This is a genomic window from Paracidovorax anthurii, from assembly GCF_003269065.1.
Lineage (GTDB): Bacteria > Pseudomonadota > Gammaproteobacteria > Burkholderiales > Burkholderiaceae_C > Paracidovorax > Paracidovorax anthurii.
In genome coordinates, this window is record NZ_QLTA01000018.1 from 19,690 (window position 1) to 77,360 (window position 57,671).

Genomic DNA, 57,671 nt, shown 5'->3' on the forward strand with positions numbered 1-57,671 from the left:
TCGCGCTGGTCGCGTCCCGTGCGGACGCGTGGATTGAAACGTGATGTCGATGAGGGTGAGCACGTCAGTCGGCAGCGTCACATCCCGTGCGAACTCGTGAACAGACCTCAGCCACCGCCCTCACCGCCCCTCGCGTCCCAGGCCCCGCTTCAACTCCTGCAACAGCATCACCACCTGCCGCGATGCATGGTGGCAGCGCTTGAAGGCCTGCTGCGCCTGCCGTTCGTCACCCGCTTCGGCGTGGATCACGAGGTCCGCGGCCTGCTGGTGGAAGTAACGGTGGCGGCGTTGCATCATGTCGAAGGCCGGGAGATGGCCCAGGGCGGCGCGGCCGGGGCCGTGCAGCCACTGGCCGAGTTCGGAGCAGGTGTCGTCGCGAATGGCCTCGGGGCGCAGGCGTTCGTCGCGCGCACCGTGCAGCAGGACCTGTTCCAGCCAGGACACCCACCGCGCATGGCTGGCGATGGCGGCGTCGATGTCGATCTCGGCCAGCAGCTTGGCGGCCTCGTCGCCCGCCACGACGAGCTCGCTGGCGTTGCTGTCGGGCAGCGAAGTCCAGTCGTCCAGCGCAGGCAGGCCGTCGGCCCGGGGCGGGAACAGTCGGCTGAAGAATCCCATGGTGTGCGTGAGGGTTGCAGAAAGCCGCCATCGGCCGGGCCGCCAAGGCCGCCGCAGCAGCAAGCGGAGGCGCCGGCATGCGGCCGGCACGCCGCACAGCGCCAGCGAAGAATTATCGGCGTGAACCACCGCCCAGAGCCGCCCCTTGCCCGCAGGCCTGCAGCGGATTTGACCCGCGCCGCACAATGGCCCGCATGACGACGCTTTCGCCCTCCACGCCCAATCCGTCCACCCCGCCCTCCCATGCGGAAGGCAGCACGCCCCGGCGTCCCGCGCTCTCGATGCTCGACCTGGTGGCCGTGCGCGAGGGCGGCAGCGTGGGCGATGCGCTGGCCATCGCGCTGCGCACCGCGCAGCATGCCGAATCGCTCGGTTTTCGCCGCTACTGGCTGGCGGAGCACCACAACATGCCCGGCATCGCCAGCTCGGCCACGGCCGTGCTGGTGGGCCACATCGCCGGAGGCACACGCACGATCCGCGTAGGCTCGGGCGGCATCATGCTGCCCAACCATGCGCCGCTGGTCGTGGCCGAGGCCTTCGGCACGCTCGCCGAGCTGTACCCCGGCCGCATCGACCTGGGTCTGGGCCGCGCACCGGGCACCGATGGCCCCACCATGCGCGCGCTGCGCCGCGACCGGGTGGAGACCGAGGAAGACTTCCCCCGCGACGTGGCCGAACTGCAGCGGCTGCTGGGGCCGGTGCAGCCGGGGCAGCGCCTCATCGCGGTGCCCGGTGCCGGCACCGGGGTGCCGATCTGGCTGCTGGGGTCGAGCCTGTTCTCGGCCCAGCTCGCGGCCGAGCGCGGCCTGCCCTACGCCTTCGCTTCGCACTTCGCGCCCCGGCTGCTGCACCAGGCGATCGACCTGTACCGGCGGCTGTTCCAGCCCTCGGCGGCGCTCGCGCGGCCCTACGTGGCGATCGGCGTGCCGGTGATCGCGGCGCCCACGGACGAGGAAGCCGAATACCTCGCCAGCAGCACCTACCAGCGCGTGCTGGGCATCCTGACGGGGCAGCGCGGGCTGCTCCAGCCGCCCGTGCGGGACTACGCCGCCACGCTGTCGCCGCAGGAGCGCGCGGCCATCGGCGACTTCCTCGCGGCTGGGGTGATCGGCGGGCCGGACACCGTGCATGCCGGGCTGAAGGCGCTGGCCGAGGCCACCCGGGCGGACGAATTCATCCTGGTGAGCGACGTGCACGACCCCGCGCTGCGCCTGCGGTCGCTGGAGATCGTGGCGCAGGCCAACGCCATGGCCTGACGCGGTCGGCGGCCTGACGGGGCCGCCCACCTCACCCGCTGCACCCGGAGGGCGGAGGGCGCCATCGGCAGCGGATACCATCTCATTTCCGTTGCCTTCGCGCCCACCCGATTGACCGCACCTCCGACCGATCCGCATGCCCGCCTTTTCCTTTGAAGCCCTCGATGCGCAGGGCCAGACCCGCAAAGGCACCCTCGAAGCCGACAATGCCAAGGCCGCGCGCAGCCTGCTGCGCGCCCAGGCGCTGGTGCCGCTGGCCGTGGAGGCCCTGGGCACGGGCCAGGGCGCGGGGGGCGATGGCAGTGTCTCCCTGGGGCAGAGGCTGTTCACGCGGCCGGTGTTCAGCGCCACCCGGCTGGCGATCTGGACGCGCCAGCTTGCGGGGCTGGTCTCCTCGGGCCTGCCGCTGGAGCGTGCGCTCACCGCACTGGCCGACGAGGCCGACGACGACCGCCAGCGGCACCTCGTGGCCACGCTGCGCGCCGAGGTGAACGCGGGCTCCACCTTCGCGCGGGCACTGGCGGCGCATCCGCGCGAGTTCTCGTCCATCTACTGCGCGGTGATCGGCGCGGGCGAATCGAGCGGCAACCTCGGCCTGGTACTGGAGCGGCTGGCCGATGACCTGGAGGAGCGCCAGGCACTCAAAGCCAAGCTCATCGGCGCATCGCTCTACCCCGCCATCGTGACCGGGGTTGCGATCGTGATCGTGCTTTTCCTCGTGGGCTACGTGGTGCCGCAGGTGGCCTCGGTGTTTGCGGGCACCAAGCGCGCGCTGCCGTTCCTCACCGTGGCCATGATGGCCATCTCGGATGCGGTGCGCCATTACGGCTGGGCGGCGCTCGGCGTGCTGGTGCTGGCGGCCGTCGCCGTCCGCTCGGCCCTGGCCCGGCCGCGGCTGCGCGAGAAATTCGATGCCGCCTGGCTCGGCCTGCCGTTGGTGGGGCGGCTCTCGCGCGGCTACAACGCAGCGCGTTTCACGGGCACGCTCTCCATGCTGGCCGGCGCCGGCGTGCCCATCCTGAAGGCCCTGCAGGCCGCCGCCGAAACCCTCGGCAACCGCGCCATGCGCGCCGATGCGCTGGACGCTCTGGTGCTGGTGCGCGAAGGCGCGCCGCTGGCCTCCGCGCTGGCGCAGAAGAAGCGCTTTCCCGGCCTCGTGTCGATGTTCGCGCGGCTGGGCGAGCAGACGGGCCAGTTGCCGCTGATGCTGCAGCGCGCAGCGGCGCAACTCTCCACCGAGGTGCAGCGCCGCGCGATGCAGCTCGCCACCGTGCTGGAGCCGCTGCTGATCGTGGCCATGGGCCTGATCGTGATGCTCATCGTGCTGGCGGTGCTGATGCCCATCATCCAGCTCAACCAGTTCGTGAAATAACCCCTCTGTCGGAACCCTTCGCATGCCGGTCACGCTGGAAGACAAGCTCGTCGTCGCGATCTCCTCGCGCGCGCTGTTCGACTTCGAGGAAGAGAACCGCCTGTTCGACCCCGAGCACCCGCAGGCCTACATGCAGCTGCAGCTCGACCGCCTGGGCGTGCCCGCGCGGCCGGGCGTGGCCTTCTCGCTGGTGAAGAAGCTGCTGGCCTTCAATGAACCCGGCCGCCAGCGCGTGGAGGTGGTGGTCCTCTCGCGCAACGACCCGGTGAGCGGCATGCGCATCTTCCGCTCGGCCGAGGCCGCGAGCGTGCCGCTGGAGCGCGGCGTGTTCACGCAGGGGCGCGACCCGTTCCGCTATCTGCGGCCGCTGGGTGCGCACCTGTTTCTCTCGGCCAACGAGAAGGACGTGAGCGAGGCACTGGCCCTGGGCTACCCGGCCGCGCGCGTGCTCACGGAATCGGTGCAGGCGAGCCACGCCAACCCGCACGAGGTGCGCATCGCCTTCGATGGCGATGCCGTGCTGTTCTCCGACGAGGCCGAGCGTATCTACCAGAGCGAGGGACTGGCCGCCTTCCAGCGGCACGAGACCGACAAGGTGGCCCAGCCCCTGCCCGATGGCCCTTTCAAGCCCCTGCTGGCGGCGCTGCACCGGCTCCAGCAGGCCGCCACGGGCAGCGGCACCGGCATGCGCATCCGCACCGCGCTGGTCACGGCGCGCAGCGCGCCGGCGCACGAGCGCGCCATCCAGACGCTGATGAGTTGGAACATCGCGGTGGACGAAGCCATGTTCCTGGGCGGGCTGGAAAAAGGCGGCTTCCTGCGCGAGTTCGAGCCCGATTTCTTCTTCGACGACCAGACCGGCCACGTCAACTCGGCCGCCCGCCATGTGCCCGCGGGGCATGTGGCCAGCGGGATCGCGAACGCGGCCCGCGCGGACGCGCCGGCCGCCGCCGTGCCCGCCCCTGGGATCACCGGGCCTGCATCCCAGGACCGTTGACACCGCCTTCGGCAAAGTTGTGCAAACCGCTGCAACCGCGCGTGAAACCCGGCATGGACCGATTGCAAAGGGCCGGCAGCAGGCCCATGTATGACACCATGCCGCGCATGCACCAGACCCTTTTCCACCGCGCCCCGCAGCCCAGCGCCTGCCGCGCCCCACTCCCCCAAGCCTTCAAGACCGCGCCACAGGCGCTTCCCGCGGGGCTCTGGCACCACCGGGCCCTGGCGGCGCTGCTCGCCGCAGGGGCCCTGGGATGGCTGCTGACGGCGCTCCCCGCCAACGCACAGCCAGCCGGTGCGGCCGCGCGGGCAGCGGCCTCCGCACCCGCGGAGGGCGCGAGCGCACCGCTCTCGAAAGGCGAGATCAAGGCGATGCGCGAATTCAAGATGCTGGATGCCAATGGCGACAACCGGCTCAGCCGCTCCGAGGTGGCGCTCTTCCCCCGGCTGGCCAACGCCTTCGACGACGCGGACACCAACCACGATGGCTATGTGTCGTACGAGGAGGTTCGCGCCTTTGCCGCCAAGTACCGCGCCGAGCGCGACAAAGCGAAGGCCGCTGCGGCATCGGCATCCAGCCCCGCCGGCAAGCCCCCGACGTCCGAGAAACCCTGAGACCCGCCCAAACTCCAGATGAATGTTGCCCGGGTTGCTATATTTTCAATAGCAACTCCCGGCATCTGCCTCACGTACCGCCCGTGCGCTTGACCTTGGGGTCGGAGTAGGTCACCGGATCGTTGCGGCCCTGCTGTGCCATGCGCTCCTGCAGGGTGGTCTTGTTCACCTCCTGGGCCATGTCGACCGCCATGCCGCTCGCCCGCCACATCGACTGGATGAACTCCAGCAACTGCTTGTAGATGGGCTCGGGCGGGGGTTCCTTGGCTTTCTCGGCCTCTTCCTTTTTCTTGGCCTCGGTCCAGTCGCGATTGGAGGGGTCCGCGTTGGAAGGTTTTTCGGGCTCCTTGATGGAAACCCCTTCGCCCAGCCGGTCCGTAGACTCGACGGGCGTGACGCCATTGACGGGCCGGACCGGCACGGCCCCCGAGGCACCAGTGGAATACAAATCGGCGCCCTGAGGACGCCAGTTCGGCGATCGATCGACAGGTGGCATTTGCATGGCAGATTCCATTCGTGTGCGTGGAGCGTCCGGGGGGATCCATCCCCGTCTCGTACATCCATAACGGCAAAAAGAAGGGTGAATTAAGCCCTTTTTTTGCTTTTGCACTGTTTTAAGGGTTTTCCCCTATCTATGCCATGCCATCAGGCGCCCAGCAGACGCCCCTGAAGTCGGTCTACAGGAACCTCTCCAGCAGCCGCCGGGAGGCCCGGTCGAGCGCCGCCGTGTCGGGCACGCGGAAGTGCACACCATCGGCCGAAGCGATGAGCAGGGCGCTGCGGCGGCCCAGGCGCCGGATGTCCTCCTCGGCCTTGAGCACCAGCCGCGCGGGCCCGCGATCGGTCTCCACCGTCCACGTACTGGGCGTGGTGAAACCCGATACAGCCTCGATTTTCGTGATAGTGGGCACAAACTCGCGCACGGCCAGTTCTTCCTCGATGAGCGCGCGTGCAGCCGGATCGATGCGCTCCAGATGATCGATCCACAGCAGCTCGTGGCCGTCCTGCCCCACCAGGGACAGGCCCTCGGAGGGCGCGGCGATAGGAAAGGCCCTCACCGGGGTGATGGCTTCGTGCACGGTGCCATCGGCCAGCGTGAGCACTAGCCGGCCATGGGCATTGCGCCGCAGGCCGAAGGAAATGGAAGGAACGGAGGGGTTCATCGGATTCGGGGACGGATCGGGCCGACCATGCAGGAAGTGCGAAAGCGGATCACGGCGTGCCCGCAGGATGCGAGGGATGCAGCAGCGCGCTGTCCATTACCACAAGGCCCGAGGCCTGGGCGTCCTCCTCGGCGCGGCGGGCCTGGGCTTCGTAGAGGCGCCAGTAGGCGCCCTGCTGCTCCATCAGTTCGTCGTGCGGGCCGACCTCGACGATCTCTCCCCGGTCCATCACCACGAGGCGATCGGCCTTGCGCAATGTGGAAAGCCGGTGGGCGATGGCGATGGTGGTGCGGCCCTGCACGAGGTTGTCCAGCGCCTTCTGGATCTCCTTTTCGGTTTCGGTATCGACGGCCGAGGTCGCCTCGTCGAGGATCAGGATGCGTGGGTCGATGAGCAGCGCCCGCGCGATGCTGATGCGTTGGCGCTCACCGCCCGAAAGCCCCTGGCCGCGCTCGCCCACCAGCGAGTCGTAGCCATGCGGCAAGCGCAGGATGAATTCGTGCGCGTGGGCCGCGCGGGCCGCCGCGACGATTTCCTCGCGCGTGGCGTCGGGCTTGCCGTAGGCGATGTTCTCGGCGATAGTGCCGAAAAAGAGAAACGGCTCCTGCAGCACGAGGCCGATGTGGCGGCGGTAGTCGGCCACGCGCAGGCGGCGCACGTCCACGCCATCGACCTGGATGGAGCCTTCCGTGGCATCGTAGAAGCGGCTGATGAGATTCACCAGCGTGCTCTTGCCCGAGCCGCTGTGGCCCACGAGGCCGATCATCTCGCCGGGGCGGATGTCGAGATTCAGTCCCTTGATGACGGCCCGGCTGCCATAGCGGAAGCCGAGGTTGCGCATCGCGATGGCGCCGCGCACGTGGCCCAGTTCCACGGGCTGCGCGGGGTCGGGCACGTTGCTTACGTGGTCCAGGATGTCGAAGATGCGCTTGGCGCCGGCCGCCGCCTTCTGCGTGACCGAGACGATGCGGCTCATCGAATCGAGCCGCGTGTAGAAGCGGCCGATGTAGGCGATGAACGCCGCCAGCACGCCCACCGTGATCTGGTTGCGCGCCACGAGCCAGATACCGAACGCCCAGACCACCAGCAGCCCGATCTCGGTCATCAGCGACACCGTGGGCGTGAACAGCGACCAGGTCTTGTTGAGCCGGTCGTTCACTTCCAGGTTGTGCTGGTTCGCCTCGCGGAAGCGCTGGGCCTCGCGCTTTTCCTGGGCGAAGGCCTTGACCACGCGGATGCCGGGGATGGTGTCGGCCAGCACGTTGGTCACCTCGGACCACACGCGGTCGATCTTCTCGAAGCCCGTGCGCAGGCGGTCGCGCACGTTGTGGATCAGCCACGCGATGAAGGGCAGCGGCACCAGCGTGACGAGCGCGAGCCAGGGGTTGATGGAGAACAGGATGCCCGCCGTCATCAGGATCATCAGCACGTCGTTGATGAAGTCGAGCGCATGCAAGGACAGGAAAACATTGATGCGATCCGTTTCCGAGCCGATGCGGGCCATCAGGTCACCCGTGCGCTTGCCCCCGAAATAGTCGAGCGAGAGCCGCAGCAGGTGCTCATAGGTGGTGGTGCGCAGATCGGCGCCGATGCGCTCGGAGACCAGCGCGAGGATGTAGGTGCGCGCCCAGCCCAGCCCCCAGGCCAGCAGCGCTGCCAGCAGCAGCCCGCCCAGGTAGAGCGCCACGAGGCGCACCGGGATCTGCTGGCCGTTCTGGAAGGGGATGAGGATGTCATCCATCAACGGGATGGTGAGATAGGGCGGCACCAGCGTCGCGGCGGTGGAGGCGAGCGTGAGCCCGAAGCCCGCCGCGAGCTGCTTGCGATAGGGCCGCGCGAAGCGCCACAGGCGCAGCAGCACCCAGGTGGAGGTGGGCGGCGCCTGGGTGCGGGCGCAGGCGGGGCATTCGTCGCTGTCGGGCGGAAGCACCGCGTGGCAGGCGGGGCAGCGCGGCTCGTCCTCGTCGGCCACGGCCGCGCCATCGCCCCCGGGTCGCTGCAGGCGGTCGATCTGCTGCTCGAACTTCTGGGCAAACCGCAGGGCCTGCGCGTGCGTGCCGAGCGTGAAGCGCCAGAACGCGATGCGCCGCTCGGCGTCCTGCAGCTCCAGCGTGCCGACGCCGCCATGGTCGAGCAGCCGCAGCGCCATGCCCGCCGCCAGCGGCCACTCCTGCACCTGGCCGTCGGCATCGCGCGCGAGCAGCCGCGTGCCGGTGAGGGCCAGCAGCCCCGGCGCGAAGCGCAGCGCGGCGCTCAGGTCAACCTCAAGCGCGGCTGTTACGTTTTCGTGGGGAGCGAGTCTCGCCCGCAGTTCGGCCCCGGCAGGGCCCGTCAAGACACCGGAGGCGTCCACAGGATGGTGATTTTGCATTTTGGTTGGTTGTTCCGTCCCCGGCGGCCCGGGAAGCCAGCCCGTGTGCTGGCAGGCATTGTCCCCGAAGCATCGGGCAGCCGGTCGGCATCGCCGTCTAACGCGGCCGCGGCCCTCCACGCTGACAGCGACCGCCCCGCAGGCGGCTAGCGCCCCGCAAAGCTGGCGCACAATCCCCCCGACATCCCCGCATCGGCCCCGGCGGCCTCCGTTTCCTTTACGCTGCACCCCATGGCGACGACATTCCCCGACATCCAATTGCTGCGCATCAACTACCTGCGCGGCCCCAACATCTGGACGTACCGCCCGGTGCTCGAAGTCTGGCTGGACCTCGGCGCGCTGGAAGACCATCCGTCCAACACCCTTCCGGGCTTCAACGAGCGCCTCACGCGCTGGCTGCCCGCGCTCATCGAGCACCACTGCGGCGTGGGCGAGCGCGGCGGCTTCCTGCAGCGGCTGGAGGGCGGCACCTGGTGCGGCCACGTGCTGGAGCACATCGTGATCGAGCTGCTCAACCTCTCGGGCATGCCCACGGGCTTCGGACAGACGCGCAGCACCAGCCAGCGCGGCGTGTACCGGATGGTGTTCCGCGCCCGCGACGAGCGCGTGGCACGCGTGGCGCTGGAGCAGGGCCACCGGCTCATCATGGCCGCCATCAACGACCAGCCCTTCGACGTCGCCGCCGCCGTGGCGCGCGTGCGCACCGAAGTGGACGACCAGTACCTCGGCCCCAGCACCGCCTGCATCGTCACGGCCGCGACCGACCGGGGCATCCCGCACATCCGGCTCAACGACGGCAATCTCGTGCAGCTGGGCTACGGCGCGGCGCAGCGCCGCATCTGGACAGCCGAGAGCGAGTTCACGAGCGCGATCGCCGAGGGCATCGCGAGCGACAAGGACCTCACCAAGAGCCTGCTGCAATCGTGCGGCGTGCCGGTGCCCGAGGGGCAGATCGTCAACAGCCCCGAGGAAGCCTGGGAAGCCGCGCAGGACATCGGCCTGCCCGTGGTGGTGAAGCCCTCGGACGGCAACCACGGCCGGGGCGTGACGCTGGACCTGCGCCGGCGCGAGGACATCGAGGCCGCCTACCACGCCGCCTATCCCGAGGGCAGCGACGTGATCGTGGAGCGCTTCATCCCCGGCGACGAGCACCGCCTGCTGGTGGTCGGCGGCCGCGTGGTGGCCGCAGCGCGCGGCGAGGTGGTGAGCATCACCGGCAACGGTCGCTCCACCGTGCAGGAACTGATCGACGCACAGCTCAACTCCGACCCGCGCCGGGGCTACGAGGAGGAATACCCGCTGGAGCTGATCGACGTGGCCGCCAACACGGCCGTGCAGCTCGAACTGAAGCGCCAGGACCTCACCGCCGCCTCCGTGCCCGAGGCCGGGCGGCAGGTGGTGGTGCAGCGCAACGGCAACGTGGCCGTTGATTGCACGGACGACGTGCACCCCGAGGTGGCCTACACCGCGGCCCTGGCCGCGAAGGTGGTGGGCCTGGACATCGCGGGCATCGACCTCGTGGCGCAGGACATAGCCCGCCCGCTGCAGGAGCAGGGCGGCGCCATCGTCGAAGTGAACGCCGGCCCCGGCCTGCTCATGCACCTCAAGCCCGCCATCGGCGCGCCCCGCCCGGTGGGGCAGGCGATCGCCGAGCACCTCTTCCCCGCCCCCGACGATGCGCCCGAGGGCACCATCGGCCGCGTTCCGCTGGTGGGCGTGGCCGGCACGCGCGGCACGGCGACCATCGCGCGCGTGGTGGCCTGGCTCATGCACCTAGGCGGGCGCCACACGGGCCTCGCCTGCCGCGAGGGCCTGTTCCTCGACCGCCGCTGCGTGGACCGGACCGACAGCGCGCACTGGGAGGCCGCCCACCGCCTGCTCATGAACCAGATGGTGCAGGCTGCGGTGATCGAGAACGACGCGCGCACCATCCTGCGCGACGGCCTCGCCTACGACCGCTGCCAGGTGGGCGTGGTGACCGACATGGACGGCAAGGACGATCTGGCCGAGTTCGACGTGTCCGAGCAGGAGCAGATGTACAAGGTGATGCGCACGCAGGTGGACGTGGTGCTGCCCGGCGGCGCGGCCGTGCTCAACGCCGCGGAGCCCCAGGTGCTGGAGCTGGCGCCCCTGTCCGACGGCGCCGTGGTGCTGTATGCACAGGACGGCGCGCTGCCGGCCATCGCCGAGCACCGCGCCCGGGATGGCGGCCGCGCCGTGTTCGTGAAGAACGGCCGCGTGGTGCTGGCCACGGGCTCGGCGGAACACGTGCTGGCCCCGCTGGCCGACCTCACCTTCGGCCGCAACGCCGTGCAGACCGACGCCGACACGCTGCTGGCCATCGTGGCCACCGCCTGGGCCATGGAGATCGCGCCCGACCTGATCGGCGCGGGCATCAAGACCTTCGAGCCCGAGCCGCCCTGCCCTCCCGCCGCCGGGCCGTTGTCCTCCGTTTGAGCGCCGCCTGAGCGCCGCGCGCATCCCTCCCCGACACCGCAAGAGAACCCAAGAGAGCACTTTCCCCATGGACGTATCCCGCATCCGGGCCCTGCGCGGTCCCAACCTCTGGAGCCGCCACACTTCCATCGAAGCCGTCGTCTCGTGCAGCGAGAGCGAACGCGCGATGGGCCAGATCGCCGGCTTCGAAGCCCGCCTGCGGGCCCTGTTCCCGGCCGTGGGCGTGCTGCACCCCGAGGGCGGCGAGAGCGACATCTCGCTGGCCCACGTGCTGCAGACCGCCGCGCTGGCGCTGCAGGCCCAGGCCGGCTGCCCCGTGAGCTTCAGCCGCACCTCGGCCACGGTCGATGCGGGCGTGTACCAGGTGGTGGTGGAGTACAGCGAAGAAGCCGTGGGACGGCAGGCCTTCGCCGATGCGCAGGCCCTCGTCGAGGCGGCCCTGAACCACACCCCCTTCGACGCCGACGCGGCCATCGCCCGCCTGCGCGAGCTGGACGAGGACGAGCGCCTGGGCCCGAGCACCGGCTCCATCGTCGATGCCGCCGTGGCGCGCGGCATTCCCTTCCGCCGGCTCACGCGCGGCAGCCTCGTGCAGTTCGGCTGGGGCTCCAAGCAGCGGCGCATCCAGGCCGCCGAGGTCGATTCGACCAGCGCCGTGGCCGAGTCGATCGCCCAGGACAAAGACCTCACCAAACGCCTGCTGCACGCCGCCGGCGTGCCGGTGCCGCTGGGCAAGCCGGTCGAGACCCTGGACGAGGCCTGGGAGGTCGCGCTCAAGGTGGGCCTGCCCGTGGTGGTGAAGCCCCAGGACGGCAACCAGGGCAAGGGCGTGACGGTGAACATCACCGAGCGCGCGCAACTCGATGAAGCCTTCCGCACCGCGGCCGAGTACGGCACGGTGATGGTGGAGCGCTTCCTGCCCGGCCATGATTTCCGCCTGCTCGTGGTGGGCGACCAGCTCGTGGCCGCCGCGCGCCGCGAGCCGCCCCAGGTGCTGGGCGACGGCGAGCGCACGGTGCGCGAGCTGGTGTACCTGGTCAACCTCGACCCGCGCCGCGGCGAGGGCCACGCCACTTCGCTCACCAAGATCCGGCTGGACGACATCGCCGTGGCCCGCCTCGCGGCCCAGGGCCTCACGCCCGACTCCGTGCCGCCCAAGGGCCAGCGCGTGATCCTGCGCAACAACGCCAACCTCTCCACCGGCGGCACCGCCACCGACGTGACCGACGACGTGCACCCCGACGTGGCCGCGCGCGCCGTGGCCGCCGCGCAGATGGTGGGCCTGCACATCTGCGGCGTGGACATGGTGGCCGAGACCGTGCACCGGCCCCTGGAGGAGCAGGGCGGCGGCTTCGTCGAGGTGAATGCCGCGCCGGGCCTGCGCATGCACCTCTCGCCCAGCTACGGCAAGCCGCGCAACGTCGGCCAGGCGATGGTGGACAAGCTCTTCGCCCAGGGCCAGGACGGCCGCATCCCCACGGTGGCCGTCACCGGCACCAACGGCAAGACCACCACGGCACGGCTCATCGCGCACCTGTTCTCGGCGCAGGGCCTGCGCGTGGGCATGACCAACACCGACGGCGTGTACGTGAACGGCCGCCAGATCGACAGCGGCGACTGCTCGGGCCCGCGCAGCGCGCGCAACGTGCTGCTGCACCCCGAGGTGGACGCGGCCGTGTTCGAGACCGCGCGCGGCGGCATCCTGCGCGAGGGGCTGGGCTTCGACCGTTGCTCGGTGGCCGTGGTGACCAACATCGGCGCGGGCGACCACCTGGGGCTGAACTACATCAGCACGGTGGACGAGCTCGCGGTGCTCAAGCGGGTGATCGTGCAGAACGTCGCGCCCGAGGGCTATGCCGTGCTCAACGCCGCCGACCCCATCGTCGCGGCCATGGCCTCGGCGACCCCCGGCAAGGTGATCTACTTCGCGAGCGACCGCCACCATCCCGTGATGGCCACGCACCGCGCGCAGGGCCACCGCTCGGTGTACGTGGACGGCGAATCCATCGTCGCGGCCGAGGGCTCGTGGCGCGAGACGATCCACCTGCGCGACGTGCCCATCACCCGCAACGGCAGAATCGGCTTCCAGGTCGAGAACGTGATGGCCGCCGTGGCCGCCGCCTGGGGCGCGGGCTTGCCCTGGCAGACCATCCGCCGCGGCCTCTCGGGCTTCGTGAACGACAGCGACAACGCGCCGGGCCGCTTCAACGTGATGGACTTCCGTGGCGCGACGGTGATCGCCGACTACGGCCACAACCCCGACGCCATGCGCGCGCTGGTGCAGGCCGTGGATGCCCTGCCGGCCCAGCGGCGCGGCGTGGTCATCAGCGGCGCGGGCGACCGGCGCGACGAGGACATCCGCGAGCAGACCGTGATCCTGGGCGCCGCCTTCGACGACGTGATCCTCTACCAGGACGCGGCCCAGCGCGGCCGCGCCGACGGCGAGGTGATGGCGCTGCTGCGCGAAGGCCTCGCGAACGCATCGCGCACGAAGCACGTCGAGGAGATCCGGGGCGAGTTCACCGCGATCGACGCCGCGCTGGACCGGCTCCAGCCCGGCGACCTGTGCCTGGTGCTGGTGGACCAGGTGGAGGAGGCGCTGGCCCACCTGGCCCGCCGCTGCGCCGAGGGCGACGGGGCCGCGGCATGACGGCGCGCGGCCTGCCGCGCACGGGCCGCCATGCGCTGGCGCTCGGCCTGGCCTGCGCGGCGGCCCTCGCCGGCGCGGCCCAGGGCGAGAAGATCGGCACCGTCGATACGGCCTTCCAGTGGATCGGGCGCGACCACGACATCATCGTGGAGGCCTATGACGACCCTGCCGTCGAAGGCGTGACCTGCTACGTCTCGCGCGCCCGCAAGGGCGGCATCAAGGGCACGCTGGGGCTGGCGGAAGACCGCGCCGAAGCCTCCATCGCCTGCCGGCAGGTCGGGCCGATCCGCTTCACGCAGCCCCCGCTGAAGCAGCAGGAAGAAGTGTTCAACGAACGCATGTCGCTGCTCTTCAAGCGGCTGCGCATCGTGCGCATGGTGGACGCGCAGCGCAACACGCTGGTCTATCTCACCTATTCCGACAAGCTCATCGACGGCTCGCCCCAGAACAGCGTCACGGCCGTGCCCGTGGACCGGGCCACGCCGATCCCCCTGCGCAAGTAGCCCGCTTTCCCGCGGCACGGAATCCCCTCCGGCCCCGACTGGGTCGTCCCAGGCAAAAAGAAACCCGCCGAAGCGGGTTAACAGCAGCCTTCAATTGGGAGGGAGGGAGGGAGAAGAGACGAAGACTGCCGAGCCCCTAATGTGCCCGCGATGACTTAGACGATTCTTAAAGCCCGTCGCGTTGGCGCACCGGGGATCGGCCCCTGCCCTGTTCCCTCCCGCTCAGCCCCGTTCAGGACTGCCCGGCGATCTGCCGCAGCGCCTGCTCGAAGACCTCGGGCGGCTGGCCGCCCTGGATCAGGTGGCGGTCGTTGACGATGACCGCCGGCACGGAATGGATGCCATGCTGCTGGTAGAGCGCCTCGAGTTCGCGCACCGCATCGGCGTACTGGCCAGAGGCCAGCACCTGGGCCGCGCGGCGCGCGTCGAGCCCGGCGCCGGCAGCGAGGCGTTCGAGCAGGGCATGGTCGCCAGGGTCGTTGCCGTCCGTGAAATAGGCGCGGAAGAGCGCATGCTTGAGCGCCGCCTGCGCCCGCGGGCCGCCCTCCTCGCCCGCCCAGTGCAGCAGGCGGTGCGCATCGAAGGTGTTGTAGATGCGGCTGCGCCGGTCCATGTTGAACGCGAAGCCGAGCGCGGCGCCCCGCTCGGCGATCGCCTGCTGCGTCTGGGCCAGTTGCTCGGGCGAGGCGCCGTATTTCTCGGCCAGGTGCTCGCCGATGTCCTGCCCGCCCGCCTCCATCCGGGGATTGAGCTCGAACGGCTGGAAATGCACCGTGGCCTCGACGGTGCCGCCCAGGGCATGCAGCGCCCGCTCCAGGGACTGCAGGCCGATGGCGCACCAGGGGCACGAGACATCGGAGACGAAATCGATCTTGAGGGACGTCGCGGCGGACGGGGAAGCGGTCATGAAGGAGTCTCCTGGGAATAAGAGGTGGGCAAAGCGCCAGCGACCCGGGGCACCCCCCGGCCGGGTACGGCGGCAGCATCTCACGCTTCGCCGGACGGCACTCTACCTCCCTGCAATCCCATCGACAGGTTGCGGGAAAGCGCCTTCACGCCATCGACCAGGGTTTCCGCGATCGCCGAGGAATACTGGCCGCCCGCCACCCCCCTGCCCGTCTCGGAGAGCGTGGCCATGGCGTTCGCCATGGCGGCATCGCGCAGATGGTGCATCGATGACTGGCGCACCAACGCCCAGCGGGTGGCCGCGGAAGCCTGCGGCGCCGGGTCCGGCTCGCCCTGCGCCGAGGCATCCGGCGGCTGCGGAACGGCCCTCCTCGCGGCAGCCATGCTCATGGTGCCCCACTGCGCCAGGGTCACGGTGACCATCCACGCCAATTGCAGGGCCACGGCATGCTTCGGCGATATGTCCTTCAGCTCGCCATAGACCATCTCGCCCAGCAATTCGCTGGTCAGCTGGGCGCCGTCGAGCGACACCAGCGCCTGCGCGATGCGGGCCACCGCCTCCTGGTCATTGCGCTCCCGGAGTTGCTCCGCCAGGCGGGACGCCAGGGCCGCGAGCGGCCCGGCCACCACCTCCAGGCGCCGCACCGGCTCAGCCAGGGACGGCATCCGCAGCAAGGCATCCGCCATCGCGATGGTCCATTCCGGATGGGCCCGCATCTGGTGGCTCAGCCAGGCGGCATGGCCGGACAGGTGCCGCGCCACCGTTCCCCACAACGCCGCATTGGGCGTGAGCAGATGCAATCCCCAGGACAGGGCCTGGCCCATCCGCCGCCCGGAAGGCGCGGCGGCCGGGGCATCGGCGGCCACCGGCCTGGCCTCCTGGGGCCGGGGAAGGCCCCGCGTGGAGCGCGGCGGCAGGCTGCCCGAAGGCGCCTCCTTCGCGGCCGTTGCGGACCGCTCGGGGATGTCGTGCGACTGCGGCCGCTGGCGCGATGTCCGCGCAGGGCGTGGAGGCTGCGCGGGCCCTGGGGAGGGGGCCGCGCTCTGCGCGCCCGGAGCGGGAAGGGAATGGCTGCGGCGCAGGGCCGCGCCGGAGGAAAGCGAAGAGGGCATCGGAAGGTCGTCTGCTGCGTGGCAGGATGGCCGGGAGCGCACGGAACCGCCGCAACGCGCGGTCGCCATGCATCTGTGCATCCTTCTCGATGGTCTCCCAACCTCGGAGCCCGATTTCACCCCTCCCGGGACGGCGCAGCGGAGCACGCGCGAAATCTTGCCGAAGCATGCGAACACCGACCGTCACGGCTTGCGATTCGATTTGCTACTTTATTGATAGCAAACAAGTCAGATTTCATGGCGACATGGAGCCTCTTTCACCCCGAAACCATGCCCCAGGGCCTGTCCGGCGAGGCTCACGCGCCCTGGGCCGCCGCGCGGGCCGGCGCCCGGCGGAAAGGGGCCGCATCGCGGTGGTCCCTCCCCGCGGGGACGGGTGGCGCGCCGTCCTCCGGAGATCCGTCGGTGGACAGCGCCAGCGGCGAATGCCGCGGCCACCGCAGGCCGCGCGAGGGGTCTTCCTCAGCCCGGGCGCGGATCCGGGGGGCCTGGGATTGCACATTGCCGAAGATCGTCGCAATGGCCACGTCGGCCGCGTCGCGCCCGGTGGCCAGCCGCACCATGCCCATGGGGATGGCCGTGCCCGAGGGGTCGAACACGTACCAGCGGCCGCCGAGGAAGGCCTCGACGTAGGCATGGAAATCCGGCGGGCCGAGCGCGGGATCGGCGCCGTAGTCGGTGCCTGTCGCCATGCGCGCGGGAATGTTCGCCGCGCGGCACAGCGCGATCATGAGGTGCGCGAAATCGCGGCACACGCCGACGCGCTCCACGAAGGTGTCGAGCGCGGACGTGGTGGAGGTGGACGTGTTGGGCCGGAAGGCCACGTGGCCGCGCACCCAGTCGCAGATGGCCTGCACGCGGCCATAGCCCGGCCGCAGGTGGCCGAACTCGCGCGCGGCCAGCGTCACCAGCCGGTCGGACTGGCAATAGCGGCTCGGCAGGACGTAGTCCAGCACCTCGGGCGGCAGCTCGCCCACGGGCACCTCGGGGATGCGCGCGGGATCGGCCGCGTGGTGCGCCATGTCCACCGTCGCGGCATAGGCCAGCGCGAGCGGGCCGGGCGCGGCGTGCAGCCGGAGGCGGCGCGTGCCGGTGGCGGGGTCGGTGTGCAGCTGGGTCGCGGCGGGCGGCTCGATCGCCAGGCGCTCGTCCAGCACGTCCTGGCAGGCGGTCCGCGCCGCGTGGATGTTGAAGACGAAATCCGCGCCGGGCCCGTCGTGCACCAGGTATTCCAATTCCACCTGGAGCTTGATGCGAATCATGGGTTGGTGTGCTGGGAGTGAATGGACGGGGGACGATGTGGCGGGGCCCGTGGCGCCGTGGCCGCTTTCGCCGGGCCAAGCCAGTATCCGGAGCCATGCCCCGCGCGGGCTGTCAGCGGACAGCGCATTCCCGCGCAAGCGGCCAGGCGCGGCCCGGCCAATGCGTCCTTGTCCTACACCCTCGCGGCAGGGTTCGGAAAATGATGCGCGCTTTGATCCGGCAGCAAACGCCCCCTCAAGGACCGATCTCCATGCCCCTGGCCCTCGCCTCCCCGCGCCCCGGCGCACCCGGCATCTCCACGGCTCCCATGGCGCCGGGCCCGGCGGGCGGCGGGCCCCCGGTGGATGCTGGCATGATGCAGCCCCCAGGCACACTACCGCGCCACGCAGCGGCCGGCGGCCCGGACCTGGCCCCGGGCGCCGCCCCTTCCTTCTTTCATCCGTCCATCGACCCCCTCACCCGGACAGCCCCCAGCATGACCCCCTTGCGCATCCTGTACGTGGAGGACAACGCCGAACTCCGCGAAACCATCGGCATGCTGCTGGAAGGGGAGGACCGCGATGTCACGTCCTGCGCCACCGCCGAGGAAGCGCTGGCGCTGGATGCGCCCCGGCCCTTCGACATCGTGGTGACCGACGTGAGCCTGCCGGGCATGTCCGGCACCGACCTGTGCCGGCGCCTGCTGGCCGGCGACCCGGGGCGCTGGATCGTGCTGTGCTCGGGCTACCAGTTCAGCCACGGGCTCGACACCCTGGGCCCGAACGTGCGCGCGCTGCTCAAGCCCTTCGAGCTGGAGGACATGGAGGCGCTGATGGATTCGATCCGCAGCGCCCTGCGCGGACCCGCCTGAGCCCGCCCCCGGCTCCCCCGGCCCGCGCGGGGTTCTCAGCCACCGGCCCCGTGCGCGCGGATCTGCGCCACGCGGGGCAGTTCCACGCGGAAGACCGTGCGCCCCTCGCGCGAGCACACGCTGATCGATCCGCCGTGCCCCTGCACGATCTGGTGCACGATGAAGAGCCCCAGCCCCAGCCCCTGGTGGCGGCCCGGCTCGCGCTCGCGCCCCCGGAACGGATCGAAGAGCTGCGGTATGAGCGGGGGCGGGATCTCCCCGCCGTTGCGCACCGTCATCGCCACGCGCTGACCATCGCTGCCGTCCAGGTGCACCTGCACGGGCTGCAGCGCGTCCCCGTGGTGGATGGCGTTGCCCAGCAGGTTGGCGGCCACCTGGCACAGGCGCTCCGCGTCCCACTGGCCGCCGAGGTCGCCCTCGCGGGTGACTTCGATGGCGCGGTCCGGGTGGCTCGCATGCCATTCGGCGGCGGCGCGCTGCACGAGCGCGGCCAGGTCGGCGGGCGCGGCCCGCACGGGCAGGCCGCCGAACTGGCGGGCACGCGTCACGTCGAGCAGGTCCTCGATCATGCGGCCCATGCGCTGGGCGCTCGCGTGCACCTTGTCCGCCAGCACGTGCACCTTCTCCGGCTCCTGCGGCCGCTTGAGCACCACCGCGCTCGCGAGGATGGCGCTGAGCGGGCCCCGCAGGTCGTGGCTGAGCACCGCCATGAACATCTCGTTGAGCCGCAGCGCCTGGGTGCGCTCCTGCAGCTCGCCCGCGAGCGCCACCTTCTGCCGGTGCAGTTCGAAGAACACGTTGGCCTTGCTGAGCAGCATGTGGGGGTCGATGGGCTTGTAGAGGAAGTCCACGGCCCCGTTCTCGTAGCCCTTGAACTGCCAGTCCTGGTCGCGCGAGCCGGCGGTCATGAAGATGAGCGGGATGTGGCGTGTGCGCTCGCTGCCGCGGATCAGTTCCGCCAGCTCGAAGCCGTTCATCTCGGGCATCTGCACGTCCAGCAGCGCCAGCGCCACGTCGGTGTGCGCCAGCAGCAGCTCCAGCGCCTCGGGCCCCGACGCGGCCGTGAGGATGTGCACGCCATCGCCGCGCAGCAGGGCCTCCAGGGCGATGAGGTTCTCGGGCACGTCGTCCACCAGCAGGCACTTGACCGGAGCGGCCGCGCGCGCGGGCAGCTGGGCCGTGGGCACGGACGGGGGCGCGATCATGCGCGCGCTCCGTGCGGCAGGGCGGCCAGCAGCTCGGCGATGCGTGGCGGCGCGAGGACGCGGGTCGGCGTGCACAGTTGCAGCGCCGCTTCGGGCATGGGGGTCATGGAAGCGCTTTCGGGATCTTGCACGATGGTCGCGCCGCCGGCGGCCTGCACGGCGGCGATGCCCTGCGCGCCGTCCTGGTTGGCGCCGGACAGCAGGATGGCCAGGAGCCGGTCGCCATAGGCGTCGGCGGCGGACTCGAAGAGGACATCGATGGAGGGCCGGGAAAAATGCACGGGATCGTCCACGGAGAGGGAGAGCGTCGGGCCGGCATCGATCAGCAGGTGATAGTCGGGCGGCGCGAAGTACACGGTGCCGGGCTCCACCGGCTCCTTGTCCTGGGCTTCGCGCAGCGGCAGCGCGCAGCGCGGCTGGAATATCTCGCACAGCAGGCTGGGCCGGTCGCGCGGCAGGTGGAGCACCACGAGCACCGCCGCGCGCTGCGGGGCGGGCAGCGCCGGCAGCAGGACCGACAGCGCCTCGACGCTGCCGGCGGAGCCGCCGATGACGACGGCATCGAAGGAGCGGCCGGCAATCCAGGGCAGGCCGATGCTCATCATGCGCCCCCCCGCTTCTGGTAGATGCGGTCCTGCGCCACCAGTTCGTCGAAGGCCTGCGCATGCGAGGAAAAGCGCAGCGATTCCTTGGAGCCCAGCCCCAGGAAGCCCTTGCGGCACAGCGCCTCCTCGAACAGGCCGAGCGCGCGGTCCTGCAGTTCGCGGTCGAAGTAGATGAGCACGTTGCGGCACGAGACGAGGTGCACCTCGGCGAACACGCTGTCGGTCGCGAGGCTGTGGTCGGAGAAGACGATGTGCCGGCGCAGGCTCTTGTCGAACACCACGCGGCCGTAGGCCGCCGTGTAGTGCTCCGAGAGCGATCCGCGCCCGCCCGAGCGCGCGTGGTTGTCGGTGAAGGCGGGCACGCGCTCGATGGCGTAGACGCCCGCCTCGGCCTTCTGCAGCGCGTTGGCGTTGATGTCGGTGGCGTAGATGAGCGTGCGCTCCAGCAGGCCTTCCTCGCGCAGCAGGATGGCGAGCGAATACACCTCCTCGCCCGTGCTGCAGCCCGCCACCCACACCTTGAGCGACGGGTAGGTGCGCAGCAGCGGCACCACCGTCTCGCGCAGCGCGCGAAAGTAGCTCGGGTCGCGGAACATCTCGCTCACCTGCACGGTGAGGTATTCCAGCATGGCGGGGAACACGTCGGGCTCGTGCAGCACCAGGTGCTGCAGCTGCGACAGCGAGCGGCAGTGAAAGCGCGTGAGCGCCGTCTGCAGACGGCGCTTGAGCGAGGCCTGCGCGTACCCCCGGAAGTCGTAGTGGTAGCGGCGGTAGATCGCCTCGACCAGCAGTTGCTGCTCGATCTCGAAGGTCTTCCTGCGCAGCGCGGAGGCGGGGTCGTCCGGAGCGGTCACTTGGGCATCCACACGCGCACGAGCGAGAGCAGTTTCTCCACGTCCAGCGGCTTGGCGATGTAGTCGTTGGCGCCAGCCGCGAGGCACTTCTCCTGGTCGTCGCGCATCGCCTTGGCGGTGAGCGCGATGATGGGCAGGCGGCGCCATTCGGGCCGCTTGCGGATCGCGCTCATGGCCGCGAAGCCGTCCATCTCCGGCATCATGATGTCCATGAGCACGAGGTCCAGCGGCGGCGCGTCGCCGGCCTGGGCCCGCTCCAGCGCCTGCAAGGCCTCGCGGCCGTTGCGCGCGATCTGCACCTTGGCGCCCGTGGGTTCGAGCACGCTGGAGAGCGCGAAGATGTTGCGCACGTCGTCCTCCACCACGAGGATGGTGCGCCCCTCGAAGGTGGACTCGCGGTCGCGCACCATGCGCAGCATCTGCTGGCGCTCCGCGGGCAGGCTGGATTCGATCTGATGCAGGAACAGCGTGACCTCGTCGAGCAGCCGCTCGGGCGAGCGCGCGTCCTTGATGATGATCGACTTGGAGAACCGCCGCAGCCGCTGCTCTTCGTCGCGCGAGAGCGTGCGGCCCGTGTAGACGATCACGGGCGGGAAGGCCACGTCCTCCTCGCCAGCCATCTGCTCCAGCAGCTCGTAGCCGCTCAGGTCGGGCAGGTTGAGGTCCATCACCATGCAGTCGAAGGTGCTGGCCCGCAGCAGCTCCAGCGCACGCTGCGCCGTCTCGGCGCCGATGATCTCCACTTCGCCATTGGCGAGCAGGTGGCGCACGCTCTCGCGCTGGCGGTCGTCGTCCTCCACCACCAGCACGCGGCGCAGCGCCTGGGTGAACTTGGCCTCCATGCGCCGCAGGGCCTGCACGAGTTCCTCGCGCTTGACGGGCTTGAGCGCATAGCCGACGGCGCCGCGGCCCATGGCCTCCTGCGCGTAGTCGGCCACCGACACCACGTGCACGGGGATGTGCCGCGTCGCGGGATTGCGCTTGAGCTGGTCCAGCACGCCCAGGCCCGAGAAATCGGGCAGGTTCATGTCGAGCACCACGGCGCTGGGCATGTAGTCGATGGCCGCCGCCAGCCCCTCGCCGCCACTGTGCACGGCCACGCACTGGAAGCCCATCTCGTGCGCCAGATCGACCAGGATGCGCGCGAAGCGCACGTCGTCCTCCACCACGAGGATGAGGCGCTTGTCCTGCTGCAGCCCACCCCGGTCATCGGCCACCGCCGACAGCGCGCGGCGCAGCGCGTCCGGCGCGGGCGCGAGGGCCGGCTGCTCCACGGGCTCCACCGGCGTGGCCGGGGTGGCACTGGCCGTGGCCACGGCGCGCACGGGCGACGGCGCATCCGCCGGCGATGCGCCCTGCCCCCCGGGCAGCACCAGGGTGAACACGCTGCCCTCGCCCTGCGTGCTCTGCACCGAGACGCTGCCGCCCAGCAGTTGCGCCAGATCGCGCGAGATCGACAGCCCCAGGCCCGTGCCGCCGTACTTGCGGTGCGTGCTGCCGTCGGCCTGGCGGAAGGCCTCGAAGATCAGCCCCTGCTGGTGCTCGGGGATGCCGATGCCCGTGTCCCGCACGGAGAAGGCCACCTGCCCGTCCGTCTGGACGGCCACGCGCAGCGCCACGTCCCCGCGCTCGGTGAACTTGATCGCGTTGGACAGCAGGTTCTTCAGGATCTGCCCCAGCCGCTGCGCATCGGTGCGCAGCAGGGCGGGCACGCCGGGCTCCACCAGCGCGCTGAATGCCAGCCCCTTGTGCTGGGCCAGCGGCCGCAGCGGCTCGGCGATGGCCTGCACCGTGCGCGCCACGTCCACGGGCTCGATCTCCACCGAGACCTGCCCGGCCTCGATCCTGGCGAGGTCGAGGATGTCGTTGATGAGCGTGAGCAGGTCGTTGCCCGCTCCGTGGATGGTCTCGGCGTACCGCACCTGCTCCTCGGTCAGGTTGCCGGCCTTGTTGTCGGCCAGCAGCCGGGCGAGGATCAGGCTCGAATTGAGCGGCGTGCGCAACTCGTGGCTCATGTTGGCCAGGAACTCGCTCTTGTACTGGCTGGCCTGCTCCAGGTCGCGCGCCCGGTCGGCGAGGGCGTCCTGCGCGCGCAGCAGTTGCTGCTTCTGGTATTCGAGCTGCTGGGTCTGCTCTTCCAGCTGGGCATTGCTCTGCTCCAGCTCCGTCTGCTGGGCCTCCATCTGGGCCTGCGATTCCTGCAGCACCCGGCTCTGCTGCTCCAGCTCCTCATTGCTCACGCGCAGCTCTTCCTGCTGGGCCTGCAGCTCCTCGGCCTGGCGCTGCGTTTCCTCCAGCAGCGCTTCGAGCTGGAAGCGGTCCATGGCCGAACGCACGGCGGCGGCCAGCAGCTCCGACGCGCGCGCGAGCAGGTCGATGTCGATGTCGCGCACCGGGCGGAAGAAGCCCAACTCGATCACGGCGTGCACGGTGCCATCCTGCACCGCGGGCACCACCACCAGCTCGGCCGGTGCGCTGCGGCCCACGCCGGATTCCACGGCGAGGTGGGGCGCGGGCACGTCCTTGGCATGGATGGCCTGCTGCGACTGCGCTGCCTGCCCGATCAGGCCCTGCCCGACCGCCACGCGCTCCGCGCCGGGATCATCGGACAGCGCGTAGCCGCCGAAGCGGCGGAACACGCCATGGCCCTCGGCAACGTAGGCGGCCGCCACCCGGGCGCCCAGCCACTGGGCCAGGTATTCGAGCGCGCGCGGGCCCAGCTGGTCGAGGCGCTGCTCGCCCTGCAGCTGGGTCGCCAGCCCCACGAGGGCGCTCTTGATCCAGTTCTCGCGCGCCCTGGCACGGTGGTCGGCCCCGGTCATCGCGGCCGCGCCCAGGATGAGCAGCAGCAGCACCAGCGAGCCGCCCCAGGTGAAATACGCGCCGAAGAGCGCCGCGTCGTCCCAGGCCCGGCGCCGGTCCTCCAGTTCCTCGCGCTCGGCCGAGACCATCTCGCGCACGAGCCCGCGGATCGCGTCCATCGTGGCGCGGCCGCGGTCAGTCCTCACCAGGGCCATCGCCGCCTCGACCTGGCCCGACTGGCGCAGGGTCACGGTCTCGTGCAGCTCGGCCATCTTCTGCCGCGCGATCGGAAAGAGCTGCTCGTAGCGGCGCAGCTGGCGGGGAGAGTCGGACACCAGCCCCCGCAGCCGCTCCAGCTCGGGCTCCAGGGAGGCCTGCGCGGTGTCGTAGGGGCCGAGATAGCGCGCCTCGCCGGTAAGCAGGTAGCCGCGCTGACCGGTTTCCGCGTCCTTCAGGATCGACAGCACGTACTGCATCTGCACGATCGACTCGACCGCCGCGTTGATGCGGCGCACGGCATCCCAACGCCCCTGCTGCGACTGGTAGGTGAAAAGCGCGATGACGGCGGTGGCCAGCGCGGCGAGCACGAAGCCCAGCTGCAGGCGCAGGGGCATCCTGTGGTGGCTTTTTTCGGAGGGGAGAAGGCGGGAGGGCATGGGGGCGGCCGAGGAGGAAGGCGCCGATGATAGAGCCCGCCACCGCCGCGCCGCGTAGGCCGCGTCCTGCAACGCCAGGAGCACCCGTCCGGCGCCTACCGGCCGGCCTGCAGCGCCCGCAGGCGCTCGACCTCCTGGCGCAGGGCCTCGTTCTCCGCGGTCAGGTCCTGCACGCGCCGGCGCAGGGCCTCGATGCCGTCCGGCGGCACGGGCTCGCCCGCGTTCTCCGCTGCGGAATCCCCGTGCATTCCTTCCGCCGGCGCCGCTTCGGCGCCCGCGGGCTTGCGCCGGGCCTCGCGCGCCCGCTTGGCGGCCTGGCGCAACTCGTCCTTGCCGGCCAGGGCGGCGGCGCGCTGCTCGTCCTCGGGCAGGGTGGCCACGGCCGCCGCCGCGTTGATGGAGATCGTGCCGGAACGCACGGCCGCCACCAGTTCCGGCGCGGCCTGCTTCTGGATCTTCTCGATCATCACCACCTGGCTGCTGCTCAGGCGCGCGGCGCGGGCGATGGCCTCACGGCTGTTCAGCGGCGCGGCCTCCGGGGGCGCGGCGGCCGGGTCCGCGTCGCCCGCAGACGGCGCGGCGGCGCCCGGGGCGCCGGGTGCGGCGTCCTCGTCCCAGGGCGCGTCCGGGGACTGCGGCGCGGCGGCGGCCGGCGGGGCCGGCGTCCGCTGCGCGAGGATCTCCCGCTTGCGCAGGGCGAGCACGCCGCGCTGGAAGTCCGACACGCTGCGGCGCCCCAGGTGCTGGTCGATCATCCACAGGTGCACGTCTTCCATCGAGCGGAAATGCGGGTGCTGGACGGTATTGAACGGCAACCCGTGCTTCTGGCAGATGCCGTAGCGGTTGTGCCCGTCCACGAGCACGTCGCCCCAGAGCACGAGCGCGTCGCGGCAGCCTTCCGCGAGCAGGCTGCGTTCGAGCGCGCCGTGCTCCTCGGGCGTGAGCGGGTCGATGTAGGCCTTGAGTTCTTCCTTGACGATGATGGGCATGGGGCAGTGCAGCGATGGGCCGGAAAGGGGCGGCATTGTAGAGAGCCGGGCGTTCCGCCCCGCGAATTCCCGCCCCGGCGGGCCGCGCGGCGCGACAATGCGCGCCATGCACATTCCCCGCCGGCCCTTCGACCGCTCCCCCAGCTTCCGGGGGCAGCTCACCCTGTGGTTCGGCGCCCTCTCGATGGCCAGCGTGCTGGGCGTGGGCTTCTACCTCGGGCGCATCGCCACCGAGGATCTGGCGCGCTTCAGCGGCGAGCTGCTGCACACCACCGCCCGTTCCGCCTCCGACCTGCTGGCGACCAACCTGCGCGAGCGCATGCTGGAGATCGATCTGCTGCGGCAGTCGTACCTGCTCACCCAGGGCCCGCTGGACGGCGACGCGGTCCGCGCAACGCTGGACATGCGCAAGGAGGCGCACAGCGAATACGCCTGGATCGGCGTCACCGACGCGAACGGGCTCGTGCTGCAGGCCACGGGCGGCATCCTGGTGGGCGAGCGGGTGGACAAACGGCCCTGGTTCCAGGCCGCGCGCTCCGGCCTGTTCGTGGGCGACGTGCACGAGGCCGTGCTGCTCGCCAAGCGCCTGCCCAACAAGCGCCTCGACCAGCCGCTGCGCTTCATCGATTTCGCGGCCCCCATCGTGGATGGCACGGGCCGGCTGCGGGGCGTGCTCGGCGCGCACGCCCACTGGTACTGGGTGACGGAGACGGTGGAATCCATCGTGCTGGACCGCGCGGCCGGCAAGCAGATGGAAGTACTCATCGCCGACAAGGCGGGCAACGTGCTCTACCCGTTCCAGCACGCCGGCCAGTTGCGGCTGCCCGAGGCGGTCGATCCGCAGGAGCGCTACGAGCGCCTGCAGTGGAGCGACGGGGCGCAATACCTCACCAGCACCGTGCGGCTGCCTGCCACGGGCGCCGCCGACCTGGGCTGGCGCATCGTGGTGCGCCAGCCCGTGGACGTGGCGCTCGCGCCGGCGAGGGCGCTGCTCCACCAGCTCGCGCTGCTGGGCGCGGTCATCGCACTGCTGTGCGGCTTCGCGGCCTACCGGCTGGCCCGGCGCTTCAGCCGCCCCCTGGAGCAGCTGGCGATCGCCGCGCACATGATCGAGCGCCGCGAGGGCACGCCCACCTACCCCGACGGTGCCCACCCCGCCGAGATCGCCCAGTTGAACCACGCGTTCCAGTCCATGACGGCATCGCTGCTGGAGCGCGAACGCGAGCTGTCGCGGCTCAACGCCTCGCTGGAGAACCAGGTCGCCGAGCGCACGCAGGCCCTGCACCACGCCAACCAGGAGCTGGAGAACCTCGCGATCCGCGACCCGCTCACCGGCCTCTACAACCGCCGCCGCTTCGACGAGATGCTGCGCGAGTGCACCGACCGGTGCCGGCCATCGGGCCGGGGCTTCGCGCTGATGGTGGTGGACGCGGACCACTTCAAGCGCGTCAACGACACCCACGGCCACCAGACGGGCGACGCCGTGCTGCGGCAACTCGCCGGCATCATCACCGGCAACGTGCGCGCGACCGATTTCGTGGCCCGCTTCGGCGGCGAGGAGTTCGTCGTCCTGCTGCCCGAGCCCCAGGACCACGAGGAAGGCCGCATGGTGGCCGAGAAGATCCGGCTGGCGGTGGGCAAGAGCACCTTCCCCGGCGCGGGCCGGCTCACCGTGAGCATCGGGCTGGCCTTCCACCAGACCGGCGACGAGACGTCCGAATCGATCCTGGAGCGCGCGGACAAGGCGCTCTACCGCGCCAAGCAGGACGGCCGCGACCGCGTCTGCGTCGCCGGCACGGCGGGCTGACGGAAAAGCCCGCCCCTTCCGACGGCCGGCCCCGGCCCGGCCGTTATCATCCGCGCGCTCGCCGAAACACCATGAAACACGCGCACCGCATCACGCCCGTCCTGCTGCTGGCCCTCTGGCTGAATGCATGCCTGGGCTGGGCCCTGCACGAGGCCGGCCACCTGCGCCATGCGCTGCGCCCGCCCGCGGCGGCCAGCGCCGACGCCGCGCCGCGGGGCACCGCACCGGCGCCGCAGGAGGATGGCGACGAAGGCTCCGCCGACCCGCACGGGCTCTGCGCCTGGTGCCTGGCCTTCGCCCACCTGGGCAATGCCGCAGCGCCCTCCCTGCCGGCGCTGCGGGTGCACGCCGCTGCGGCGGACCCGCCCGCCCCCGCCACGGCGGCCCGCGCCGGGGGCCGCGACGGCGCATCGCCCTTCTCGGCGCGCGGCCCGCCCGGGGCCCTGCCCGCATGACCGCCTGACGCCGATGCGCCATCGCGGCGCACCGGGCTGGCGCCCGACCGGGGCATGGCCCCCGGAGGGCGCATGCGCACCCTTTCGCACCCTTTCGCACCTTTTCGCACCGTTTTTCCGCAGCCCCGCGCCACGGCCCGGGGCCGGCATCCTGCCGCACGCCCCGGGCATCCGCCGCGCGCGGCGCCGCTGCATCGCCTGTTTCTTTCTCCAAGAGTGTTTCCATGACTGCTTTCTCCCGCTCGCCCGCCTTCACGGCACTGCCCCTGGCGCTCGCCGCGGCCACCCTCTTCGCGGGCACGGCCCGCGCGCAAACCGCCACCGACGCCGCGCCCGCCACGGCGGCGGCCGAGCTCTCCACCATCGAGATCGTCGGCCGCACCGAATCGGGCACCTACCAGGCCCAGGAAGCCTCCGGCGCCAAGACCGACCTGCCGCTGCGCGAGCTGCCGCAGTCGGTGCGCGTCATCACCCGCCAGGCCATCGACGACCTGGGCGCCACGCGCCTGGACGACGTGCTCGACTACGTGGGCGGCGTCTCGCGCCAGAACAACTTCGGCGGCCTCTGGGACAACGTGGCCATCCGGGGCCTGCCGGGCAACGAGAACACCGGGTCGGCCACGCTGCTCAACGGCTTCTCGGGCAACCGCGGCTTCAATGCGCCGCGCGACATGGCCGGCGTAGAACGCATCGAGTTCCTGAAAGGCCCGGCCGCCGCGCTCTACGGCAGCAGCGAGCCCGGCGGCACCCTCAACATCGTGACCAAGCGCCCGCAGTGGACATCCGCGAACGCCGTGGAAGGCTATGCCGGCAGCCACGGCTACAAGCGCGCGGCCCTGGACAGCACCGGCCCGCTGGGCGAGAACGTGGCCTACCGCCTCAACGTGGCCGCCGAGGACCGCGACAGCTTCCGCGACCACGTCAGTTCGCAGCGCCAGGTGGTGGCGCCGGCCTTCACCTGGAAGCTCGGCGGCGGCACGGTGCTGGACTACAGCGGCGAATACCTGCGGCACCGCGCGCCGCTGGACCGGGGCGTGGTGGCGGTGAACAACCAGCTCGGCGCCCTTCCCCGCAGCCGCTTCCTGGGCGAGCCCGCCGACGGCGACATGACGGTGGAGAACGTCACCCACCAGCTCTCGCTGCTGCACGAGTGGAACGCGCAGTGGCGCAGCCGCATGGCGCTGTCGTACCGCACCACCAGCATGGAAGGCTTCTCCACCGAGGCCTCCACCCTGCTGTCCGATGGCACCCTGCGCCGCCAGCGCCGCTACCGCGACTTCTCCTCGGACGACACGGCGCTGCAGGCCGAGCTGATCGGCAACGTGCAGTGGGGCGGCATGCCGCACGAGCTGCTGATGGGCGTGGAGACCTACCGCTACACGCTGGACGCGCGCATGCTGCGCATCAACCCCACGGCCGCAGCGCCCTACGGCATCAACATCTTCAACCCGGTGTACGGCCAGCCCCAGCCCACGCCGGGCCCCAACACCGACTTCACCGAGCGCCAGCGCAACCTGGCCTTCTACGCGCAGGACGCGATCCAGATCGCGCCGCAGTGGCGCGTGCTGGCCGGCGCGCGCTTCGACCGCTATCGCCAGAACTACGACAACCACCGCACCGGCACGACCGACGGGCAGGACCCCACGGCCGCCTCGCCGCGCGTGGGCGTGAGCTGGCTGCCCAATGCGCAGTGGACCGTGTACGCCAACGCCGGCACCTCCTTCCGGCCCAACAGCAGCTTCACCTCGTCGGTGGGCCGCAACGGCCTCCAGCTCGACCCCGAGAAGGGCCGCGCGCTGGAGCTGGGCGTGAAGTGGGAGAGCGCCGACCAGCGCCTGGGCGCCACGGCCGCGGTGTTCGACATCACCAAGCGCAACATGCTCACCACCGACCCGCTGGACGCCAACTTCCAGATCACGGCCGGCAAGGTGCGCAGCCGGGGCGCGGAGTTCGACCTGGCCGGGCAGCTCAGCACCCACTGGCGCCTCAACGCCAGCCTGGTGCTGAACGACGTGGAGGTGGTGAGCGACAACACGCTGGAGATCGGCGGACGCCTGCTGAACGTGCCGCGCGTGAACGGCAGCGTGCTCGCCGTCTATGAGGACGCGCTCGCCGGTGGCCAGCGCTACGGCGTGGGCGGCGGCGTCACGCACGTGGGCAAGCGCCTGGGCGCGGCCCGCACGCAGGCCGAGGCCACCGCCGGCACGCCGGCCTTCGAGCTGCCCGCCTACACCACCGCCAAGCTGGTCGCCTACTGGCGCCTCACACCCACGATGCGCCTCACGCTCGACGTGGACAACGTGTTCGACAAGACCTACTACACCACCTCGGTCAGCCGCCTCTGGGTCACGCCCGGCACCGCGCGCACGGTCACGGTGGGGCTGCAGGCGCGCTTCTGACGCGGACCGGCCCCGGCGCGAGCCGCGCCGGGGCCGGTACCCGGAAGAAGCGAGGATGCCCTATTGCTACCATTCCAATAGCAAACTATTCAGCAAACACGGCGACATGGAGGCCAGAACGCTTGTATCTGGCACCCGAGAGGCCCCGGGAAGCCTTCAGCGCACCTCGCTGACGAACTGCTCGCGCGGGCGGCGGATTTTCTGCAGGTTCACCAGCCAGTCGCCCTCGGGATGGCGGTAGCCCAGCGGCAGCAGGGTGACGCTGCGCAGGCCGCGCGCGCGCAGGCCCAGGATCTCGTCGAGCGCATCGGGCTGGAAGCCTTCCATGGGCGTGGAGTCCACGCCCTCGGCCGCCGCCGCGATCAGCGCGGCGCCGAAGCCGATGTAGACCTGCCGCGCGGCGTGCTGGAAGTTCACCTCCGCGCCGCGCTGCGGGTACGAGCCCAGCAGCATGTTGCGGTAGTTCTCCCAGCCCTCGTTCTTGAAGCCGCGCACCTCGTTCGTGTAGTCGAACATGTGGTTGATGCGCTCGGGCGTGTAGTCGTCCCAGGCGGCGAACACCAGCAGGTGCGAGCCCTCGGTGACCTGGGCCTGGTTCCAGGCGATGGCCTGGATGCGCGCGCGCACCTCGGGGTTAGTGACGACGATGATCTCGTAGGGCTGCAGGCCGCTGGAGGTGGGCGCGAGCCGGGCCGCCTCGAGGATGCGGTCCACGGTCTCCTGCGGCACGGCGCGGGCCGGGTCCATCTTCTTCGTGGCATAGCGCCACTGGAGCGCGTCGAGCAATTGCATGGTGTCGGTTCCTGTCTGTTGAGCGTTGGTGAAATCAGGAGCGACCGAGTGTAGGAGCCCGCGAGCCGCCCCGCCGGCACGGGTCTTTGCGCTCCGTGGTAGTAAGCACCAGGGAGATCAATGGTCAGAGCCCCCCGAACAGCCCGCCCTCGTCCAGCAGCGCATAGGCGATCGCGGGCTGCCGCTCCATGCCCTTCCTGATCGCCGCGGCGAGGGCCTGCCGGGTCTTGCGGCACAGGCCCCGCTGCTCGTGCACCAGGATGGCGATGCCGCGCAGGCTGCGGACCTCGTTGGGGCCGGGCGACAGGCTCAGGCGGATGCCCAGCTGCTCGGCCATGCGCTGCTCGATGCGGCGCAGGTCGTCCAGGCTGGCCACGTTCTCCAGCCGCTCCACCAGGCGCTTCTCCTCCTCCCGCGTCAGGCGCAGGACCCGCGCGTCGGCGCCCGGGTCGCGCAGGAACGCCTCCAGGTCGCAGATGCATGCGCCGGGCGGGCATTCGGTACGGACCGGAACCGGGAAGGGGTGGGTGGACATGGCGTGCCAGCGGAAGTCGGTGCGCGCATTCTAGGAACGAAGCCCCCCGCCGGCGCGGCCGCGGCGCGCCTGGCATTCCCCCGCGAGCAGCCTTTGCAGGGGCCCTCAACGCCCACGCCACGCCCCCGCCGCCTGCTGCGCGCTCCACAGCGCGTGGTAGCGGCCGGCGCGCTCCAGCAACTCGCCGTGCCGCCCCTGCTCCACGAGCCGGCCGCCCTCCACCACCAGGATGCGGTCGGCGCCGGCGATGGTGGACAGGCGGTGTGCGATCACGATCACGGTCTTGTCGCGCACCAGGGTGTCGATGGCCCGCTGCACGGCCAGCTCGCTCTCCGTGTCCAGCGCGGCGGTGGGCTCGTCCAGGACCACGATGGGCGCGTCCTTGAGCAGCGCCCGCGCGATCGAGATGCGCTGGCGCTCGCCGCCGGAGAGCCGGTCCCCGATCTCGCCCAGCCGGGTGTGCCAGCCCTGGGGCAGGCGCTCGATGAAGTCCAGGCACTGCGCGGCCCGGGCGGCGGCGCGGACCGCGCCGTCGTCCGCGTCCGGGCGCGCCATGCGGATGTTGGCCAGCACCGTGTCGTCGAAGAGGTGCACATCCTGGAACACCACCGAGATCAGGCCGTTCAGCACCTCCGGCGCCATGCGCCGGATGTCGATGCCGTCGATGGTGACGCGCCCCGCCTGCGGATCGGCATGGCGCATGAGCAGGCGCGCCACCGTGGTCTTGCCCGAGCCGGAGGGCCCCACCAGCGCCGTCATGGCCCGCGCGGGCAGCGCCGCCGTGAAGTCCGCGAGGGCGCTGTCCGCGCCGCCGGCGTAGCGGAAGCACACGCCCTCGAAGCGCACATCGAAGTCCCCGGGCACGGCCCCGGGCGCATCCACGGGCAGCGGGGGGATGGCCAGCAGCGCCTCGATGCGCTCCAGCGCGGCCTCCATCATCTCCAGCACCATGGCGTAGCCGACCAGGGTCGCCATCGGCTCGGACAGGCGCACGGCGATGACCATGGCCGCGGCCACCGCCGAGGGATGCAGCGTGCCCGACACCACCCAGCCGGTCCCCGCGACGACGATGCCCAGCAGGCCCAGCTCGACGACGCTGGCGGTGACCACGGACGGCTTCACGCCCCGGCGCTGGGTGGCGGTCTGGATCTCGCGCAGGCGGTCCACCCCCTCGCCCAGCATCCCGGCATGGCGGCCCTGCTGGCAGGCCGCGCGCAGCGCCGCCAGGCCCTGCGTGTATTCGACGATGTCGGCATGGCAGCGCCGGTGCGCCTCGTTCAGCCCGCGCATGTCGCGCGCGAAGGCCGGGCGGCGCCAGCGGTGCAGCAGCCAGAGCGCGGGGAAGACCGCCAGCAGCAGCGCGCCCAGCCGCGCGTCGAAGGCCATCGCGGCCAGCGCGAGCGCCAGCGGCGCGACGGTGGCCAGCAGGATGAGGTTGGCGATGGCCACCGTGTAGTTCAGCTGCTCGTCCACGTTGCCCAGGAGCAGCGCGTTCATCTCGCCGGAGCGTTTCTCGCGCAGCCGCTCCAGCGGCATGCGCCGCAATTGCTCGCCCAGCCGCAGCCGCAGGCCGTGGGTGGCGCGGGCCAGCGCGCCGCCGTACTCGAAGCCCTGCGCGCGCCAGCGCAGCGCCGTGGCCAGCCCGGCCAGCGCCGTCATGGCGGCCAGCCACCGCAGCACCGCGCCCGCATCGGGCCGCGGAAACAGCGCGGCGAACAGCGGGAACACGCAGGCCAGGGCCAGCCCCTGGAAGGCCGCGGCGGCGGCCAGCCCGGCCAGGCAGCGCCGCAGGGCCGGGGCGTGCGGCCCCACGGCCTCCAGCAGCCGGCCCCAGGCCGCGCGGGTGGAGGCCAGTGCCGCGGAACGCCGCGAAGGCGCTTCGATGGGTGCCGCGCTCATGGCACCGCTCCCGGCAAAGGCTCGGCGCACGGCGCGCCGGCGCCGCGCAGGGCCCAGCGCTGCGCCTGCTCGTGGTGGGCCCAGAGCCGCGCATAGGTGCCCCCGGCGGCGGCCAGCGCCCCGTGGCGCCCGGATTCGACCAGCCGCCCCCGCTCGAACACCAGGATCCGGTCCGCGTCCCGGACGGTGGAGAGGCGGTGCGCCACGATGATCACCGTCTTGCCGCGCATCAGCGCGGACAGCGCCGTCAGCAGCGCCAGTTCGTTCTCGGGGTCCGCGAAGGCGGTCGGCTCATCCAGCACCAGGATGGGCCGGTTCTGCAGGATCGCGCGGGCGATGGCGATGCGCTGGCGCTGCCCGCCCGAGAGAAAGGCGCCCCGCTCGCCCACGGGCGTGCCGTACCCCTGGGGCAGCGCCTCGATGAACCCGTGCGCCTGGGCGGCGGTGGCCGCGGCGACCACGGCCTGCGGCCCCGCGTCCGGCGCGCCCAGGCGGATGTTGTCGGCCACCGTGCCGGAGAAGAGGAAGGTGTCCTGGAACACGAACCCGACCTGGGCCATGAGCACGTCCGGGGCCATGTCGCGCACATCGGCGCCGCCGACGGTCACGCGGCCCTCCAGCACGTCCCAGAAGCGCGGGATCAGCCGCGCGGCGGTGGTCTTGCCGGCGCCCGAAGGGCCGACCAGCGCGGTGACGGTGCCGGGCTCGGCGCGAAAGCTCACGCCGCGTAGCGCGAGGCCCTCCGCCGCCTCACCCGCCCCCCCTCGGGCATCGCCATAGCCGAAGCTGACGTTCTCGAACGCCACCGCCGCATCCGCCGGCAGGGCCCCGTGCGCGGCCTCCGCCGCCCGCTGCTCGGGCAGCGCCAGGACTTCCTGGATGCGGCCGGCGCTCAGCTGCGCCTTCTCGACCATGTGGTGCAGCACCATCATCGGCATCATCGCCTCCGCCATTCCGGCGCCCAGCAGCAGCACGGCCACCCAGGTCCCGAAATCGAGCGTCCCGTGCGCCACCAGCCACGCGCCCAGCCACAGCAGCGCCAGCAGCGTGGGCAGCGGGTTCAGCACGGCGAAGGAAAAGCGCGCGGAAAAGCCCGCCCGCCGGTACCAGAGGGTCAGCACGTCCAGGTACCCGTCCAGCGCCTGCCGGTAGCGGCCGAAGGTCGATTGGCCGGTGTCGAAGCTGCGCACCACCGGCATCGCCTGCACGAACTCGATCACGGCGGCGCTCACCCGCTCGCGGGCCTCGTTGTAGCGCCGGCCCATGTCGGACGCACCCCGCATCGCCAGCCCCAGCACGCCGAAACCCACGGCCAGCAGGGCCGCCGCCGCCAGCGCCAGCCGCCCGTCGAGCCAGAGGAGCGCGAGGCCCGCGCACGCGGGCATCACGACGGCCCGGGCATAGAGCGGCGTGCTGTCCGCGACGAAGACGTGCAGGGCCTTGACATCGTCCTGCAGCACCTTGGAGAGCGCCCCCGCGCCCCAGCGCTGGACCTCGCCCAGCGGCACGCGCGCCAGATGCTCCGCCAGTTGCCGGCGCAGCAGGGCCTCCAGGCGGAAGGCCGCGCAATGGGATTGGTCGAACCCGGCCAGCCGCATCAGGTAGGCGCCCGCCAAGCACGCGGCCGCCGCCGCCAGCGGCGCCACGGGCCACGCGCCCGGCGCCGCCGCCAGCCGGCCCGCCGCCTGCGCCAGCGCCAGCAGCGCCCCCAGGTTCAGCAGCGCCCCCATGCCCGCCAGGCCCATCGCCCAGCGGATCTGCCCCCGCACCGGCCGCATGATGCGCCAGGCCCCCGGCCGCCCCGGGGGAGCGCAGGGCGCGGGGGACGACGTCGCGGTATGGTTTCCGCCCTCGCCGCCGCTCATCCTAGAAGTCGTGCCGGAAGCCGACGCCCAGCGTGCGGCCGCGCGCCGGCGCCCCCACGTAGGCCGCCGCGCTGGGCGCGAAGCCGTACAGGTCGTACCGCTTGTCGAGCAGGTTGCTGCCGTACACGTACACCTCGGTGCCGCCGGAGGCAACGCCGATGCGCAGGTCCACCTTCTGGTACTTGCCCAGGTTGAAGTGGTTCTGCGGGTCGGCCGCGCGGGTGCCGACGTACTGGTAGTCGAGCCGCGTATTCAGCACCGGGGACGGCATCCCCATGAAGGCCGACAGGCGCTGCGTGTAGGCCACCCCGAGGCTGCCGCTCCACTTCGGCACGTCGGGCGAGCGGTTGCCCTTGCGGATGTCGCCGCCGGACACGCCCGACACGTTGCTGGTGATCTCGGCATCGATGTAGCTCACGCCGCCCGACAGCGAGAAGCCGTTGCCCAGCCTCCACACCCCCTGCAGCTCGGCGCCCCGGCTCTCCGTGTCCGCGTTCACGGTGGAGGTCGCCAGCGTCGCCGCGTCGAAGCCCAGCAGATGGTCGTCCTTCACCCGCGTGGCGAACAGCGCCCCGCTCAGCGCGAAGCGGCGGTTGGCCGACTCCGTCTTGAAGCCCGCCTCGATCGCATTGGACGAGGCCGGCTTGTACGGCACGCTGTCGGCCACCTGCGTCGGATAGTCGCCGATGCCGCCCGACTCGTAGCCCCGCGACCACGCGCCATAGAGGTTGGTCTCCGGCGTCAGCGCCCACGAGAGGGCCACCCGCCCGGTGGAGTAGTCGTCGCGCAGCCTGCGGCCGTCGGGCACGGTGCCCCCGTAGGTGGCGTCGTAGGTCTTGCGATCCCAGGTGTGGCGCAGGCCGCCCGTGAGCTTGAGCCTGTCCGTCAGCGGCCAGGTGACCTCGCCGTAGAGCGCGTGGCTGTCGGTTTCGTAGCGCCGGTCGATGCCGAGATTCCGGCTGAGGTAGATCTGGTCGAACGTGCGCTCCGCGCGCGACAGGTTCACGCCCGCCACCCAGAACACGGACGCACCCGGCAGCGACGACCAGCGCAGGTCCTGGCTCACGGTGTGGCCGTCCATCATGCTGCGCTGCATGTTCTCCACCGGCATGCCGAACATGGCCTGCATGGCGCGCGCGTCGTAGCCGCCCACGAAGTCGGTATCGAACTTCGTGTAGCCCGTCACCGACGTGATCCGCCCCACGGGCAGGTCGTGGTTGAAGGTGACGGAATAGCGCTCCACCGTCTTCGCGTTGTGGTCGAACAGGCCCGGCGTCACGTCCATGGACGGCGGGTCGCCATAGGGCCGCAGCACGACGAGTCCCGGGCTGCGCCTGGCCTCCTCGCGCTCGGCCACGAACAGCGCGTTGGTGCCCGGGCCGTCCTCCCACAGCAGGCTGCCGCGGAACATCAGGCTGCGGGGCTTGGACAGCGGCCCTCCGGTGCGCGCGTTGTCGACCCAGTGGTCCGCGCCGCTGTTGCGGATCGCCACGCGGCCGCTGAGCGACTGCGACAGCGGGCCGCTGATGACCGCCTCCTCCAGGTGCTGGCTGTCCTGGCCGATCTCGCCCCGCACGTGGCCCTCCAGGGTGCGGGTGGGCTTGTTGGTGATGACGTTGATCGCGCCCGCCCGGCTGTTGCTGCCGAACAGCGTGCCCTGCGGGCCCTTGAGGATCTCGACGCGCTCGACGTCGAGCGTGCCGAGCGACATGTTGCGCATGGACATGGGCACGCCGTCGATCGACAGCGCCACGGCCCCGTCGTCCGTGCTCACCGGATTGATCGAGCCCGTTCCACGGATGAGCACGTTCGCGCTGTGGGGCGAGCCATCGCTCCAGACGTTCACGCCCGGCGTGCTGCGCAGCGCCTCTTCCAGCGTGGGCTGCCGGCGCGCCTCCAGTTCCTCGCCACCGATCACGCCGATGCCGAAGGGGATGTCCTTGGCGAACTCCTGCGCACGCCGCGCCGTCACGGTGACGCCCGCAAGCTCCGGCGCGCTCCCGCCCGATGGGGCGACGGTGGCGGCCGGGGCGGCAAGCGGCGTGCCCGGACGGGCTTCCTGCGCGCCAGACACGCCGGGCAGGGCGCCAAGGGCTGCCAGCAGCGCCAGCGACGACAGGGGGCCCGGCATCCGGGAAGGGTCTCGACGGCCTTGCGGCTTCTTCGCGAGGGGCTGTTGCGGCACGGAATGCACTCCTGAAACGGATTGAAGAAAATGCGGGGAAAAGCGGCCGCCGGGCGCACGCAGCAACCGGGGCCGCCGGCCATGCGGCCAGGCAAGGAGGGAGTTCGGAGATTCCCGGAGGGATGGCTCTGCGCCTCGACCTCGCCGATGGACCGGGACGAACCGGCGAGCATTGGCAAAAATTGTAAGATTTAATGTTAATGATTCTTATTTATTTTTCTACCCGAATCGGTTCACAATCCACCCGGATCGGGTTCCCTCCATGAAGCAGGCCGCATGAAACCCTCCGCACACACGGCGACGCCCGTCGCATCCGAGGTCGCCATCTCCTCCCTGCTCGCCGGCCGGCCCGTGCCCCACCTGGAGCCCGCCGCCGACTGCGAACTGATCCAGCTCGCGCCGCAGGACGGCGTGGACGTGCTGCTGTGGCGGGGGCATTTCCCGCAGCCCGTCACGATGAGCCTGCGGGACGACTGGGACAGGATCCACTTCTCGTGCTCGCTGCGCGGGCGCTCCGGCTTCGCCATCCGGGAGCGCGGGCAGGAGATCGAGCGCGTGCTGGACGAGGGCATCAACTGCATCAGCTACACGCCCGGCTGCAGCGGCCAGTCCTCGTATGCGGGCAGCTTCGAATACGTCACCGTCTCCGTGCGCCCCGACCTGCTCGCCGGCTGGGTGCCGGACCTGGGCGCCCCGCTCCAGCGGGAGCTGGACTCCGCACGATGCTGCGACATGCAGCGCTGCAGCCCCGAGATGCGCGCCGCCGCCCATGCCCTGAGCCAGGCCTTGCGCACGATGCGGGCCAGCCCGCAGCCCCGCGCGGCACAGCCCCCGCTGTGGCTGCTGGGCCAGGCGCTGGTGCTGGTGGGCCTGTCCGTCGAGGCCCGGCGCGAGGAACCGCCGCCGCGCGCCGAACTCTGCCCGGTCAGCCGGCGCAAGCTGCAGCGCGCGCGCGACCTGCTGTTGGCGGACCTGAGCAAGGCGCCCACGATCGCCGAGCTGGCCCGCGAGACCGGCCTGAGCGTCGTGCGGCTCAAGCACGGCTTCCGGCAACTGTTCGACCACAGCATCTACGGCCTCTTCCAGCAAGAGCGCATGCACGCGGCACGCCAGCGCCTGGCCTGCGGCGACACCCCGGTCACCGTCGTGGCCGCCGACCTCGGCTACGCCAACGCGAGCCATTTCACCGCCGCCTTCCACAAGCAGTTCGGCGTCAATCCCTCCTCGCTCAAGCGCCGGCGCTGATCCACCGCCCGCCGCGGCAAACCACCCGCCCACCGCCGGCGTGGCGCGCCAGGCACGCCGAGCCACGCCCGCACGCGGCCGGACAGATACGGATCCGGGCCAAAACAAATCCGATCCGGGTAGCGACTTAATCGCGAATACTTATCATTTACATATCTATAGGCAGAGCGGCATCCAGGCGCTGGCGGCCGGTGCTTCCGTCGCGCGCGGCGCACCGCGGGCCGTGATCGCACGGAGGCCGCCCGGCCGCATCCCGCGCGGCGCCCGACTTCCCGCGCCACGTCCCGCCGATCGCCGGCAGCCCTATCCGAGAAGGCACATGCATGAATGATTTTGTCGACACCCGGGACTGGCCACTGGTCGGCCTGCACATGCCGCAGCGGGTGCCCGACGAACGGGCCGACGCACTGATGGCCCAGCTCGAAGCCCTCTACGCGCGCGCCGAGCCGCACGTCCTGCTGATGGACGGCGCGGAGCAGCCACGGCAGTCCGCGGGCTTCATGGCGGCCTATACCCGCTGGAGCCGGCAGAGCTTCGCGCTGCAGCAGCGCTACTGCCTCGGCGCGGTGCGCATCGTGGAAGACGAGGCCCAGCGCCGCGAATACGTGCGCAAGGCGGACGCGTGGAACGCATCCGGCCAGGCCCCCTACCCCTATCGCATCGTCGCCACCCACAGCGAAGCCCGGGCACAGGCCCATGCCTGGCTCGCGCGATCCCGGGCCGCCGGCACGGAATCGGCAGGCCCCGCCCCGGAACGATGACCGCGCGGCGACAGACCACCGCCGCGCCCGCCAGCCCACGCCCTCACCTCCCCCAGCCAGTCCGCGCCCGTGCCGGCACGGGCACCACCACACGGCCTCTCAAGTGATACCTGCAACCGATCTGGACATCCCCCGCGAAGACCTCGCACGCCCCACCGCGCCCGGCGCGGGCCTGGCGATCGACGCGGCCCTGCGCGACGAACTCGCGGCCGGCCTGGACATCCCCGCCACGCAGCTGGACGAACACGCCAGCCTGCTGCAGCTGGGAATGGACTCCATGCACCTGATGGCCTGGCTGAACCGGCTGCGCAAGCGCGGCCACAAGGTGACGCTGCGAGACCTGTACGGCAACCCCACGCTGGCCGGATGGAGCCGCCTGCTGCAGCCCGCAACCCCGGCCACCACGGCCGCCCCCGAGCGGCCGGCTGCGCCGCCCGCGCCACCCACGTGGCCGGTGATGCGGGATGGCGAGGCCTTCGAACTCACCCCCGTGCAGCACGCCTACCTGGTCGGCCGCTCGCCGCAGCAGACGCTGGGCGGCGTCGGCTGCCACCTCTACCAGGAGTTCGACGGCACGGGGCTCTCCACCGAAGCGCTGGAGTCAGCGGTGCAGGCCCTGATACGGCGCCACCCGATGCTGCGCGTGGTCTTCCGCGGCGACGGCCTGCAGCAGTATGGAGAACACACCCCATGGCCGGGCCTCGCCATCCACGACCTGCGGATGCTGGACGACAGCGCGCTGGAAGCCCGCCTGCAGGGCCTGCGCGAGCGGCTCGGCCACCGGGTGCTGGCCGTGGAGCGCGGCGAAACCATCGACTTCCAGCTCTCGCTGCTGCCCGGGGGGCGGCATCGCCTGCACGTCAACATCGATCTGCTCGTGCTCGACGCGGCCAGCTTCACGCTGGTTTTCGAGGAGCTGGCGGCCCTGCTCAACGCGGACGCCCTCCCCGCGACCGATCCCGGCTACGACTTCCGCAGCTACCTCGCGCAACTGCACCACGAGAGCGGCACCGCGCGCGAGCGGGCGCAGCGCCACTGGCTCGACCGGCTGGAAACGCTTCCCCGCGCACCGGCCCTGCCGCTGGCGTGCGAGCCGGAGCGCATCGACGCCGTGCGCATCCACCGGCGCCGCGCCGAACTGAATGCCGCCGACTGGGAGCGCTTCAAGGCCCATGCCGGCGCGAGCGGCGTCACGCCCACCATGGCGCTGGCCACCTGCTTCGGCGCCGTGCTGGCGCGCTGGAGCAGCCAGCCGCGCCTCTTGCTCAACCTCACCCTGTTCGACCGCCAGCCGCTGCACCCGTCCGTCGAGCGCATGATCGCGGACTTCACCAACGTCCTGCTGCTGGACCTCCGCTGCGAGGGCGCGCCGTTCGACGCGCTCGCGCGCAGCAACCAGGACACCTTCGCCGACGCCTACGAGCACCGCCACTGGTCCGGCGTGGAGCTGCTGCGCGAGCTGCGCAAGGCGCAGACCCACCCCCACGGCGCGCCGGTGGTGTTCACCAGCAACCTCGGCCGCCCGCTGTACGGCGACGGCACGGGCACGGTCCTGGGCCGTCCCGGCTGGGGCATCTCCCAGACGCCCCAGGTCTGGATCGATCACCTGGCCTTCGAGCACGACGGGTCCGTGTACCTGCAATGGGACAGCAACGACCAGCTCTTTCCCGAGGGCCTCGTCGATGCGCTGTTCGGCGCCTACGCCGCGCAGGTCCGCCGGCTCGTGGACGACGCGGGCGCCTGGAGCGCCCCCCTGCCCGACCCGATGCCGGCCTCGCAGCGGGACGCGCGCTCGCGCGCCAACGATACGGCGCGGCCCGTGCCGCCCGGGCTGCTGCACCACGGCGCGTTCGCCGCCGCCGGGCGCAACCCCGGAGCCCTCGCACTCGTCCACGGCGCGCGCTCGCTGACCCACGCCGAGCTGGCGGACCAGGCGCGGCGCTGCGCCGGCGCACTCGCGGCGCGCGGCGTGCGCCCCGGCGACACGGTGGCGATCGCCATGTCCAAGGGCATCGGCCAGGTGGTCGCGGCGCTGGGCGTGCTGCATGCCGGCGCGGTCTATGTGCCCGTCGCGCTCGACCAGCCCGCCGAACGCCGCCGCAAGATCCACCGCGACGCCGGCGTCGCCGTGGTGCTGGTCTGCCGCGAGGACGCGGCGCGCGGCGCAGCGGAAGGCGCCCACGCGGACGACACCGATCCGCCCCATCTCTGCTGGCAGGACGCCATCCTGCACGCGGCGATGTCCGCCCCCGCCGACGTGGACCCGGGCCAGCCCGCCTACGTCATCTACACCTCGGGATCGACGGGCGCGCCCAAGGGCGTGACCATCTCCCACCGGGGCGCGCTCAACACCTGCGCCGACCTGAACCAGCGCTACCGCATCGGGCCCGGCGACCGCGTGCTGGCGCTGTCGGCGCTGCATTTCGACCTCTCCGTCTTCGACATCTTCGGCCTGCTCGCCGCCGGCGGCGCCCTGGTCCTCGTGGACGAGGCCCAGCGCCGCGATCCCTCCGTGTGGTGCGATCTGATCGCAGCCCACGGCATCACGGTCTGGAACACCGTGCCGGCGCTCTTCGACATGCTGCTCACCTACAGCGAAGGCCTCGACCTGAACGCGCCCCGCGGGCTGCGCATGGCGATGCTCTCGGGCGACTGGATCGGGCTCGACCTGCCGTGCCGCTACCGGGCCTTCCGCCCGGACGGCCAGTTCATCGCCATGGGCGGCGCGACCGAGGCCTCGATCTGGTCGAACGCCTTCGACGTGCAGGACGTGGCGCCGCACTGGCGCTCGATCCCCTACGGATACCCGCTCGCCAACCAGAGCTACCGCGTCGTCGATGAACAAGGCCGCGACTGCCCCGACTGGGTCGCCGGCGAACTCTGGATCGGCGGCGAAGGCGTCGCGCTGGGCTATTTCAACGACCCCGAGCGCACCGCGCGGCAGTTCGTCCAGGCGGAGGGCGGGCGCTGGTACCGCACCGGCGACATGGGCTGCTACTGGCCCGACGGCACCCTGGAATTCCTCGGCCGCCGCGACAAGCAGGTGAAGATCGGCGGGCACCGCATCGAGCTGGGAGAGATCGAGACGGCCCTGCACCGCATCGACGGCGTGAAGAGCGCGGTCGCACTGGCCCTGGGCGACCGCGAGAAATCGCTGGCCGCCTTCGTCGTGGCGCAGGGCGATGCGCTCGGCTCGGTCCGGCACGCCGACGCCGCGCTGCCCGGCCACTACGGCGGCCTCTTCGCTCCAGTGGCAGAGGAGGCGGACCGCGAACCGGACATCGAACGCCTCGTCGCCGACTTCCTGCACGACCATCTGCGGCGGCAGGGCCTGGATTTCGCCACGCCGACCGATGCTGATGAGGCCCTGCGGCGCTATGGTGCGGCGCCGCGCTGGCGGGGACTGCTGCAGCGCTGGCTGGAGCTGCTGGTGCGCCGGGAGCGCCTCGCCGCCGATCCGCAGGGCCGGGGCTTCGTCCACGGGCCGCGCCACGGCGAAGCGCCCTGGCAACCCTCGGATGGAGACCCGCTCTGCGCCACGGCGGACGCCCTGCTCACGCACCACGAGGCCCTCGCCCTCATCCTCCGGGAGCAGCGGCCGGCCTTCACGCTGCTCGACCACCCGTTCTGGGCACCCGAGCGGCTGCTACTGCAAAGCCGGGGCACGGTGGCCGCGATCGACGCGCTGGCCGATGCGCTGGCCGCGCTGTCGCGCGCGCTGGGCCGCCCCGTGCGCACCGTCGAGATCGGGGCCCGCGGAGGCCTCGCCGGCGAAATGCTGCTGCGCCGCCTGGGCGCGGACCAGTTGGCCTACACCGCGCTCGATGCCTCGCAGGACATGGTGCTGCGCGCCTCCGGCCGGCTCGCCGCCTCTCCCCATGCGAGCGTGCGGCGCTGGGATGGCGCATCGCAGGCGGACCTGGCCCACCAGGCCGACGTGGTCTGGGCGGCCAACGCCCTGCACCGGCTCGGCGGCGATGCGCTCGATGCCCTCACCGCGCTGGCCGCGCCGTCCGCGCTGATCCATGTGCTGGAGCTGCGCGGCGCGTCCTGCCTGGCCCTGGTCAGCGCCGACCTGCTGTCGCAGGACGGGGAAGGCCTCGGCAGCCATTTGCGCGATGCCGAGGGCTGGCAGGCCGCATTCCTGGAGCGCGGCCTGCGCTGCGAACGGGCCGATCCGGCGGGCGACCAGCAGCGCTTCGTGCTGCGCGCGCCCGCCGAGGTCCGGCAGCCCGACCCGCGCAAACTCGCGGCGGCGCTGGCGGCGCAATTACCCCCCTACATGGTCCCCCAGCGGCTGGTGTTCCTGGACGCGCTGCCGCTCACCGCCAACGGCAAGATCGACCACAAGGCCCTCGCCGCGCGCTGCCAGCCGGCGCAGGCCACGGATGCCGGGCAGGAGCCCCCCAGCGGCGATGCCGAGACCGCCGTCGCGGCGCTGTGGCGCGAGATGCTGCGTGCGCCCTCCGTGCACCGGCACAGCCACTTCTTCCAGCTCGGCGGCGACAGCCTGCTCGCGACCCGCCTGATGGGCGGACTGGACCGGGCCGGCTTCGAGGCCCGCCTGGGCGATCTGTTCGACTACCCGACGCTCGCGGCCTTCGCGGCCACGCTGCGCCCCCACGCAGACGGCGGGGCCGACCTCCTGCGGCCCGACCCCGCGTCGCGCCACGCGCCGTTCGCGCTCACCGACGTGCAGCAGGCCTACCTCGTGGGGCGCCAGCCGGGCTTCCCGCTCGGCGGCGTGGGCTCGCAATTCTTCATCGAATTCGAGGTCGCGGATCTGGACGTCCCCCGCTTCGAGGCCGCCTGGAACCGCCTGATCGCGCGGCACGACATGCTGCGCGCCGTGGTGCGCGACGGCCGGCAGCAGGTGCTGGCCGACGTGCCGCCGTTCTCGCTGCGGCGGCACCGCGTCCCGCGCCTCGACCACGCGGATACCGATGCGCTGCGCGAGCGGCTGTCCCGCCAGGTGCTCGATCCCTCGCGCTGGCCCGTCTTCGACGTGCAGGCGGCCGAGGACGGCAGCGGCCACAGCCGCCTGTTCGTCTGCCTCGACAACCTGATGCTCGACGGGCTGAGCATGCAGATCCTGCAGGCCGAGCTGGAGCAGTGCTATCTCCAACCCGGCAGCCCCCTGCCGCCGCTGGAGATCGGCTTCCGCGACTACCTCGCCCACGTCGCCAGCCCCGGCCCCGGCGAGGCCTCGCTGGCGTACTGGCAGCGGCGGCTGGACAGCCTGCCGCCCGCGCCGCAGTTGCCGCTGCTCCGTGATCCGGCCGAGATCGGCGTGCCGCGCTTCGTGCGCCTGTCCGACAGCCTCGGCGCCCGGGACTGGCTCTCGCTCAAGGCGCGGGCCGGCGAGGCGGGCCTGACACCCTCGGCACTGCTGCTGTCGGCCTACGCCGCGGTCCTGTCCGCGTGGAGCGCGCGCAGGGACCTGTGCGTGAACCTCACGCTGTTCGACCGGCGCCCAGTGCACCCCCAGATCGAGCAGGTGCTGGGAGACTTCACTTCCCTGCTGCTGCTGGCCTGGCAGCCCGCCGCGGACTGGCGCGCCAGCGCCCAGCGGCTCCAGCAGCGCCTGCGGCAGGACCTGGCGCATCGCGACGTCTCCGCCATCCGCGTCATGCGGGACCTGGCGCTGCGGCGCGGCCAGCCGGCGGCCGCCATGCCCGTGGTGTTCACCAGCGCGATCGGCTTCGAGAGCGACCGCTTCCTCGCGCATGCCTCCGCGATGAAGCCGCTCTGGGGCATCTCGCAGACGCCCCAGGTCTGGCTGGACCACCAGGTCTATGAATCCGAAGGCGAGCTGCGCTTCAACTGGGACGCGGTGGAGGCGCTCTTCGACCCCGGGCAGCTCTCGGCCATGTTCGGCCAGTACACGGCGCTGCTGCGCCGCCTCGCCAGCGATCCGGCGGCCTGGGATCTCGCGCTCGACACCCTCGTGCCACGGACCAGCGCCGGCACCGTCTCCCGCGTGCCGCCCGCCGTGGTCGCCCCGGTTGCGGCGGAAGCGCTCCCGGCCGATGCGGCCCTGGTGGACGCGCTGCGCGACCATTTCCGCCGCGCCACCGGCCTGCCAATCGCGGCCCGGCAAACCTTCTTCGAAGCCGGAGCGTCCTCGCTGCAGCTCGTGCAACTGCACATCCAGCTGCGGCAGGCCGGACACGGCGGCCTCGCGGTCACCGACCTCTTCGCGCATGCCACGCCCCACGCGCTGGCGGCACACCTGGGAGCGCTGGCCCGGGGCCCGGCCACGCCGGCGCACGCATCGCCGGAACCGGAGCGGCGGACCCTGCTGGACCAGCGCAAGGCCCGCGCGGAGCGCCGCCGCGGAGGCACGTCGTGAAACGCTACGTTCCCTACGGGTGCTACTACCTCCACCAGGGCATGCTCACGGCCCTGGTCATGCAGGGCGTGGTCGGCTACTACCGCCATGCGGGGCTGGATCTCGCGCAGCTGAGCTGGCTGTCGCTGGCCATGCTGCCGTGGGTCGGCAAGTTCCTGTGGGCGCCCTGGTGCGAGCGGCATGCGCTGCCGCTGGCCGGCAACCGCTTCCTCGGCAGCCTCGTGCTGCTGCAGATCGGCATGGCCGCGCTGCTGGCAGGCATCGCGCTGATCGACCCCACGCGGTCCACGGCCCTGGTCGTGCCCGCGCTCATGCTGCTGACGCTGCTGTCGGCCAGCCACGGCATCTACGCCAACGGCATCGTCATCTGCACGACCGACGAGCGCAGCCGCCCCATTGCCAACGCCACCCAGGTCGGCGGCAGTTACCTGGGCATTCCGCTCGGCGTCTTCGCCTTCCTGGCCGTGGCCCAGCATGCCGGCTGGCAAGCGGGCTTCCTGTGCATGGCGGCGCTGTCGCTGCTGCTGGCGGTTCCGGTGGTCCTGGCGCGGCAACCGATGCCGGTCGGCAAGGCCCCGGCCCAGGCACGGCCCCGGTTCAACCCCGCCAGCCTGCGCGCGCTGTGGCCGGCGCTCGCGCTGACGGCCATCTACTACCTTGCCATGCGCGGCCTCATGGCCCTGCAGACCGTGCTGCTCGCCGACCAGGGCCTGAGCCTGGTCGAGCTGGGGCAGGCGATCACGCTGTTCAGCACGGTGGCGAGCGGCCTCGGCGTCGTGCTCGGCGGGTGGTTCGCGCGGCGCGCCGGCGCATGGCGCGGCCTGCTGCCGGTGATGGCGCTGCACGCTGCCCTGGCCTGCCTGATCGCGCTGGGGTATTCCCACTTCGGCCTGCATGCCTGGCTGGCGGTGTTCGGCCTGGTCAACGTGGCCGCCGCCATCGGCTTCGTGATGCTCTACAACGTGCTGATGGGACTGGTGCAGCCGCACCAGCCCGCTTCCGACTATGCGCTGTTCCAGTCCGTGGACATGGCCGTCGCCATCTTGGCCTCCATGGGCACCCTGCGCATCGCGCACCACGCCGGCTACCAGACGGCCCTGACCCTGCTCGCCGCCGTCGCCCTCCTGTGCCTGTGGCCCGCCAGCCGGCTGCGCCACCGCCTCTCCCGCCGCGCCCCGACGGAGCCCGCGGCCTCTCCGAATCCCGCTTGAAGACCTCCCATGGACGATGCCCTTCCCTCCGCCAGCGTGCAACCCGACTTCCAGGCCCTCGTGGCCCGCCACTATCCCGACTGCGACCCGGTCGCCGTGATCGGCCACGCCAGCCGCTTCGCCGAATCCGATGACAGCGAGGCCTTCTGGCGCAACCTCGTGGACGGGCATCAATGCAGCCGCCGCTTCTCGCGGCAGGAGCTGATCGACGCCGGCCTGCCGCCCTCCACCGTCGATGCGCCGAACTTCGTCGGCATCGGCAGCGTGGTGCGCGATGCCGATGCCTTCGATGCCGCGCTGTTCGGCTACTCGCGGCAGGAAGCGGAATCGATCGACCCCCAGCAGCGGCTGTTCCTGCAAATTGCGTGGCACGCCCTGGAGCATGCCGGCTATGCGCCGCGCGACGTGCCCCACAAGACCGGCGTGTTCGGCTCCGCCCGGGTCAGCACCTATCCCGGCAAGGAACCGCTGCGCATCGCCGAAGTGGCCCAGGTGAAGGGCCTGCAGTCGCTGATGGGCAACGACAAGGACTACGTGGCGACGCGCGCGGCCTACAAGCTGAACCTGCGCGGCCCGGCGCTCTCCGTGCAGACGGCCTGCTCCAGCTCGCTGGTCGCGGTGCACATGGCCTGCGAGAGCCTGCGCGCCGGCGAATGCGACATGGCGGTGGCCGGCGGCGTGGCGGTGTCCTTCCCCCAGAACGCCGGCTACCTCCACCAGCCGGGCATGATCTTCTCCCCCGACGGCCTCTGCCGCCCGTTCGATGCTGAGGCCCAGGGCACCTTCGGGGGCAACGGAGCCGGGGCGGTGGTGCTGCGCCGCCTGGCCGACGCGCTGCGCGACGGGGACCCCATCGTCGCCGTCGTGCTCGGCAGCGCCATCAACAACGATGGCGGGCGCAAGGTCGGCTACACCGCGCCTTCGGTCGCCGGCCAGAGCGAGGTGATCCGCGAGGCCATGTCGCTCGCGGGCGTGGAGAGCCACCAGATCGGCCTGATCGAAGCCCACGGCACCGCCACCCCGCTCGGCGACCCGATCGAGGTGGAGGCGCTGCGCTCCGTCTTCCACCGGCGCGCCGACGGGCCGCCGTGCGCGCTGGGGTCGGTCAAGAGCAACCTGGGCCATCTGGACACCGCCGCCGGCATCGCCAGCCTGCTCAAGGCCGCCCTGGCGGTGGAGCGGGCGACGATTCCGCCGAGCCTGCACTTCCGCCACCCCAATCCGGCGCTGCGGCTGGATGACAGCCCGTTCCACGTGCCCGCGCAGGCCCAGCCCTGGACGGCACCCATCCGCCGGGCCGGGGTTTCGTCGTTCGGTATCGGCGGCACCAACTGCCACATGATCGTCGCCTCCCTGCCGGATGAACTGCGCGCGGCAAATACCGAACCCGCACCGGGCGAACCCGTGGCCCCGCCGGCGGGGGCCCTGCTGCTCAGCGCGTCCAGCGAAGGCGCCCTGCGGCGCCTGGCCGGGGCCTATGCGCAGGCGCTGCAGGCATCGCGGCCGAAGGATCTGGCCCACACGGCGCTGCACGGCCGGCACCTGGACCTGCCCTTCCGGCTGGCCACCCCGCTCTGCGAGGAAACCACCGCCGCCCTGGCGGCCTGCGCCGCCGGCGAGGACGACGTGCTGGTGCACCGCGGCGACGGCGAACCCGGCCGGCAGGCATGGCTGTTCACCGGCCACGGATCGCAGTGGCCCGGCATGGGCCGCACGCTGTACCGGCAGTCCCCCGCCTTCGCGGCGCGCCTGGACGTGTGCCTCGCCGCCTGCGAGGCCGGCAGCCGGCCGCTCACGCCCTCCCTGCGCGACGCCCTGCTCGGCGAGCACGGCGAACTGCTCGACCGGATGGAATACGCCCAGCCCGCGATCGTCGCCTTCGAACTCGCCATGGCCGCGCACTGGGAATCCCTGGGACTGCGGCCCGACGTGGTGCTGGGCCATTCGGTGGGCGAATTCGCCGCCGCGGTGGTGGCGGGCCATTACGGGGCCGAAGAAGTGATGCGCCTGGTGTGCCTGCGCGGCGCGCTGATGGAGCGCTGCAGCGGCGGCAACATGCTCTCCGCCTTCGCCGACGAAGCCACCCTCCTGCCGATCGCGGAGCCGCTCGGCCTCGACCTGGCCGCCTGGAACGGCGAGCGCCACCTGGTGTTCTCCGGCGAGCGCGACGCCATCGAAGCGCTGGCCGCGGCCCTGGGCGAACGCGACATCCGCTGCAACCGCCTGTCCGTCGCGGGCGCGGCCCATTCGCGCAGGCTCGACCCCATCCTCGAAGAGTTCCAGCGCGAGGCGGCCACCCTGCGGGCCGCGCCCGCGCGCCTGCCCCTGATCTCCACACTGACGGGCGAGCCCGTCGATGCGCAGGGGCTCAACGCACCCGACTACTGGCGCCGCCACCTGCGCGAGCCGGTGCGCTTCATCCAGGCCCTGCGGACGGCGATCGCGCAGGGCGCGGATGTCTTCCTGGAACTCGGTCCCGACGCGCCGCTGACCGGCATCGGCACCCGCGAAGCACCGCACACGGCCACCTGGATCGCCAGCGCGCGGCGCCACCAGCCCGCAGCGCCCCAGCTGGAACAGGCGCTGCTGCAGCTGTATTCGGCCGGGGTCGGACTGCCGTGGAAATCCCTGCTGCCAACGCGGGGCCGCAAGATCCCGGCGCCGCTCTACGCGTTCGACACCGACCGCTACTGGCGCGAGGCGGAGCCGGCCCCTGCCACCCCCTCCCCTGCAGCCTCCGCCGGCGCGCTGGACGCGGGCCGGCAGGTGGCCACGCAGGCCGCCGCGGAACTCGACCTGCCGCGCCTGCACGCGCTCTATGCCTGCGTGACGAAGCTGCATGCCATCGATGTCGATGCGCTGGTGCGGCGCTGCGTGGGCCCACGCATCGCGCAGGGCGTGACCGTGCTGGAGGTGCTGCGCGGCGGCCGCCTGCTGCCGCGCCATCGCCAGTTGCTCACGCGCCTGCTCAACGCCTGCGCCGAGGACGGCTACTACCGCCGCGACGGCGAACGCTATGCCGCCGCAGCCGACATCCCGCACGGATCGCGCGCCGCGCTCATCGACGAACTCCGTTCCTGCTGCGAAGGCCTGGACGTGATCGCCGAAACCGTCGCGCGGGCCGGCGAGAACCTGCACGCCATGATGAGCGGGCAGGTGGAACCCGTCGCGGTCATCTTCCCCGAGGGCGCATCCGGCGGCGTCGAGGTGCTCTACCAGGACTTCAGCTTCGGGCGCTACTTCAACCGCATCGCCGCCGGCACGGTGGCGGGCCTGATGCGTGAGCGCCAGGCACAGCGCCGGCAGCACGCGCCCTACCGCGTCCTCGAAGTCGGCGGCGGCACGGGAGGCACGACGGCCTGGCTGCTACCGGAGCTGGCGGACCAGCCCGCGCTGCGTTACGACTTCACCGACATCTCGGCCCTCTTCACCCGGCGCGCCGAACGCAAGTTCGCCGAGTACGGCTTCATGGCGTACCGCGAACTCGACCTGCAGAAGGATGCGCGGGCACAGGGCTTCGAGGCGGGCGGCTACGACCTGATCGTGGCCGCGAACGTGATCCACGCCACCCAGCACGTCGGGCGCACGCTCGCGAACCTCTACCCGCTGCTGAAGCCGGGAGGCCGGCTGCTGATGCGCGAGATCACCCGGCCGATGCGCCTGTTCGACTTCGTTTTCGGCCCGCTGGTCGCGCCGCTGCACGACGAGGAAGCCCGGGGCGGCGAGCTGTTCCTGACCACCTCGCGCTGGAAGGAGCAGTGCCTCGCCGCCGGCTTCGAGCGCATCGATTGGCTGCCCGACGACGGCACGCCGGCCGCGGACATCAGCGAGCACATCCTGCTGGCGACCGCACCGGGGCACGCGCCGGCGATCGCGCTGCCCTGGCAGGCCGGCGACGGTCCGCTCGGCCAGCCGCTCACGGGCAATGGGTGCTACCTCGCGGACTGGTCCGATTGCGCGGGCCAGGAAGAGCGCTGGCGCGAGCGCGTGCGTGCCGCATGCGCGGAGCTGTCGGCGCGCCACGGCAGCGGCCATGCGCTCGTGCCGGCCGGCATTCCCCCCGTGCCGCAGCGGCTCGGCCTCGTGCGGCTGCAGTGGCAGGCGGCGGCGTTCTCGGCCCCGCGCGTCGCGATCGAAGCCTGCGACGCCGCGGATGGATGGCGGTTCGCCCTGGCCTCCTCGGAAGCCACGCCGGACCTGCCGGCGCCCATGCCGGCGCCTGGAACCCATTACGAATGGCAGTGGTCCGAGGTGGCGAAAGCGCCGGCCATGGCGCAGGCATTCGCTCTGCACGGTGCATCGGCGGAACTGGCTGGGGCACTGCGCGCGGCGGGCATCGCGCTGGTGCCGCAGGCGCCCCGGACGCTGCTCGTGCTGCAGGCCGGCGAAGGAGACCCGCTCTCGGCTGCGGCCCCTCTGCTCGCGACGCTCTCGGGCAACGGGCCCCTCGTGGTCATCACCCGGGCCGCCTGGCGGATCCGCGCCGGCGATGCCGTCGATCCCGTGCACCACGCGGCCTGGGGCCTGCTGCGCGTGGCCGCCGCGGAACAGCCCGCGCGCGAAATCGCCGTGGTGGATCTCGACGCCGAGGCCGACTGGGACGCCCTGCTACCCGGCCTTGCGGCCGCGAGCGCCAGCCAGCGCTGGATCGCCGTGCGCGACGGCCGGCCGCTGGTGCCGCGACTGGCCGCCCAGCCCCATGCCGCGCCCGCCCTGCCGCCCGGAGGCTTGCCGGACAACGGCTGGCACCTCGTGACCGGCGCATTCGGCGGCCTGGGACGGCTCAGCGTGCAATGGCTCGCCAGCCACGGTGCGCGCCGCATCGCGCTGCTGGCGCCGCGCATGCCTGCGGACGGGGCAGACTTCCAGCGCATGGTGAGCGAACGGCATGGCTGCCGGTTGCACTGGGTGCCTTGCGACGTCGGTGATCCGGAGCAGCTCACCCGGGCGCTGGAGGATCTGCAGGCCGACGGCGGCATCGCCGGCGCCGTCCATTCGGCGGGCCTGCTGCACGACGCCCCGCTGGCCTCCCTCGACCGGGCCCGGATGGCGCCCGTGCTCGCGGTGAAGGCGCAGGCCGCGCGCACGCTGCAGGCATGGCTGCAGGCGAACCAGGGCCGCTACCTGCTGCTCTACTCGTCGGCCGCCGCCGCGCTGGGCGCCGCCGGCCAGGGCGCGCATGCCCTCGCCAGCGCGTACCTGGACGGCCTCGCCCTCGCGCAAGGCCCGGACACACGGCCCACGGTCGTCTCCATCGCCTGGGGTGCCTGGGGCGAAACCGGCCGCGCCGCCGATGCCGCGCTGCAGGACCAGCTCGCGGCGGGCGGCATGGGCCTGCTCGCCAGCGCCGAGGGTCTGTGGCACCTGGAGCAGGCCGCCATGCGCGGAGCGCCCTACCGGCTCGCCATGCGCGTCCTGCCGGAACGGCTCGATGCCGAACGGCGCGCCTTGCTGGCGCCCACCACCGGCACCAGCGCGCCCGCGGCCGCAGCCCCAGCATCGCCCGCCCGACCAACCGCGCCAACCCTTGCGCCCCCCAAAGACCTCCACGATGCCCAGGCCGTGGCCGCCTGGCTCACGGAGCGGATCGCCGCGCAGCTGCGGCTGGACGATCCGTCCCGGATCTCGCCCGGGCGCGATCTGCTGCAGCTCGGGCTCGATTCGCTGCTGTTCCTGGAGCTCAGCAGCGACATCCAGCGCCAGCTCGGCGTGCGCCTTGACGCCGGGCGTGCCTACCGCGACCTCACCGTGAACGGCCTGGGTCGGCTGATCGCCGAGCTCGCAGGCGAATCCGCGCCCGGCACGCCGGCGCGGCAGGCCCCGGCCCTGCTGGGCCACGACGCGGCCGGCCGACACCTGCCGTTCCCGCTGACGCCGATCCAGCACGCCTACTGGCTCGGCCGCACCGCACTGATCGAGTACGGCGGCGTCGCCTGCCACGTGCTCTTCGAGTGGGACCAGCGGCACGAGGCCTTCGACCTCGGGCGCTTCGAGCGCGCGTGGAACGCACTGGTGCGGCGCCACGACATGCTGCGCATGGTGGTCGATCCGGACGGCCAGCAGCGCATCCTCCCGCAGGTGCCCGACTACCGGATCGCGCGCCGCGACCTCCGGGCGCTTGCCGCCGGACAACAGCAGCAGGCCTTGGAGGACACGCGCCAGGCGATGTCCTACAGCGTGCCGCCCGCCGACCGCTGGCCCCTCTTCGAACTCGTCGCGAGCGAGCTCGACGACCAGCGCTACCGGCTGCACATGAACCTGGACCTCCTCATGTTCGACGTCCAGAGCTTCAAGGTCATGATGGACGATCTGGCCCTCGCCTATCGCGGCCAGGATCTGGAGCCCCTGCCCATCACGTTCCGCGACTACGTGCTGGCGGAGCAGGCACGCCGCCAGGAGGACACGTGGCTGGCCTCCTGGCACTACTGGCAGGAGCGGATCGCGGAGTTGCCCCCCGCCCCGCGCCTGCCGCTGGCCGCCGACCGGCCACGCACCCAGCCGCGCTTCACCACCTACCAGGCCCGGCTGGACCCGGCCGCCTGGAGCGGCCTCAAGCGGGAATGGCAGGCCTGGGGGGTGACGCCGTCGGCGGCGCTGCTGACGCTCTTCGCCCACACGCTGGAGCGCTGGTCCCGGCAGCCCGACTTCACGCTCAACCTCACCTTCTTCGACCGCCGTCCGGTCCATCCCCAGGTGCGCCAGCTGATCGGCGACTTCACCTCGGTGCTGCTGATCGACTTCGACCTCGGCAACCCCTGCCCGCTGCGCGAGTCCATCGAACGCACGCAGCAGCGCCTGTGGCAACGCCTCGCGCACAGCCAGGTCAACGGTGTCGAGCTGATGCGGGAGCTCGGCAAGGGCCGGGGACTGCAGCGGCAGCCCCTGATGCCAGTGGTTTTCACCAGCATGCTCGGCATGTCGCTGGACGGCCTCGCCATCGACCAGGCCATGACCGGCCTGCTCGGCGACCCGGTGCACGTGTTCACGCAGACGCCGCAGGTCTGGCTCGACCACCAGGTCATGGAGATCGATGGTGAACTGGTGTTCAGCTGGTACTGCATGGACGACGTGCTGGACGACGGCGCGGCCCGGGCCATGTTCGAGGACTACCGCGCGGTGCTGGGCGCGGTGGCGGCCCGGCCGGAGTTGATGGGCCGGGCCGGCCTGGCGAAGCTGCGGGAAGACGGCGGCCTGGAGACCTTCACGCGCCGCCCCTGGCCCGCGCATGCCCAGGGCGCCGGCATCGACCTGCGCGACATCGAAGACGCGCTGCGCGAACGGGCCGGCATCCTCCAGGCCGAGGCCACGCCCGCGCCGGACGGCCGCACGCTGGAAGTGAAGGTGGTGGCCGCCGACCGGGAATGCCTGCCGCCCGGGCAGGCCCCGTGCGATCCGGGCGTGCTGGAGCCGCTGGAGGCCGCGCCGCAGGACGAACTCGAAGCCGCATGGCAATGGCTCGAAGCACGCGCCGTGCGCGGCATCGTGGACACCCTGCGGGGCCATGCGCTCTTCGAGCGCAACGGCCAGGGCCACGGCCTCGACGAAGTCCATGCCCAGCTGCAGGCCCTTCCGCAATACCGCCGCCTAGTGCGCCAGTGGCTGCGCCTGCTGTGCGAGCGCGGCTGGCTGCGGGAAGACGGCGGGGTCTTCGTGCGCGAGCGCGACTTCACGGAGAAGGCGGATCTGCAGCCGCTGCCGGACGCGGACTGGTGCCGCACCATCGCCCGCTATCTGGACAACTGTATCGCCCACCATGGCGCACTGCTGAGCGGCACCCGCTCTCCGCTGGAATTGATGTTCGCCGACGGCGACGCCATCGCCCGCGCCTTCTACAGCGACAACCCCGCGGCCCGCTGCCTCCACCGGCACGCCGCGCGGATCGCGGGCGCGCTGGGCGAGGGCCTGTCGGACCTGCGCGTGCTGGAAGTCGGAGCGGGCATCGGCGCGACCACCCGCCATGTCCTCCCGGCACTGCAGGGCCGCCTGGCGGACTACCGGTTCACGGACGTATCGACGCTGTTCCTCGACGATGCGCGCAAGCAGTTCGGCCACGCGCCCGAGGTCGATTACGCCCTGCTCGACATCAATCGCCCGGTGGACTTCGATGCCCACCCCGGGCAGGGCTACGACCTGATCGTCGCCGGGCAGGTGATGCACGACGCGAGCCACGTGGCGCGGTCGCTGCGCCGCCTCGGCATGCTGCTCAGGCCCGGTGGCAGGCTGCTGCTGGTCGAGGCCACCGAGCGCGACAGCGCCCTGCAGATGGCCAGCGTGGGCTTCATCGAGAGCCTGGGCGGCTACCAGGACGTCCGCATCCTGGACGACAAACCGATGCTCGACCTGCCGATGTGGCGCTCGGCCCTGGAGCAGGCCGGCTTCGGCGTGGAGCTGGCGTGGCCCGGGGAAGAGCGCACGCCGCTGCGCCAGCACCTCATCCTGGCCCGCGCGGAGCGCGTCGGCCGGCTCGACACCGGCGACATCGAGCGCTCGCTGCGGGCACGGTTCGGCGACCGCCTTCCCGCCGTGCGCGTGCGGCAGTGCGAGCGGATCGACAGCGCCGAGGCCCCGGCGGCGGCGCTGCCGGCCACCACCTCCGCGGCGCCCGCGCAGCCTGCCCAGGAAAGACAGGGCGGCGGCACTGCAGACCGCGCCGCGCTGGAGCGCCAGGTTGCCACGGTCTGGCAGGAGCTTCTCGCGCGGCCGGTCCCGCGGGACGCCGATTTCTTCCAGTCCGGCGGCGACAGCCTGATCGCCACGCGGATGATCGCCCGGCTCCACCGGCAAGGGCTGCGCGGCGCCAGCCTGCAGGGCCTGTTCACCCACCCCACCCTGGCGGGTTTCTGCACGCTGCTCGAACCACCGCAGGCGGTGGACGCCCCGAGTGTCCTGATCCCGATCGCCCGGGGGAGCAAGGCCGGGTGCGCCTTCGTATTCCACGCCTCGGACGGCGAGCTCGGCGCCTACCTGCCCCTGGCCCGGCACCTGGATACCGAGGTCTTCGGACTGCAGGCCCCCGATGCCCTGAAAGCCGCGAGCCTGAAGGACCTCGCCGCCGGCTATGCCGCGGCCATCCGGCGCCAGCGGCCCCAGGGGCCCTACACCCTGATCGGCTGGTCCTACGGCGCCTTCGTCGCCGCCGAGACGGCCCGCCTGCTGCACCAGGACGGCGCCCCGGTCGAGCTGTCGCTGATCGATCCGGTCTGCCGCGGCGACTTCGCCTTCGCCGACCGCGCCGCGCTGCTTCGGCTGATCGCCAACGGCCGGGTCCAGGTGCCGCTGCCGGACGACCTGGAACGGCTCGCCCCGGACGAGCAGGTCGCCTGCTTCGCGCGCAATGCGGCGGCGGCCGGCCTGCTGGCCTCCGACCCCGATCCGGCGCAGGCACGCGGCTGGATCGACCGCATCGCCCACCTGCTGGAAATGCTCTCGCGCCACCCCGCGCCGGAGCCCCTGCCCGTGCCATGCCTGTGGCTGAGCGCCGGGCAGCGCCCCGCGCACTGGACGCCCGCGGAGCACGACTGGTCGCGCTGGGCGCCCGAGGCCGAGCGGCACACGCTCGACGCCGACCACTGGCAACTGGTGATGGACGAAACCGCAGCCCGGCGTGCCGCGGCGCTGATGCGCCAATGGCAGCAGCGCCACAACGGAACCAAGGAACGGACCACATGAACTCCCCTGACCCGAAAAAACGGCGCGTCCTCATCGCGGGCGCCAAGTTCGGCGAGATGTACCTCAACGCCTTCCTGCAGGCCCAGCCCGGGCTGGAGCTGGCAGGCCTGCTGGCGACCGGCAGCCCGCGGGCGCAGCAATTGGCCCACGCCTTCGGCATCCCGCTCTACACCCATGTGGACCAAGTGCCGGACGACATCGACATCGCCTGCGTGGTGGTGCGCTCGACGGTGGTGGGCGGCAGCGGAACGGCGCTGGCCGAAGCGTTCCTGCGGCGCGGGATGCACGTGATCCAGGAACACCCCCTGCACCCGGACGATGCCGAGCGCCTGCAGGGGCTGGCCGACGAGCGTGGCTGCGCCTACTGGATCAACAGCTACTACGCGCATGCACCGGCCGGGCAATGCTGGATCGAGCGGGCACGGCGTGCGCGGCAACTGCTCGGCGGCGAGGCGGCGCACTTCGCGCACCTGACCACGAGCCGGCAGTTGCTCTACTCGTCGCTCGACCTCCTGCTGCAGGCCTGCGGCACGGACGGCACCGGGCACGAAGTCGCGGTCGAAGCCACGGCCGACGAAGACGGGGCCTTCCGGCTCCTGCGGCTGGACCTGGGCGGATGCCGGGCGGCACTGCGCCTGCAGACCTACCTGGACCCGGGCGATCCCGATCTGCACAGCCTGGCCATGCACCAGCTCACGCTGGGATGGCCCTCGGGCTACCTTTCTCTGGAGGCCAGCCATGGCCCCGTGCTGTGGACATCGGCGCTGTACGACCCGCGCCACCGCGAAAGCGACCAGAGCCTCTACCGCAGCGCCCAGGATGCCGGCGGCGACCCGTTCGCGCGCCCCGGCACGCACCTGGTCCATCCCGCGCCTCCGGACTGGCGCCATGCCCTGGAGGTCGACGGCCCGACCGGCGTGGGCCGTGTGCTGCAGATGCTGAACCGGCATCTGGACGGGGCCCCCGTTCCCTCTGCCTTCCGGGCTGGCTACCAGCAGGCCCTGGCCCGGCTGTGGCAACAGACGCTGCGCTGTGCGGGCGCGGCCCGCGAGCGCAGCCTGCCTCCGCCCCGCATCCTCGACGTGCAGGCGCTGGCCGAGCCCTGCCACCTCGAACCGGAACCCGCGCCATGACGCCAGGCAGCATGCTGCGCACGATCGTGTCGGTGCCCGAACCGGCGGCGCTCCATGTGGTGCTCTGCCCGTTCGCGGGCGGCAGCGGCGGTGCATTCCGCAGCTGGCACGGCATC

General features: G+C 71.9%; 35 protein-coding genes (1 of these 35 running past the window's edge). 18 read left to right on the forward strand and 17 right to left on the reverse strand.

Annotated features, from left to right (window positions below; genetic code table 11):
• Positions 1-120 precede the first annotated feature (120 nt).
• Entirely contained in the window at positions 121-618 is a 498-nt protein-coding gene (locus AX018_RS10905) for a CZB domain-containing protein (protein ID WP_111877313.1), read from the reverse strand.
• A gap of 194 nt (positions 619-812) precedes the next feature.
• Here AX018_RS10905 and AX018_RS10910 point away from each other — a divergent pair, with 194 nt between their 5' ends.
• From AX018_RS10910 to AX018_RS10925, 4 genes are all read left to right on the forward strand, one after another.
• Complete coding sequence (locus tag AX018_RS10910) at positions 813-1,874, forward strand: LLM class flavin-dependent oxidoreductase (RefSeq protein ID WP_415842058.1); 1,062 nt, start codon at positions 813-815, stop codon at positions 1,872-1,874.
• Positions 1,875-2,010: 136 nt separating this feature from the next.
• A complete protein-coding gene (gene gspF / locus AX018_RS10915; RefSeq protein ID WP_111877315.1) occupies positions 2,011-3,246 on the forward strand; it encodes a type II secretion system inner membrane protein GspF in 1,236 nt (411 codons plus the stop codon).
• 22 nt (positions 3,247-3,268) lie between these two features.
• A complete protein-coding gene (locus AX018_RS10920) occupies positions 3,269-4,243 on the forward strand; it encodes a 5'-nucleotidase (protein ID WP_111877316.1) in 975 nt (324 codons plus the stop codon).
• 107 nt (positions 4,244-4,350) lie between these two features.
• A complete protein-coding gene (locus AX018_RS10925; RefSeq protein WP_111877347.1) occupies positions 4,351-4,860 on the forward strand; it encodes an EF-hand domain-containing protein in 510 nt (169 codons plus the stop codon).
• Between the two features lie 70 nt (positions 4,861-4,930).
• Here the strand turns inward: AX018_RS10925 and AX018_RS10930 are convergent, their stop codons facing one another.
• The 3 genes from AX018_RS10930 to AX018_RS10940 form a co-directional block, all read right to left on the reverse strand.
• Positions 4,931-5,362, reverse strand: coding sequence for a hypothetical protein (locus AX018_RS10930; protein WP_111877348.1), 432 nt, complete (start codon positions 5,360-5,362; stop codon positions 4,931-4,933).
• Between the two features lie 175 nt (positions 5,363-5,537).
• Positions 5,538-6,023: a cyanophycin metabolism-associated DUF1854 family protein gene (locus AX018_RS10935; RefSeq protein WP_111877317.1), complete on the reverse strand. Its 486-nt coding sequence runs from the start codon at positions 6,021-6,023 to the stop codon at positions 5,538-5,540.
• Between the two features lie 49 nt (positions 6,024-6,072).
• Positions 6,073-8,394 (reverse strand): cyanophycin metabolism-associated ABC transporter, encoded by a 2,322-nt coding sequence (locus AX018_RS10940; RefSeq protein WP_111877318.1) that lies wholly within the window; start codon positions 8,392-8,394, stop codon positions 6,073-6,075.
• A 231-nt stretch (positions 8,395-8,625) separates the two neighbouring features.
• Here AX018_RS10940 and AX018_RS10945 point away from each other — a divergent pair, with 231 nt between their 5' ends.
• The 3 genes from AX018_RS10945 (at position 8,626) to AX018_RS10955 (ending at position 14,004) form a co-directional block, all read left to right on the forward strand.
• Positions 8,626-10,851, forward strand: coding sequence for a cyanophycin synthetase (locus tag AX018_RS10945; RefSeq protein ID WP_111877319.1), 2,226 nt, complete (start codon positions 8,626-8,628; stop codon positions 10,849-10,851).
• A gap of 67 nt (positions 10,852-10,918) precedes the next feature.
• Complete coding sequence (gene cphA / locus AX018_RS10950) at positions 10,919-13,501, forward strand: cyanophycin synthetase (protein WP_111877320.1); 2,583 nt, start codon at positions 10,919-10,921, stop codon at positions 13,499-13,501.
• Positions 13,498-14,004 (forward strand): CreA family protein, encoded by a 507-nt coding sequence (locus AX018_RS10955; RefSeq protein WP_111877321.1) that lies wholly within the window; start codon positions 13,498-13,500, stop codon positions 14,002-14,004. Before cphA ends, AX018_RS10955 begins: the two co-directional genes overlap by 4 nt.
• 232 nt (positions 14,005-14,236) lie before the next feature.
• Here the strand turns inward: AX018_RS10955 and AX018_RS10960 are convergent, their stop codons facing one another.
• The 3 genes from AX018_RS10960 to AX018_RS10970 form a co-directional block, all read right to left on the reverse strand.
• Complete coding sequence (locus AX018_RS10960; protein ID WP_111877322.1) at positions 14,237-14,911, reverse strand: DsbA family oxidoreductase; 675 nt, start codon at positions 14,909-14,911, stop codon at positions 14,237-14,239.
• A gap of 80 nt (positions 14,912-14,991) precedes the next feature.
• Positions 14,992-16,023, reverse strand: a complete 1,032-nt coding sequence (locus tag AX018_RS10965) for a hypothetical protein (protein WP_146749291.1) — start codon at positions 16,021-16,023, stop codon at positions 14,992-14,994.
• Between the two features lie 296 nt (positions 16,024-16,319).
• Positions 16,320-17,285: a transglutaminase-like domain-containing protein gene (locus tag AX018_RS10970; RefSeq protein WP_111877324.1), complete on the reverse strand. Its 966-nt coding sequence runs from the start codon at positions 17,283-17,285 to the stop codon at positions 16,320-16,322.
• A 485-nt stretch (positions 17,286-17,770) separates the two neighbouring features.
• On the opposite strand from AX018_RS10970, the gene AX018_RS10975 reads away from it, so the two are divergent.
• Positions 17,771-18,136, forward strand: a complete 366-nt coding sequence (locus AX018_RS10975) for a response regulator (RefSeq protein ID WP_170146231.1) — start codon at positions 17,771-17,773, stop codon at positions 18,134-18,136.
• Positions 18,137-18,171: 35 nt separating this feature from the next.
• On the opposite strand, the gene AX018_RS10980 is transcribed toward AX018_RS10975, so the two are convergent.
• The 5 genes from AX018_RS10980 to AX018_RS11000 all read right to left on the reverse strand — a co-directional run bounded on the left by AX018_RS10980 (position 18,172) and on the right by AX018_RS11000 (position 25,247).
• The gene (locus AX018_RS10980) at positions 18,172-19,341 is read right to left on the reverse strand and encodes a hybrid sensor histidine kinase/response regulator (protein WP_111877326.1); all 1,170 of its coding nucleotides are present in this window, start codon (positions 19,339-19,341) and stop codon (positions 18,172-18,174) included.
• Entirely contained in the window at positions 19,338-19,946 is a 609-nt protein-coding gene (locus AX018_RS10985) for a chemotaxis protein CheB (RefSeq protein ID WP_111877327.1), read from the reverse strand. The genes AX018_RS10980 and AX018_RS10985 overlap by 4 nt, the downstream gene beginning before the upstream one ends.
• Entirely contained in the window at positions 19,943-20,800 is an 858-nt protein-coding gene (locus AX018_RS10990) for a CheR family methyltransferase (RefSeq protein WP_111877328.1), read from the reverse strand. The genes AX018_RS10985 and AX018_RS10990 overlap by 4 nt, the downstream gene beginning before the upstream one ends.
• On the reverse strand, positions 20,797-24,258 hold the full coding sequence (locus AX018_RS10995; protein WP_211322412.1) for a response regulator: 3,462 nt from the start codon (positions 24,256-24,258) through the stop codon (positions 20,797-20,799). Before AX018_RS10995 ends, AX018_RS10990 begins: the two co-directional genes overlap by 4 nt.
• Positions 24,259-24,353: 95 nt before the next feature.
• Entirely contained in the window at positions 24,354-25,247 is an 894-nt protein-coding gene (locus tag AX018_RS11000; protein WP_111877330.1) for a ParB N-terminal domain-containing protein, read from the reverse strand.
• A 106-nt stretch (positions 25,248-25,353) separates the two neighbouring features.
• On the opposite strand from AX018_RS11000, the gene AX018_RS11005 reads away from it, so the two are divergent.
• The 3 genes from AX018_RS11005 (at position 25,354) to AX018_RS11015 (ending at position 29,908) form a co-directional block, all read left to right on the forward strand.
• The gene (locus AX018_RS11005; RefSeq protein WP_245951511.1) at positions 25,354-27,054 is read left to right on the forward strand and encodes a sensor domain-containing diguanylate cyclase; all 1,701 of its coding nucleotides are present in this window, start codon (positions 25,354-25,356) and stop codon (positions 27,052-27,054) included.
• Between the two features lie 71 nt (positions 27,055-27,125).
• Entirely contained in the window at positions 27,126-27,509 is a 384-nt protein-coding gene (locus AX018_RS11010) for a hypothetical protein (protein WP_111877332.1), read from the forward strand.
• Positions 27,510-27,733: 224 nt separating this feature from the next.
• Positions 27,734-29,908: a TonB-dependent siderophore receptor gene (locus AX018_RS11015; RefSeq protein WP_111877333.1), complete on the forward strand. Its 2,175-nt coding sequence runs from the start codon at positions 27,734-27,736 to the stop codon at positions 29,906-29,908.
• A gap of 156 nt (positions 29,909-30,064) precedes the next feature.
• On the opposite strand, the gene AX018_RS11020 is transcribed toward AX018_RS11015, so the two are convergent.
• From AX018_RS11020 to AX018_RS11040, 5 genes are all read right to left on the reverse strand, one after another.
• Positions 30,065-30,700: an NAD(P)H-dependent oxidoreductase gene (locus AX018_RS11020; protein ID WP_111877334.1), complete on the reverse strand. Its 636-nt coding sequence runs from the start codon at positions 30,698-30,700 to the stop codon at positions 30,065-30,067.
• Positions 30,701-30,824: 124 nt separating this feature from the next.
• A complete protein-coding gene (locus tag AX018_RS11025) occupies positions 30,825-31,235 on the reverse strand; it encodes a hypothetical protein (protein WP_111877335.1) in 411 nt (136 codons plus the stop codon).
• A gap of 105 nt (positions 31,236-31,340) precedes the next feature.
• Complete coding sequence (locus AX018_RS11030; RefSeq protein ID WP_111877336.1) at positions 31,341-33,134, reverse strand: ABC transporter ATP-binding protein; 1,794 nt, start codon at positions 33,132-33,134, stop codon at positions 31,341-31,343.
• Positions 33,131-34,912: an ABC transporter ATP-binding protein gene (locus AX018_RS11035; RefSeq protein ID WP_111877349.1), complete on the reverse strand. Its 1,782-nt coding sequence runs from the start codon at positions 34,910-34,912 to the stop codon at positions 33,131-33,133. Before AX018_RS11035 ends, AX018_RS11030 begins: the two co-directional genes overlap by 4 nt.
• 88 nt (positions 34,913-35,000) lie before the next feature.
• Complete coding sequence (locus AX018_RS11040; protein WP_245951512.1) at positions 35,001-37,184, reverse strand: TonB-dependent receptor; 2,184 nt, start codon at positions 37,182-37,184, stop codon at positions 35,001-35,003.
• Between the two features lie 276 nt (positions 37,185-37,460).
• On the opposite strand from AX018_RS11040, the gene AX018_RS11045 reads away from it, so the two are divergent.
• From AX018_RS11045 to AX018_RS11075, 7 genes are all read left to right on the forward strand, one after another.
• On the forward strand, positions 37,461-38,429 hold the full coding sequence (locus AX018_RS11045; protein WP_111877337.1) for a helix-turn-helix domain-containing protein: 969 nt from the start codon (positions 37,461-37,463) through the stop codon (positions 38,427-38,429).
• Between the two features lie 323 nt (positions 38,430-38,752).
• Positions 38,753-39,190 (forward strand): hypothetical protein, encoded by a 438-nt coding sequence (locus AX018_RS11050; protein WP_111877338.1) that lies wholly within the window; start codon positions 38,753-38,755, stop codon positions 39,188-39,190.
• Between the two features lie 103 nt (positions 39,191-39,293).
• Positions 39,294-45,542: an amino acid adenylation domain-containing protein gene (locus AX018_RS11055; RefSeq protein ID WP_415842132.1), complete on the forward strand. Its 6,249-nt coding sequence runs from the start codon at positions 39,294-39,296 to the stop codon at positions 45,540-45,542.
• Positions 45,539-46,753, forward strand: coding sequence for an MFS transporter (locus AX018_RS11060; RefSeq protein WP_111877339.1), 1,215 nt, complete (start codon positions 45,539-45,541; stop codon positions 46,751-46,753). The genes AX018_RS11055 and AX018_RS11060 overlap by 4 nt, the downstream gene beginning before the upstream one ends.
• Before the next feature lie 9 nt (positions 46,754-46,762).
• The gene (locus AX018_RS11065) at positions 46,763-56,422 is read left to right on the forward strand and encodes a type I polyketide synthase (RefSeq protein WP_111877340.1); all 9,660 of its coding nucleotides are present in this window, start codon (positions 46,763-46,765) and stop codon (positions 56,420-56,422) included.
• A complete protein-coding gene (locus AX018_RS11070; protein WP_111877341.1) occupies positions 56,419-57,555 on the forward strand; it encodes a Gfo/Idh/MocA family oxidoreductase in 1,137 nt (378 codons plus the stop codon). Before AX018_RS11065 ends, AX018_RS11070 begins: the two co-directional genes overlap by 4 nt.
• Positions 57,552-57,671 carry the 5' end (the start) of a thioesterase II family protein gene (locus AX018_RS11075; protein ID WP_111877342.1) on the forward strand. The gene runs 657 nt beyond the window's last position, so only the first 120 of its 777 coding nucleotides appear in the window; the start codon lies at positions 57,552-57,554; its stop codon lies off the right edge, out of view. Before AX018_RS11070 ends, AX018_RS11075 begins: the two co-directional genes overlap by 4 nt.

Bases quoted from the DNA above. Each gene is read 5' to 3' on its own strand.
- AX018_RS10905 (WP_111877313.1), bottom strand. From the start codon at position 618: ATGGGATTCTTCAGCCGACTGTTCCCGCCCCGGGCCGACGGCCTGCCT.
- AX018_RS10910 (WP_415842058.1), top strand. From the start codon at position 813: ATGACGACGCTTTCGCCCTCCACGCCCAATCCGTCCACCCCGCCCTCC.
- gspF (WP_111877315.1), top strand. From the start codon at position 2,011: ATGCCCGCCTTTTCCTTTGAAGCCCTCGATGCGCAGGGCCAGACCCGC.
- AX018_RS10920 (WP_111877316.1), top strand. From the start codon at position 3,269: ATGCCGGTCACGCTGGAAGACAAGCTCGTCGTCGCGATCTCCTCGCGC.
- AX018_RS10925 (WP_111877347.1), top strand. From the start codon at position 4,351: ATGCACCAGACCCTTTTCCACCGCGCCCCGCAGCCCAGCGCCTGCCGC.
- AX018_RS10930 (WP_111877348.1), bottom strand. From the start codon at position 5,362: ATGCAAATGCCACCTGTCGATCGATCGCCGAACTGGCGTCCTCAGGGC.
- AX018_RS10935 (WP_111877317.1), bottom strand. From the start codon at position 6,023: ATGAACCCCTCCGTTCCTTCCATTTCCTTCGGCCTGCGGCGCAATGCC.
- AX018_RS10940 (WP_111877318.1), bottom strand. From the start codon at position 8,394: ATGCAAAATCACCATCCTGTGGACGCCTCCGGTGTCTTGACGGGCCCT.
- AX018_RS10945 (WP_111877319.1), top strand. From the start codon at position 8,626: ATGGCGACGACATTCCCCGACATCCAATTGCTGCGCATCAACTACCTG.
- cphA (WP_111877320.1), top strand. From the start codon at position 10,919: ATGGACGTATCCCGCATCCGGGCCCTGCGCGGTCCCAACCTCTGGAGC.
- AX018_RS10955 (WP_111877321.1), top strand. From the start codon at position 13,498: ATGACGGCGCGCGGCCTGCCGCGCACGGGCCGCCATGCGCTGGCGCTC.
- AX018_RS10960 (WP_111877322.1), bottom strand. From the start codon at position 14,911: ATGACCGCTTCCCCGTCCGCCGCGACGTCCCTCAAGATCGATTTCGTC.
- AX018_RS10965 (WP_146749291.1), bottom strand. From the start codon at position 16,023: ATGCCCTCTTCGCTTTCCTCCGGCGCGGCCCTGCGCCGCAGCCATTCC.
- AX018_RS10970 (WP_111877324.1), bottom strand. From the start codon at position 17,285: ATGATTCGCATCAAGCTCCAGGTGGAATTGGAATACCTGGTGCACGAC.
- AX018_RS10980 (WP_111877326.1), bottom strand. From the start codon at position 19,341: ATGATCGCGCCCCCGTCCGTGCCCACGGCCCAGCTGCCCGCGCGCGCG.
- AX018_RS10985 (WP_111877327.1), bottom strand. From the start codon at position 19,946: ATGATGAGCATCGGCCTGCCCTGGATTGCCGGCCGCTCCTTCGATGCC.
- AX018_RS10995 (WP_211322412.1), bottom strand. From the start codon at position 24,258: ATGCCCTCCCGCCTTCTCCCCTCCGAAAAAAGCCACCACAGGATGCCC.
- AX018_RS11000 (WP_111877330.1), bottom strand. From the start codon at position 25,247: ATGCCCATCATCGTCAAGGAAGAACTCAAGGCCTACATCGACCCGCTC.
- AX018_RS11005 (WP_245951511.1), top strand. From the start codon at position 25,354: ATGCACATTCCCCGCCGGCCCTTCGACCGCTCCCCCAGCTTCCGGGGG.
- AX018_RS11010 (WP_111877332.1), top strand. From the start codon at position 27,126: ATGAAACACGCGCACCGCATCACGCCCGTCCTGCTGCTGGCCCTCTGG.
- AX018_RS11015 (WP_111877333.1), top strand. From the start codon at position 27,734: ATGACTGCTTTCTCCCGCTCGCCCGCCTTCACGGCACTGCCCCTGGCG.
- AX018_RS11020 (WP_111877334.1), bottom strand. From the start codon at position 30,700: ATGCAATTGCTCGACGCGCTCCAGTGGCGCTATGCCACGAAGAAGATG.
- AX018_RS11025 (WP_111877335.1), bottom strand. From the start codon at position 31,235: ATGTCCACCCACCCCTTCCCGGTTCCGGTCCGTACCGAATGCCCGCCC.
- AX018_RS11030 (WP_111877336.1), bottom strand. From the start codon at position 33,134: ATGAGCGCGGCACCCATCGAAGCGCCTTCGCGGCGTTCCGCGGCACTG.
- AX018_RS11035 (WP_111877349.1), bottom strand. From the start codon at position 34,912: ATGCGGCCGGTGCGGGGGCAGATCCGCTGGGCGATGGGCCTGGCGGGC.
- AX018_RS11045 (WP_111877337.1), top strand. From the start codon at position 37,461: ATGAAACCCTCCGCACACACGGCGACGCCCGTCGCATCCGAGGTCGCC.
- AX018_RS11050 (WP_111877338.1), top strand. From the start codon at position 38,753: ATGAATGATTTTGTCGACACCCGGGACTGGCCACTGGTCGGCCTGCAC.
- AX018_RS11065 (WP_111877340.1), top strand. From the start codon at position 46,763: ATGGACGATGCCCTTCCCTCCGCCAGCGTGCAACCCGACTTCCAGGCC.
- AX018_RS11070 (WP_111877341.1), top strand. From the start codon at position 56,419: ATGAACTCCCCTGACCCGAAAAAACGGCGCGTCCTCATCGCGGGCGCC.